Below are 57,671 nucleotides of genomic sequence, written 5' to 3'. Positions count from 1 at the left end.
TTTATTCCAGGATTATTAAATTTTATTAACACTATTAACTTTTGCAAAAAAAATCAATCAAATGATTGTTTTTCCATTGAATTAATACGTAGTGTTTTTTTAAGAAGTTTTTAATCCATAATCCGGGATCATAATGATCTCCTTTTTGCTATGAAAATACCCAAACAACTCAATGCTATCAGAAGGAGGATAATGCGGAGTCTTACCAAAAATATTGGTAAATCAAATTCCATCATTAAGCAAGGAAAAGAAGTAACCATCAAAAGAATACTAATATCCCGTCCTAATCACAGATTAGGAAATCTGTTACTGCTTTCCCCAATCGTTCAGGAGGTCATCGATACTTTTCCAAATGCCAAAATCGACTTATTTGTAAAAGGAACCATTTCTCCCATCATTTTTAAAAATTACGAAAATATTGACCGCATCATTCAGCTTCCAAAGAAGCCGTTCAGTAATTTATTGAAATATATAAAAGGATGGTTTACCCTCCGATGGAATAAATATGATCTGGTTATCAATACAAGCCACAGTTCTTCATCAGGTAAGTTATCCACACAGCTGGCCAATGGTGATTACAAGTTCTTTAATGAATGGAATGATGAACTTCATCTGCAATATCCAGACTATCCACATGCGGCAAAAAATGCAATTTACAATTTGCGAAGATTTCTTACCCATTTGGGATTTCAGGAGAATGCTGATAAAATGCCCGATTTAAATATAAAACTGGATAAAAACGAGATTGAAACAGGTAAAATAAAACTTAGTGAAATCATCAAAAACGACAAAAAAACCATTTGTCTTTTTACAAACGCTACGGGAGATAAATGCTATTCCAGAGATTGGTGGATTTCATTTCATGAAAAATTACAGTCTGAGTTCCCGGATTATAACATCGTTGAGCTCCTGCCTGTAGAAAACATCTCCAGATTAGATTTTAAAATCCCGTCTTTCTACAGTACAGACATTCGGGAAATGGGGTCTTTCATTGCTAATACTGATCTTTTTATTGCAGCAGATAATGGCGTGATGCATTTATCCAGTGCCTCAGGAACTCCTACTATAGGACTGTTTATGGTAACTGATGAAAACGCATACAAGCCTTACAACGATAAGAGTTTTTCTATCAATACCAATCACGTTAATGAGCTTCAGATAAGGGACCTGATAAAAGCAGCCCTTAATTAACAGATTGTATCAGATACTGAACTGAGAACCTACTGACCATTTTACACAATTACCACAATTATAATAGTATGAATCTTGTTCTTACACCCGAATATTCTCATTATAAGGATGAAATAATTCGAATTATAAACAATTTCCACAGTGAGGGCACGTTAATCGGACCCGGAAGCAGAAATATTGTTAAATCGTTTACCCTCAACGGGAAAAAATTCAATTTTAAATCTTTTAAACAGCACAATTTTATCAACAGGCATGTTTATAAATATTACCGGAAATCCAAAGCAAGGCGGTCTTTTGAATATGCAAATATGCTGATTGATAAAAATTTCCACACTCCACAACCCATTGCCTATGTAGAGTTTCATGATTGGCTGGGCCTGACTAACAGTTACTATATAAGCGAACAATTAGAAAACATCCATACTCTAGAACATGTCTTTTATTCTGATAGGCCTTTTGAAGATCTGAATGAAATCATCAAATCATATACTCAATTAATTTATCAATTGCACGAAGAAGGAATCGAGTTCATTGATAATTCTCCAGGAAATTTCCTGCTTGAAAAGATCAACGATGTATCCCGTTTTTTTATGGTAGATCTTAACAGAATGAACTTTCATGACGAATTTGAACTTCCAAAAAGAATCAAAAACTTTTCACGGATCACCAATGATCCGAAGATTCTTCAGCTTATCAGTTCAGAATATTCACTGCTATCAGGAATTTCCTCAGACTACTTTTTAAAGCAAATCGTTAAAGCCGCCAACAAGCTACGAACCAAACGAAGAATAAAAAAGGTATTGAAGTTTTATAAATATATTTTTAAGCTACGTCCAACTCCAAAAGACATGATCATCTTTTCTATCATCAGCTTTCTGGATTTTGACTTTGATTTTCTTCTTTCGGCGCAATTGTTTTAAGGGTGATTAATAAATAAGCATATAGCCTATTATAACCTACTGTAAACCTAAAGATCCATAATCTGTTTTGAGCAAAATCAAAAATCTCAAAATACAAATGACAGTTTTCTTTATATTTGTGGAAAACACATATAAAAGATTACTATGGAAAATTTGAGAAGCGGGAACTAAAACCCCATTTTCTTTTTTATCAGGTTTGCATTTTCTTTATCTGTAAGTCTTTCGAGTAACAGAAATGCAACATTCATTGCCGTCGAAGGATTCCAAGAGGTAATGATATTGTCGTCGTCAACAATAGGTTCGTTAATAACATTTACACCCATATTTTTTAATTGCTCTTGTCTTAATGGATTTTGATTGTACGTTGTGCCGTTTTTATCATTTAAAATCCCGCTTTTTGCTACCGGAAATGCTCCTGTGCAAATTGATGCTATAATCTTCTCTTTTTCGTGAAATGATTTTATTATTTCAGAGAACTTATGATTGTAAGCATCTGTGTAAAAATTATACTCTTCAAAGCCACCTGGAATTGCAAGTGCTTCAAAGTCGTCAATTTCTATTTCGTCTATTACATAGTCAACGATAAGTATCTGATTAAAAGTGCTTTTAACTTCCTTTTTCAGTCCACAAGTAAATAATTCTGTCTGACCATTTCCTGCCGTTAAGTTCCAGCCGATTACATCTATAAATACACTTGCTTCATAAATCTCAAATCCTTCTGCAAGTAATAGTAAAACTCGTTTCATAAATATTTTTTCATTGAATATTTGGTACATCCCCCTAATTAATTGCTCGCTGCAAACTATTTGTATATTGCCAAAAACAGGGATTTAACGCACTTCCGTGTAGCTAATGTACAAATTTCAATAGAAGCCTAAAAGTAAAATGTTAAGCCAGGAATAGAATTATTTATAATGGATATGCTTTTTAACTCTTTGCTGCTAATCTGTATATAAATATCGTTTAAAAAAAACTAAGGAAAAGTCAAAAAGTAAGACCAATATTCTGTACATCAAATAAGTATTGTAGAACCAATTTTAACTAAGTTTTATAATCTACCAGCTAAGATACCCCCTTCCAAATCTCATTAAACGCTTCCATCTTCTCCATTATACCCCATACTATGTAAACTTTAATTACCCTAAAAGCATTTTCCCACCACCCTTACCTGTTAAAAGGATATTCATTGATCCAGTGAAAACCACGTTTATTTAGCTTATAATCTTCCTTCTTCTTTCTTGTTGTTTTTATTCTTACAGAGTCTCTGCCAATATTTCCTGTAAAAATGATGCTGTCTTTTTGAACATGGTAATGCAGATAAGCATATGGATTATCCGGTTCTGTTTTACGAAGTATTAATGTATTTTTCCCTGTATCAATAACTCCCTTAAACGTCTTAGTACTGTCATTGTTAAGAACTATACCTGCGCGACCAGAATGACTAATTATTAATTTTTTCCATCCAGCAGAATCTTGACTACAGGAAGGTATTTCCTTATTATTCATCATAAATTCTTCAACAGTATATGCACCCTCCATTGGTACGGCAGGAGCTGTATAGAACAATACTGGGGAAGAAGTGAGTATAAAATAAGCCACGACAAGCCCTTTGAGGACAATAAGTGTAACGCGCTTCCATCTTTTGTCGGCTGTCCGTTTTTGAAAACGTAATTGCGATGGCTGATGTAAAATAAAAAAACGATACAACGCAATCGCATCACCGCTTACAATAAATACGCAAAACAAAACAACATGGCTGGAAAATATTTTTACGGGCACATCATAGAAAAAATTCAGCAGAGCCACATTGATCATTACTGTCATGGAAAAAAGTGCTCCAAAAGTTTTGGTTCGTCTGAAAAGAAGCAAAAGTCCACCAATAGTTTCCAGGAGCCCTGAAACAAATGTATAGCCTGAGGAAGCACCCATCATGGTCCATACTACACCCATGGGCGACATATCGCCAACTTTTTCTTCTAGTCTTCCAATTGAGTTCGCGGGAAACTGCCCATTATTCAATTTTGCAAAACCATACGAGATCATGATCATAGCCACATAATAACGTGCGACTACTACTGTAAACCAACGAAGATCTTTAAATGTACGCTGTTTTTTATCTGCAAGAAGTATAACCAGTGCGGCTACTGCAGCTAAGCAAATATTGACGACTACTACCCAATAATCTAATGTCGTATCGCCACTGCCGGTCATCTTAATATATTCTACCTTCTGTTGCTGAAAAACATTTTTACACAACCACAAAACTCCGTTTTTATATATTCCCTCTAAAGGCGAAAACTGTGATGTGAAAATAAAAAGATACACATAAGAAATACCGCATAAATGCAGGAACCGTAATATAGGATTATGCCTTTTTTGATTAGGAGATTCGATGATTTTCGTATCCATGGACAAGTTATTTTTTACTAAGAAGATTTGATATAGCTACCAACATCAATTATTCTCTATCTCCAATACTTATAGCTTAAGTAAAATTATCAAAAAATAAGTGTAAAATTGAATAGAAATGAAAAAGCATTTATGTGACGATGAATAAAGCCACCATATAAAAAAAGAAAAACCCTCCGTAACAATGTTACAGAGGGTTTTGTACCCCAGACGGGACTTGAACCCGTACGTCCTTGCGGACACAGGATTTTAAGTCCTGCGTGTCTACCAGTTCCACCACCAGGGCGTGGAGTGGAGCGAAAAACGGGATTCGAACCCTCGACCCCAACCTTGGCAAGGTTGTGCTCTACCAGCTGAGCTATTTTCGCAAACGTTGTGCGGATGAAGGGACTCGAACCCCCACGCCTCGCGGCACCAGATCCTAAGTCTGGCGTGGCTACCAATTACACCACATCCGCTGGTTTTAATGATCTGTAATTACAGATAACATCAGCATTCTTATCACAAATATAAGAAATCCATTGTATAAAAAACAAACTTACCAAAGCAAAAAAAATCCTCCGTAACAATGTTACAGAGGATTTAGTACCCCGGGCGGGACTTGAACCCGCACGCCAAAAGAGGCACAGGATTTTAAGTCCTGCGTGTCTACCAGTTCCACCACCAGGGCATGGAGTGGAGCGAAAAACGGGATTCGAACCCGCGACCCCAACCTTGGCAAGGTTGTGCTCTACCAGCTGAGCTATTTTCGCAAAACGTTGTGCGGATGAAGGGACTCGAACCCCCACGCCTCACGGCACCAGATCCTAAGTCTGGCGTGGCTACCAATTACACCACATCCGCATTGTTTTGATAAGTCGTATTTTAAAGAACTTCTTTCGTTTTTGTGAGTGCAAATATAGGGCAATTTTCTATAATTGCAAGGCTTTTCTCAAAAAAAATTAAAATTTCTGTATTTTTTTTTCCTGACCCCTTTTATTACATTTCATTTTCTTACTTTTACATCGTTAATATATACGATATGGAATTACAAGGAACGGTAAAGAAACTTTTTGATGCTCAGACATTTGCGAGTGGATTTCAAAAGAGAGAAATGGTTATTTTAACTCAGGAACAGTATCCACAGCCGATAAACATAGAATTTTTGTCTGATAAAATCAGTTTATTGGATAACCTTAAAGAAGGAGAAAATGTAAAGGTGGGAATCAATATCAGAGGAAGAGAATGGACTTCTCCTCAAGGTGAAACCAAATACTTTAACTCTATTACAGGATGGAGAGTAGAAAAAGTTTCTGATATGGGATCAGAACCAACTCAGGCTAGCCCATCACAATCTGCATCTCCTGTTTCAAATGAAAATCCATTTGCTGCAGATGAAGACGATGATTTACCTTTTTAATTAAGAATACAACGATTAAAAATATAAATCCTGCTTTTTAAGTGGGATTTTTTTTCCTCACCATGGTTCGATTAGACGAAAACGAGATTTCATTTCCTGATCCGGAACTTTATGACGGACACGAAGGCATTATCGCTTTTGGAGGAGATCTATCGGTAGAAAGGATTTGGTTTGCTTATCAGTTGGGTATTTTTCCCTGGTTCAATCCGGGGGAAGAAATCCTTTGGTGGAGCCCAGATCCCCGTTTTGTTTTGTTTCCTGAAGAATTAAAGGTTTCAAAATCGATGCGGAAAATACTCAACCGGGGTGTTTTCACATTTACAGAAAATAAGAACTTCAGAGGGGTTATCAAAAGTTGCCAGGAAATAAACAGAGTCGGACAGACAGGAACCTGGCTATCTGATGAACTTATGGAATCCTTTATTACCCTTCACGAATACGGACTGGCAAAAAGCATTGAAGTATGGAAAGATGATGAACTGGTAGGAGGCTTTTATGGCCTTCTTATCGGGAATGTCTTTTGCGGAGAAAGCATGTTCGCTAAAGTAAGCAATGCCTCCAAAGCTGGTTTTATCCATTTTGTGGAAACCCATAAAGATCAGCTGGATCTTATCGACTGCCAATCTCATACGGATCATTTGGAAAGCCTGGGCGCAAGGATGATTCCGAAAAAACAATTTTTACACCATTTACACAAAAAATAATAATGAAAGCAGAAAAAGAAAAATGGATCCTCTTATTGGTGCTCAGCCTCATTTGGGGATCTTCTTTTATTTTAATTAAAAAATCTTTAGAACATTTCAACCCTTTCCAGGTAGGTGCATTAAGGGTTCTTATTGCGGGAATCATATTATTTCCTGTTGCCATTTCAAAATATAAGCTGTTTCCCAAAAAGCATATCAAGTGGCTTATTTTAGCAGCAATCACCGGAAATTTTATTCCCATGTTCCTCTTTCCAATTGCGGAGACAGAAATAAGCAGTAGTATTGCCGGGATCATCAACTCCATGATGCCCATTTTTGTGATCATCGTTGGGGCTCTTGTCTGGAAATTTGATACTACGAAACAACAGATTATCGGAGTTTGTATAAGCTTTGCCGGAGTTTGTATACTTGCCTTTGGAGCAGATGATGGAGGACGATTTAAACTGATTCCGATCTTATTACTCCTTCTCGCTACTTTATGTTACGCAATAAGTACCACAACAGTAAAATCAAAGCTTATGGAGCTGTCTTCAATTATTCTGTCGGCATTTGTATTCTCTTTTGTTTTGGTTTTGCCTTCTATCATTGCGCTGGCGCTTACCGGATTCTTCTCGGAATTTAGTTTTTCAGAAGATAACATGATGGGGTTGCTTTTCGTGGGATTGCTATCCATATTTGGAACCGGGCTGGCCATGACCATGAATTACCGTTTACTAAAGGTATCTTCTCCCTTATTTGCATCAACAGTGACATTACTGATGCCTATTGTAGCAATTATTTGGGGCATTTTAGATGGTGAAAAATTAACTTTTTTACAATTTATAGGCGCTGGTATCATCATTGGTGGATTGATCTTCTTAAGAACCAAACCTGCTATAAAAAAATAAATCCTGCATTACTGCAGGATTTTTATTTAATTGATCATTTACTGATCGTTAATTCTTTTTCTTCACTTTAGCTTTAGCCTTTTTCACGCCATCTTTTATGAAAGGATATTTTTTCTGCATATCCTGAACAAGAGTCGGATCTAAGTCTAGCGCCTGTTTAAGCGAGTCAATTCCTTTTTCCTGTTCTCTCAGGTTAAAATAACAGTTACTCAACTGATAGTATAATTCTGCTCTGTTATGATTTTCAATAGCTTTATACAAAATCGTAACTGCTTCTTCATATTCACCTAAAAGCATCAATACTTCTGAGTAAGCATACCAATTGTAAAACCTTGAAGGTTCTGAAACTACCAGTTTCTTTAAACAAGAAAGGCTTTCTTCAAACTTTCCTGAATCTATGAATAAAAATGCCAGTCTTTTCTGATAATCAAGATTGCTGTCATTCAGGTGAGTCGCTTCTTTTGCAAAATGAAGTGCTTCTGCCATTCCCCCCATTTCTTCATACAAATAAGACTGCTCCATCATGGAAAGATAAAACTGAGGATCTTCTCTCAATGATTTCTGAAAAGAATTCAATGCTATAATCGGCTGTTTCATTGCTTTATAGCACAATCCGATTTTATAAAAGGTAAATGCTTTTGTGTATTCCAGCTCAAGCATCTCTTCATATACTTCGATTGCTTTTTTATATTGCCCTAAAGCTTCGTAACAAGCTGCCTTATTCGCATATACTCCTACAGAAGATGAATTGATCGCTAAAAGGTAATCAAATCCTTTGATCGCTTCCTCATAATTCTTTCTATTGAAATAGAACTGCCCATATTCGTACCAAGCGGTCTCAGAATAGGCAAATTCATCTAAATATTCATTCAAAAAGGCAATAGCCTCCTCACTCTTTTTCAAATCATTAAAGCAGATCATACAGTTTTCCAACGCATATTCATCCGTTGGGTCCTCTTTCAATGCTTTTCTATAATGTTTCAGAGCGTTGAAAGGATCTCCTAAATTCACATATTCGTCCGCAATAAAGTTGTGAAGGAAGTTTTCTTCTTCTTTCAGTTCTAGTGCTTTCTTGCAAATTTCAATGGATCTTTTAGGGTTTCCCAGGTTCGAATAATACTTGGCGTAGCAAACTAAAAAGTCCGTGTGCTCCATGGATGAAGCCTTCAACTCGTCAATTAGTTCTTTTGCCGTATTATAATCTTCCCATTCCAGCAGGACTTCAAGCTTTTTAATCTTGATATCCAGTGAATTAGGATGAAGCTTTAGACCATAATTAACAGCATTATCTGCATAGTTAAAATCGCCCAGCTCCAGATAATAAACAATAATATCTTCCAGTTCTTCTGTATCGAAATAGAATTCATCATTGTTCTCAATCATTTCTTCGAACTTTTTTACAAGTTCATTTCCAAAATATTCTTCCAATATAGTGTCTACTCTGTCAGCCAATGCCCGAATTTTCTTGCGAACCTCGGCAAACTTATTTAATTAATATACTACTTCTGAGATTGTTATTCAAAATTACTGCAAATTTGCGACTTTTTTTTGAATTATGTTTTTGTAATTTTCTATCCTAAAGATAGTAAAAAGAAGAATATAATAAAAGAATTGTGGATAAAAAGAGAGATTCACATTAAATTAACACTACTAACCTTTTTCTATTAGGAATTTCATTATGCCAGATTGATTCAATATCTTTTAAATCAACGTCTTCCGTTTCCATGATAAGCTTTCCGTTTGCGGCAGCCTGAAACATTTCGGGGATAATTTCTGTCAATAATAATTTAAATTCATCTTGCGTCCAGCTTCCTAATCCTGAACCTGAAATCTGCAGGTCTGTACCTCTGAGAATCTGGGATGATAACTGAATGGTATCACCACTCATTCCACCTACAGAAACCAGCCTTGTTTTATGGGAAAAATTTCCATCTCCCTTTATTGCAGATAAGAGAAGCTCAACCGAATGTCCCCAGATATAATCTAAAACAACATCAATAGGCGTCTCATTATGGCTATCTTTAATCCTTTGTTTAAAATCCTCATCATCCAGTTTCAAAGAGATTGCTTCATCAGCTCCTAATTCGTATAGAGACTTTAATGCTTCTTCATTTCTTCCGGTAACAATTATTTTTTTAGCTCCATATAACCTGGCCACCTGAACTGCAATCCTTCCTGTTATACCAGTCGCTCCATTGATAAGGACTGTTTCTCCTTGTTTTAATTGTGTTTTAAACTTAAGCCCCATTGCAGAGCCCATAACCGCATTTGGCAGCGCTGCTGCTATAGAAAATGTGAGGCCATCAGGAATAGGAACCATCATTTTCTTATCTGCTACGACTTTTTCAGCTACTGTTCCTTTTTTACTGAAAAAATAGACTTTAGAGCCATCTTCTAATATTCCGGCTCCGTCACTTCCGATTATTTTAGGCTGGTGTTCTTCATTTTCCGTGGAATAGTGTTTTCCACTTGCTCTTGCTCTATCAAGATGCTTAATAGACGTTGCTTTTACATAGATCAATTGCTCATCATCCTGAATAATTTCGGGTTCCGGGAAATCTGCATATTGAGGAGTTCCTCCTTTTTCAAATACGACTGCTGCTTTCATTATCTTTTATTTTAATACAAAATTAGGATGAAAGCATTTCCTGTTGCAATAACATTTGTTATCAGATTATACTCACAGCTTTTCTTTCAGGATCTTACTTTTTATTCTGCTCAGATGCACGGTAGTAATTCCAAGATAAGAAGCAATGTAGTGTTGGGGAACTCTTTTAATGATCTCCGGTTTTTCTTTTGTAAGATTAAGATAACGTTTTTGGGGACTGTCTTTAATAAATGAAAAGAAGTGTTTCATGTAATCAAATGTTCTTTCAAAAACAGAATCCATTAACTGATCTCTTAACTGAGGATCATCATATATTTCAGCTAAGATTTTATCGACCGTTGGTTTATCGATTCTCCATAAAATGCAGGGTTCTATTGTTTCAAAAGAAACCATGCTTGGTAAGCCCTTTCTAAAACTTTCAAGAGAGGAGAACATGGTATTTTCCATAAAAAACTGAAAAGTAACGTCTTTCCCATCATTATTGTACCAGGCTCTGGCCATCCCTTTTTCAATATAATAAGCATGGAACGACACCTCATTCTCTTGTAAAAGAATGGTCTTTGCAGGAACTTCCATCCGTTTGAAGTCCTTTATAAATTCTGCACATTTTGCTCTTGGAAAAGGAAATCTGTTTTTTAAATGCTCAAACATGTTACAAGTATAAAAAAAGAACGGAACTCAATGCTCCGTTCTTGTTATTTTTAGATCAAACTGTTTATTTTCGCTATAATCTCGTCAGCAAGCTGATCAGCTTCTTCCTGTGACTTAGCTTCTGTATACACTCTGATAATCGGTTCTGTATTGGACTTACGAAGGTGCACCCAGTTGTTTTCAAAATCTATTTTTACTCCATCTATTGTAGAAACCTCTTCATTTTGATATTCTTTCTCCATTTTGGATAAGATCTCATCTACATTGATTTCCGGAGTCAGCTCAATTTTCTTTTTACCCATGAAGTAGCTTGGATAACCTGCTCTTAGTTCTGAAACGGTTTTATTCTCTTTTGCTAAATAGGTAAGGAAAAGAGCAACACCTACTAAAGAGTCTCTTCCGTAGTGAAGATCAGGGTAAATAATTCCTCCATTTCCTTCACCTCCAATTACTGCATTTTTCTCTTTCATTAAAGTAACAACGTTCACCTCTCCCACAGCACTTGCGAAATACTCTGAATTATGATTCTGAGCAATATCTCTTAATGCACGGCTTGAAGAAAGGTTAGATACTGCTACTCCATTTTTATGTTTCAATAAATAATCAGCAATAGCAACCAATGTATATTCCTCTCCGAACATTTCTCCTTTCTCATCGATCAATGCCAATCTATCCACATCCGGATCTACAACTACTCCGAAATCTGCATTTTCTTTTTTTACGAGCTCACAGATATCTCCTAAATGCTCTTTTAATGGTTCTGGGTTGTGCGGAAATTGTCCGTTCGGTTCACAGTATAATTTTACTGTTTCACATCCTAGCTTATTCAACAGCATTGGAATAGCTATCCCTCCTGTTGAATTCACCGCATCTAAAACAACTTTGAAATTTTTAGCTTTAATAGCTTCGACATCTACCATTGGAAGATCAAGGATCTGCTGAATATGAATGTCAAAAGCATCATTTCTTACTTCATATTTTCCTAAATCATCTACCTCAGCATAGTTGAAGTCCTCACTTTCAGCAATCGCCAACATCTCTGCTCCATTTTCCCCACTGATGAATTCTCCTTTCTCATTGAGTAGTTTAAGAGCATTCCATTGTTTTGGGTTATGAGAAGCAGTAAGGATGATTCCTCCGTCTGCCTTTAATTCAGGTACCATGATTTCAACAGTAGGTGTTGTAGAAAGTCCAAGATCTACAACATTGATTCCTAAACCTTGTAAAGTGGCACTCACCAGGGAAGAAACCATTTCACCGGAAATTCGGGCATCTCTTCCTATTACAAGTGTTAAATCTTTTTTGTTTTTATTATTCTGAAGCCAAGTTCCGAATGCTGAAGCGAACTTTACCACATCAAGTGGCGTTAAGTTATCATTCACTTTTCCTCCGATAGTTCCTCGGATTCCTGAAATACTTTTTATTAATGACATTCTATATTTTACTTATTTTTCTTTGTTTCTTTTAAAATTTTCTTCTCATCATTTTCCAATTGCCTTTGAACTTTTTTTACATCCTCTAATGCAGGCAGCGTTTCAGGTTTTACCCCTCTTTCGCCTAACATTTTTCTTACGGCTAAATTATTTTCGACATGTTCATTTGTAATCTGAACATCGCCATTTAAATCTTTTTCTACAACATTATGACTGGTAAGTTCAGTTGCAAAATCTTTAGCCTTTATAGTTAATGTAGGAAGAAAATCAGCAAGAGGTCTGTTTTGTGGAACTCCTATTTTCTTCTTCATATCATTTGTAGAGAATCCTCCAAATAATGCCTTGTCACCTTTTGAACGAATCAATGAAAAACTTTTCTCATCAACTCCTCTTTCATAAATAATTCCTGAAAGTTTTTTTTCTGTCTTGGATAGTTTTTCTCTTGCCGTTACTCTTGCAACATCTAAAAGTCTTTTTTCAATAATTTCCTGTTTTCTAGTTTGAACAGCAAAATAAGTTTGGGCAAAAGCAATCTCAGATTTTGAAGCGTCTCCATTCTGAGCCACCAAATAACAACCATAACGAGTTAAAGCTATATCGGCTATCTCTCTTTCAGAACCACTTCCGATCAGAACCATTTTCCCGAGATCGGCAAAATGGTTTTGAACTTTTTCTCCAGCGTTTTCGCATGACTTCTTTGCCTTCTCAATAACTTTCTGAAAGTTATCCCATTTAGTATAATTTAATATTTCTTGCAAATCTCTGGCACTCCAGCACTCAATATTATTATATAAATGTGAGGCATTTTCGAATTTTAGAAAGAGCTCTTCTATTAATTCTTTTTTCATATTCTATTTATTTGTGTTTTATTGCAAACAAAAATAGGTAAAAATTGAATTTAATAGTCTTGCCTTTTCAAAAGGAACATTATTTTTTTATGAACAGCCACAATCTTTGTCGCAACTACCTCCTTTAGAGCTGAATTTTTTAGGGGCAAAGTTTTTTCTAATCACTCTGAATAAAGAGTAACAGGCAAACCCCACAATGAGGAATACAATAATGTATTGAAAAATTAATGAAGAATTCATTATTTTAGAATTTGATAAATAAACATCGACACAAAGTATGCCAAACCAGTCATCATTACTACCTGAAAGCCCGTCCATTTTAAGCTTTTGGTTTCTCTATAGACTACTGCAAGTGTAGAAACACATTGCATTGCAAATGCATAGAAGAAAAGTATAGATATTCCTGTTGCAAAATTAAACACTTTTTCACCATTTGGTTTTATATCATGTCTCATTTTGTCAATCACCTTTACTTCCGGTGCATCATCGCTCAAACTATATAATGTAGACATTGTTCCTACGAAGACTTCTCGTGCAACAAAGCTTGTTATAATTCCTACTCCCATCTTCCAGTCATATCCCAATGGAGCAATAGCTGGTTCTATTGCCTTACCCATTTTTGCAAGATAGGAATGATCCAATTTCACATCGGTAGCAACCATTTCTTTTGGTTTCTGTGATGGTCCGAAATAACTCAAGAACCAAATGATAATACTAACAATAAAGATAATTTTTCCCGCTCCTGTAATGAAATCCCACACTTTTCCCAATACCATTTTAAAATCATATCCGAATAGTGGTTTTTTATAGGTTGGCAAATCCATTACGAGATAGGTTTTACCTTTATCTTTAATAAATCTTTTTAAAATTGCTGCTGAAAATAAGGCAACCAGAAATCCTAATAAATACATTCCCATTAATACCAGAGCCTTATATTTTATTCCTAAAAAACTTTTGTCTGAAATAACCAAACCAATGATGATACTGTAAACGGGAAGCCTTGCAGAACATGTCATAAATGGTGTTACTAAAATAGTAAGTAACCTTTCTTTCACGTTTTCTATATTCCGGGTTGAGATCACAGCCGGAATAGCACAGGCCGTTCCTGAAACTAATGGCACAATACTTTTTCCATTTAATCCAAATGGTCGTAAAAATCGGTCCATCAAGAAGATAACCCTTGCCATATACCCTGAATCTTCTAACAGATATAAGAAATACAACAGGATTCCAATTTGTGGAGCAAAGACCATAATTCCTCCTAATCCTGGAACAATTCCATTTGAAATTAATGAATTTACGGGTCCTTCCGGAAGATGTTCCCCAGTGAAAGCTGATAACCATGAGAAGAAACTTTCAATCCAGTTCATTGGATATTCTGCAAGAAAGAAAACGCTTTGGAATATGATCAATAAGATCAACATAAAAATGACATATCCCCAGAATTTATGCACCAAGACCTTATCCAGTTTTTCGGTCAACAGTTCCTTGAATTGTGGCTTTTTAGTAATTACATTGGCTAAGATTTTATCAACATTCTGATATCTTCTTACTGTTTCCTGAACCTGCAGTCTTTTAGGAACCAAACTTTTAGTGTCCGGACCATTGAGTATATCGTGCATGGTTTCTATTTTACTAAGCTCCACGCCGGATGATATACTCATCCATGCTTTATACTCGCTGTCTAGACCTTTATGGTCTACAATTTTGGTAATAAAATCTTTGTGTTCAGCAGGGGTTTCGAAAGAAGCTTTATTTGTTTTTTGAAAATCATTATTAAAAACAGCTTCTCTAATGGCATCTATTCCAATCTGCTCTTTGGCGTTGGTTTGAATGATCTTAATATTCAATGCCTTTGAAAATTGCTGGATATCAATATTGATTCCGCGTCTTTCAGCCTGATCTATCTGGTTAACAACCAGAATTAAAGGAACTCCCAGATCCTGAATCTGCTGAAACAGAAGAAGTCCTCTTTTTAAACTTAATGCTTCAAGGATATAGATTACACCCACATAGTTTTGCTGTTCATCGATCAGATATTTAGAAAAAATGGCTTCATCTTCAGAACTTGGATAAACGCTGTAAGAGCCTGGTAAATCTACTACCTCAACCTCTTCGTCCTTATAATTATAATTTCCTGAATAACTTGCAACAGTGACACCTGCATAGTTTCCTGTCTTCTGCTTTTTATTGCAAAGTGTGTTGAAAACCGTGGATTTTCCTACATTAGGATTTCCAACCAAAAGCACCTGTTTTTTCTTATTTTCCTGCATTAATCCAAATCTTGTACAATGATATAATCTCCTTCTTCCTCTCTAAGAGCAATACGGCTTTTTTCCTCTCCAAATTCTACATACATGGGACCATTAAACGGAGCCTGGTACAAAATTTTAAAAACGGTTTCCGGTAAAAGGCCCATTTCTATAATCTTGTTGGGCATCTTTAGATGGTCGTTATCATAACCCAATATTTTCCCCATTTTGTTTTTAGGGAAACTGCTTAATTTATGTAAATCCTTCTCTTTCAAAGCCTCTTTTTTGTACATGCAAATGTACGCTATTTAAATTTAATCTAAATAACATCTTCCCTAAAAAAAATAAACCCAAATGCGTTAAACATTTGGGTTTATTTGATAAATATAATTTAGTTAGTTGAATGTCTATTTTTTCTTTTTATCAGCTACCTCCACCTTTTCAATTGGGTTATCATTAGCATTAAAGAAATCTTTGTATTGTTTTTCCTGCTTTTTCATCATGTCTCCAATTGTACCATCCATTCCCGGTATCGACTTTGAAAGCATTTCCTGAGTCATCATAGGTCTTACAGTAGCAAAAGGATCTTTCTTGAAATCATTATATGTTTTTTCAAACTTTTCTCTGGTCAGTTCATTTACTTTTCCTCCTTTTGCCTGCATCAGATTTTCAACATATGAATATTCTGAGTAGTCTTTTACTTTTTTATTCCCTTGAAGCACCCAAGAATAATCTTTTGCATCATCTTCTATTTTTACAATTAATCCTGGAAGTCCGGAAAACTTGTAAGGTCCGTCAGGGAAAGGTAAATCTGTACTGAACCATGCAGTCCATTTTCTTCCTCCAAACTCTGTTGTTGCCTTTTGGGTATTATAAGCTCCTATTTTTTGCTTGTCCGTCAGGATGTTCCAGTTAAATTTCGGTTCTTCATTATATCCGATATTACTTGGTGTAAATCCGCTGGCAATTTTATCTACATATTGAACTTTCATACTTGGATAAAACTTATAAATCCTTGCTGAAATCTTTGGCTGTCTGATCGATTTGGAAAGATCTTTCATTACTCCTGCTTTTTGCATCGCTTCTATTTCTACTTTTAGAATAGAATCCTGAGCAATAATTGTATAATCCTGATAAATGGATCTGTTCTTATCCGTAATATCCAATATCGTTATTACTTTATCTACTTTGGTCGAATCCTTTTTAGGTTTAAAGGTCAGTTCGTAAAAGAAACGGTTCGCAGTTTCTTTAGACTCCTGAGCATTTGCAACAGCAAAAAGAGCAATTAAGAATACTGAAAGCAACTTTTTCATTGTGATAATGTTTACTTATTAGTTACCATTTCTTTAAAAATGTTACACTTTTTTTATTTTAATTTATAACACACTCAATTTAAGCTGATTGAAAAACTCAAATTGCTCTTCAATCTGAATGACTACAACTTAAGAACAAACGCTTATATCCGTCTCGCTTTGCGTGTCTTTAAAGATTAATATTTTATTAAAACAGTTTTCTGCTCAAAATCTTTAACTTTAAATACCTAAAAAACAAAAATTAATATGGACACATTAGCTCAATTAAAATCTGAACTCGATAGCGAGTATCAGACAACCAGAAAGTTTTTCGATATTTATCCCGATAACCAAAATGATTATGCTCCTCATGAAAAGAGCATGAAAATGAAGTCTCTTGCGAATCACCTTGCCGATGTTTTTGAATGGCCTAATACCATGTTGAAAACATCAGAGCTTGATTTTGCCGACGGAGATCAACCTGTTTTATCTTCTACAAAAGAAGATTTGCTGAAAAAGCTCGATGACAATTATAAGTCTGGTATTGATGCGCTTGAAAATGCAAAAGAAGAAGATCTGGATTCAACCTGGGCATTAAAGTATAATGGAAATGAATTGGCAAAATGGACCAAATATGCTTCAATCCGACACAGCTTAAATCAAATTACCCATCATAGAGCACAGTTGGGTGTTTATTACAGACTGAATGATATTCCTTTACCAGGCAGTTATGGACCATCAGCAGATATACAGAGTTTTTAGAACATTATAAAGAAAAAGCCAATCTCTAGAGATTGGCTTTTTCTGTTTATATAGTTTATTATTTGAAGTTGAATTTTACGGTAAACATAACCTGACTTGGGCGGAGCTGATATCTTGTATATTTGATATCGGTGGTTCCGATGTCATAAGTTTCGAATACTTTCTTATTCGCAATATTCATCCATTTCAACTCAAAATCAATTTTTTTCTTAGCCCATGTAAATTGATAAGATACATCATAAAATCCATTATGGTATTTCTGGTCAACAGCATTGGTATTCACCTGATCCCAATTGAATCCAATCGTATGGTTTTCTATTGGATAGAAGAAAAGTCCCAGGTTATGGTTAAATCCTGTTCTCGTTGCTTTGGAATTTACCTCCCCTTTACTTGATTGCTTTGTTCTGGAAATGCTTGCATTATAATCTACACTCATCCAGCTGAAATAGGTATTGTTGAATTTAATTCCATAGGACTGGCTATTGTTTTTATTGTTATAAGCCCTATCATCCAAAAATGCATCAGATTTCACTGTATTATTGCTGTAACTAAGGGAAGCATTTGTTTTAAATTTTGGAAAATATTTTCCAACTTCCATACTGTACCCATTATTTAATATATGATTGTCCTGTTCTTTATAATTCATTACGATATAACCAGCTTCAACTGTTGGGTTGGAAATTAAGTTTCTCTTAGCATCAGAATATCTGTAATTAATATTAAAGAATAAGTTATTCAATGGATTTCTATATTCAATTCTTGTTCCTGCAGATTTATTATTATTCTGAGGAATCGGATTATTAGGATCCATCACATTGATTGAACTTGGAGAGGTCATTAAAAATCCTGAATAAGCTGTATTGATCTCCCCAAAATTGTTATTAATATTCGCATTTACTGATGCCTTCCAGAATGATGCAAAAGTATATTGAGCAAAAACACTTGGTTCAAAAGTAACTTTATTAACTGTTTTAGAAACACTTCTCAGAGGATCTTCTGCTTTAATATTATTAGAATTTACCGGAAAATTAGCATATAGCATCCAGGAGTCATTTTTGTAATTTACTCCCAGACTTCCATATGGTGTTGCTGTTGTATATCTTAAATCATTGCTATATTTTGAAATGGGAGGTTGGGAAGCCCCAGACCCTTTCATATTTGACAAATCTGAAACCAGATCAGTTGTTTTAAAATTAAATCCAACTTCAGGAGTAAAAGTCCATCCTTTTGTAGAAAAGCCTATGTTTGCAGAATGGTTTGCTTCAAAAGTCTTAAGCCTTAAATCCTGTCTTACAATATTTGAAGATGCAGGAACGAATCCTGGAATAGTCAAATAAGATGAAGGGGAAACATCTAAGGTTTGTCTGTCTGTTTGATAACTAATAAAAGATAAAAGATTGACCATTTTTTCTTTCCATGGAATAATGGTACTCAATGAGTTCTGGAATGATGTTGTTGGCGACTCTAGAGCCTCATTCCCATTTCTTTTTGTTCCATTTTTAACATCTTCTCTATCAACAAGTCCTCTATCTGCATTCCAATACTGGGAAAAACTTGTGGTATTTTTAAAGAATCCCTTTTTGGCATTTTTGGTAAAAATAAGCTCCCCTTTTGCTTTATCAGTATAAAAATTATTAAGGATATTCGTAATATTGGAACCTGCTCCATCTCCAAAATAATCCTGTCTGCTGTAAGCTTCCCGCTCCACAGCATTATTGGTATAATTAGCATTGGCTTTTAACTCCCATTCTTTTTTCTTGTCTATGTTTGTTAAGTAGTTTGCTGACAAATAATGAACATTATTCATCAAATATCTTTTAACAGGGAGGCTTGGTGTACTTGCATTATCTACATTAAGCCAATCATTTTGAGATGCATTTATTCTTCTGCCTTCGAATCTATTCCCAAACGCTAATATGTTCCCTTCATTTTCTACCTGCTCTCCCATATTATTGGTTTTATAGTTAACTACCCATTGACTTTTTTGTCCAAAGAACATAGGTGTTAATTTTACATTCCAAAGCCATGGATCACCAAAGCCAGTTCCAACTTCCCCTCTACCGGTCATGGTAACAGAGTTTTTAAGTTTAATATTGATCGCTGCCTGGTCAGAAGGCACTTTATCCTGAAGTATTTTTACGGGCTGGTGGTTTTCAAGAACCTCAACTTTTTGTACAGCATCTTTCGGAAGTGAGTTGTTGATGGTTCCGTACCCTCCTTCCATCAAGTCTTTTCCATTAACATAGAATTTATTGATGGCATTTCCCTGATAAAGAATGGTTCCATCCGTATTGACTTCAATTCCCGGAATCTTTTTCATTACATCTGCCAAGGTTCTATCACTTTTACTGTCAAAAGCTTTAAGATCATAGGCAATGGTATCTCCTCTGGCTGTGATCATTTTTGTTTTTAGCTGAACTTCTTTTATTTCAGTCGCTTCAGATTCCATTTTAAATGCCAATGTCTGGTCACTATTGCTTATTTGCTTTGTTAATGGTTTCTGGTTGAATGCTTTTACTTTCAGGTCTACATTCGACTCAGCTGTGGTAAAGGTTACTTTATATTCCCCTTTTGAATTGGTAATTCCATAGGCTAAAATGGCATCTTTTCCAGGTTCTTCCACAGTTACACTGGCACTGGGAATGGGAACACCATCTTCATCTGTGATCTTTCCTGTAACAGTCTTCTGCGCATAGGTAAGCACGGAAAGAAAAATCATCAGAAATAAAGTAATATTCTTTTTCATAATTCTAGTTATTTGCTTAATTAGTTATGGTTGTGTATTTTTTGTTACACATGTATAGAGATGCATTTCAAGCGTGTAAGTTAAATTCCTGTATTTCACTATGTTTTTAGTGATATTTTTTTTAATCTTTTTTCTTCTTAATCCTTTTTTTAATTTTTCATTTAATATTTAATCTTATTTATTCCGATCAAACAAAACCCCGATAAGAGTAATAGATTAATAAAATATTAATTCATTCATTGTAAATATTAATTTAATAATTTTGCAGCATAAAATTTAAAAAAATGGGAGTCATTTTAAGGCCGATTGATATCGTAGACGACATTACCAAAGAAGAGTTCTTTGAAAAATATCTAAAGCCGAGAAGGCCAGTCGTCATAAAAAATATGGCAAAAAAATGGCCTGCCTACCAAAAATGGACGATGGACTACATAAAGGAAGTGGTAGGTGATGTAGAAGTTCCGTTATATGACAGTGCCAAAGCAGATCCTTCAGCACCCATTAATACTCCTACAACCAAAATGCAATTTGGAGATTATATTGATCTTATCCGAAAAGAACCAACTGATTTGAGGATTTTCTTTTTTGACCCGATAAAATATGCAAACAAATTATTAGCAGATTATATTTCCCCAAAAGATTTAATGGGTGGTTTTCTGGATAAATATCCATCGATGTTCTTTGGAGGAAAAGGTTCTGTTACTTTTTTACATTATGATATAGATCTTCCTCATATCTTCCACACCCATTTTAATGGGAGAAAACATGTTATCCTTTTTGAAAACAAATGGAAAGAAAGGTTATATAAGATTCCGTATACGACCTATGCTTTAGAAGATTATGATATTGAAAATCCGGATTTCGAAAAGTTCCCTGCATTGAATGGTATAGATGGAATTGAGTGCTTTCTGGAGCATGGTGACACTTTATTTATGCCTACCGGATGGTGGCACTGGATGAAATATCTGGATGGAAGTTTCTCTCTTTCTCTGAGAGCCTGGGACAAATCATGGGCTGTAAAAGCGCATTCTATTTGGAATCTAACAGTACAACGAAAATTTGACGATATCATGAAAGTCAATTTCAAGAAAAAATACATGGACTGGAAGGAAAAACGAGCCATAAAAATAGCAGAAAGTGCCCTAAGAAAGGGTCTACCAAAATAAAAAAAATAAAGCGTATAGTTTCCCTGAAAATTATACGCTTTTTTAGTTATTGATTTGACTCTTCTTTAAATCCCTTTCAAAACATATTCTGAGAATTTGTAAATTCTTGTTAAAACTGAGAAATAATTAAACATAATGGATAAGTTTTGGAGACTTACTACTGAAATTATTTTTTCCTCTTCTTATTCTTATCACTGTTTAACAACAAAAGAGGATTTATAAGCTATTTTATTATTTTTGTTTAGACTAAATATTGAAATCTGTGATTTGAATCATAGATTAAAAAAAACTTAAACATCCCATTATATTTATTTATTTAATAATTTTGTAATATAAAATTTATAATAATGGGAGTAATTCTAAAACCTATAGATATTGTAGACGACATTACTAAAGAAGAATTCTTTGAAAAATATTTAAGACCCAGAAAGCCTGTTGTCATCAAGAATATGGCAAGAAAATGGCCCGCTTATCAAAAGTGGACGATGGAATATGTAAAGGAGGCAGTAGGAGACGTTGTTGTTCCATTATATGACAGTGCGAAGGCCGATCCGGCAGCTCCAATCAATGCTCCGACAACAGAAATGAAGTTTGGAGACTATATAGACCTTATCCAGAGAGAACCTACTGATCTGAGGATCTTCTTTTTTGATCCAATTAAAAAGGCCAATAAATTATTGGATGATTATATTTCTCCGAAAGAATTGATGGGGGGATTCCTAGATAAATATCCATCTATGTTTTTTGGAGGGAAAGGTTCTGTTACTTTCTTACATTTTGATATTGATTTAGCTCATATTTTCCATACTCATTTCAATGGAAGGAAACATGTTCTTCTTTTTGACTATAAGTGGAAAGACAGATTGTATAAACTTCCTTATGCAACATATGCATTAGAAGATTATGATATTGAGAATCCTGATTTCAAAAACTTTCCGGCACTAGATGGTGTAGAAGGAATTGAGTGTTTCCTTGAGCACGGAGATACTTTATTTATGCCTACCGGATGGTGGCATTGGATGAAGTACCTGGATGGAAGTTTCTCTATATCTTTAAGAGCTTGGGATAAATCATGGGCTGTAAAGGCAAATTCACTTTGGAATCTTACAGTACAAAGAAATTTCGACAATTTTATGAAGGGTCGCTTCAAGAAAAGATATATGGATTGGAAAGAGAAAAAAGCTATCGAAAGAGCAAATTATGCTTTGAAAAGAGGCTTACCAAAATAAAAAAAGGCGTTTCAATTGAAACGCCCTTTTTGTAATTATTTCTTTATAATTTTATAACTCTTTTCAGAACCTCCTTCTTTAATCCTTACAATGTATGTTCCTGTTTCCAGCCCTGAAAGATCAACTCTGGCATTTTCAGAATTTATATTTTCCTGTTTTTGTAATCTGCCGGTTAAGTCATAGATCTTAATATCAGCCATTTTATTTTTACTATCAATATGTAAAACATCAATAACCGGATTAGGATAAATAGATGCTGTTTTTTTATCTATCTCGGACACACCAAGCGATCCTGAAACCTGAAAGTCATCTATACCAATAAACCAAACATCCTCCGTTGACGAATAAAATGCTATGTAAATGGTTTGCCCGACATATGCTGATAAATCATAGGTGTACTGGGTCCAGGTTGTTGGTGGCTTTACAGCACTTGCCAGTGTATTTGTTAATCCTGCAGCAGTAGGCGTGGTTGTAGATATTTTAACATCAAATTCCTCTGCCAGGCCTGTCCCCCCATTTTTACTCCAAAAAGTTAATTTATCAGAAACTCCCGCAGTAACTACTATTGCAGGGCTTACTGCATAATCATCATGGGCGGTACTTCCATATTCCAATCCCAAATAATGCGATCCCGAATGTGGATCAATATCTGTAGATGCTGAATAAGTATCCCATGTTTCCCATGTTCCCGGATCACCTCCGTTAATTATGGTCCAATCTGCCGGCATGGTAGCCGAATCAAAGCTTTGTGTATATTGCCCAAAAATGCTAATAGGCAAAAGTCCCAAAACAATTACTAACTGATAAATTTGCTTCATTCTTTAATATTTTCTAATAAATTTACAAAATACTAAGAAATAAATCATCTGTTTCGCAATAATTTATGATTTTTATAAGATCCTGTAAATAGGATATTGCTTAAAAGTCTTTTCTTCAAAGTACGGAGAATGCCTGTACACCCAGTCTAATTGTGCCGAGCCATCTTCTGCAAACTTTTTATCCGATGATTTTTTGTCATCAAGTTCTTTTTTCAATGTCTTGTCTTTTTTCAACAATTCAGCTGCTGTATCTTCAAATATATAGGCTGAGAAATATTCTTTTTGTGCTAGAATTCCATCAAAAAAGTTCCAGTTAAAAAAAGAATCTAAAGCTTCCGGTTCCAGGGTTTCAATAATGTATTTAACTCCAGCTTGTTGAGTAGGAATAATATAATCACCAGCCGAAAAGGTTATTTTTTTATTTGTTTTTTCAACGGTTGTTTCGTAATGCAGATAATGTCCTTCGTATGGATTTTTTACCGTTTTAAAATCATTGATCTTGTAGGACTCCACTGCTATTACACTATCCTTCTGAATCGGCTTCATCTCTATCTTATTCCTTTTAAACTCTTCAATAACGCGGTATTGAGATTGCGGAATGACATAATATTCAGGGATGGTAATATAACCTGTGGGTACCGCCGTTGTAAATAATTTTATCTTTTTAGTAAAGGGCTTATTTCGGTCATAATATAATCTTGGTTTTCCAGAAATCTCACTCGGTTTATACTTCCCTTCATAGCCTTTGAAATCCATCGTGGAAAATTTTGTAGAATCTATCTTCCAGCGGATGCCGTATTGTTTTCCTGATTGATATTGTTTTAAATTTTCAATACGGTATTCTTTGATCTTTTTGTAATCTTTATCCAGGTTCTGAAGATTAACAAGCATATATTTATACGTCGCATCAACCCTCTTGTCATAAGGTTTCAACATATGCGTTTCCGGAACCGTCCCCAATGAATTAAATAAAGAAGTATATCCTGTGGAATATCTCGGTGAATCCTCAAAAGAAGCAAATCCTATTTCGGGAACATCACCATGAATATTGACATATGGAGTACTTTCATATCCTAATTTTTTTAACTCTTCAAGGTTCTTTGCCTGATAATCATTGTAAAAATAATTCCCAAGGATATTTCCCAAACGTTCTTTAAATGTCGAAATATAGGTAAATGTATATTGATAATCTGCCCCATTGCTGACATGGTTGTCGATAAAAACATCTGGCTTTAACCATTGGTAAATTTCCTGAAAGCTCCGGGCATTTTTAGTATCAGCTTTGATAAAATCCCTGTTCAGATCATAGTTTCTGGCATTTCCCCTGAAACCATATTGTTCAGGACCATTTTGATTGGCCCTGGAATAAGAACCTCTGTTAAGCATTCCACTCACATTATAAGCAGAAATGGCAGCAATCATAAAGTTCTGTGGAGTCTTTACCTTTTTCGTTGCAAGATCCCGCATCAGCATCATGGTTGCATCAATTCCATCTGGTTCTCCAGGATGAATTCCATTATTAACAAACAATATTGCTTTATCCTTTCTTAATTTTTCAAAGTCTTTTTCCGGAAATGGATTGTAAATGACCACATAGATTGGTTTTCCGTTATCATCCTCTCCCTTTTTTACATATTGAATAGCAGGAAACTTTTCTGCCAGACCTTTATAATAATTATTCATTTCATCATAGGTAACGGTCTGGTTACCATTTCCTTTTTCAAAAGGTGTTTGAAAAGACTGTTGAGAGAAAAATAGAGAAGAACTCAGAAATAATAGAAGATATTTAAGTTTCATGGAAGTAAAATTTCAGGTTTCAAAATTACTGAAATTATTGATGAATCTTTTGGTTAATCGCAAAGACGCAAGGTTTCCTAAAATTTTGCGTTTTTAAGGCGCAAGAAAATCAAAGATTTTAGTAATAGATAATTTCTACATTTTATTTTATCTTCTATGTCATTCCGTAGGAATCTAAACTAGGCTTTAATAATAGACTATAGAGATTCCTATGGAATGACAATATTGCGTGTAAGCGCTCTAAAATAGTGTCGAATAAACTTGAATAAACAAAAAATTTTTTATCTCTGATAAAAATCCTTGCGCCTTAAAAACAGTATACTCTCAAAACATTTGCGCCTTTACGATTAACTACCACACATTTCTACCATTTTCGTCAGGATATAAAGCAGGAAGCGGGTCACTCTGCCAGAATTCTTTCGTATCAATATCCATAATAGACAAAGCTCCCGTATAAGCAGCTCCTGTATCTAAATTCCAGATATTTGCCTTATTCAAAGGTTCTTTGCTCCCCAGCTCAATTGTTGGTGTATGGCCAATGAAGATCTCTTTAAACAAAAGCAACCTTTTAGGATACAATTCTGAATTTTTACTCAGTTTTTTATCCATAGAAACGGCTGTTTCCCAAAGCGTTCTATCCCATCGGTAATTACTGGAATACACTTCTTTTTCCGGGCCATGCATAGATGAGTATCCTGCATGAATAAACAAACGGTTTTGATCATCTACATAATAGTTTTTCATACGTTGAAAAAATTCTAAGTGTCTTTCCAACTCTTCATCCGAATAATTATCATAGCTTTCAATTGTCTTTTGCCCACCGTTTGAAAGCCACACACTAGGAGTTCCACCCAAAGAAAGCCAGTCTTCACACCATGCATCATGATTTCCTTTAATGAAAATACAATTTTGTTTCTCGGAAAGTTCTATTAAAAATTGGATGATATCAGAAGATTGACTCCAGCCATCGACATAATCCCCAAGGAAGATCAACTGATCGTCAACACTTACTTTCGCCCGATCCAAAACCTGTATTAAGGCTTTAAAGCCACCATGAATATCTCCTATTACTAACTTTCTTTTCATTTTTTACTTTGAAATATATTGAGCATCTACAAAGTCCGTCAACCAGACTCCATTATTAGAAAGGTAAAACTGAATCCCTTCTTCAAACATTTTGCCTGTCCGGATAGTCAAAATTACAGGTTTTCCATGACGCATTCCCACTTTTGTGGCTGTATCTTTATCTGCGCTCAGATGAACATGCTGTCTGCTTCTTTTTTCAATTCCCTTATTCATAATTGAACCGATATTGATTTCAGCGGTTCCATGGTAGAGAAATTCCGGAGGTTGCTGAGGAATCAATGCCAGATCGATATCAATAGAGTGACCCTGATTGGCTCTTATCTTCGTTTTATCTTTATTAAAGGCAAACCTTTTTTTGTTATTCGTTTCTACAACCTCATCTAATTCTTCTATTGTAAAATGCATTCTGTTATGAGCCGATTTTGTGATCAGTTCTTCAACATCTGCCCAGCCATTTTCATCCAATTTCAAATGGATTGTTTCCGGCTGATGCCTGAGTATTAGACTCAGGAATTTACTTATTCTTTTATTTTCTATTTCGTTCATGATTTTGTTTTAACAATTATAAAATTCAGGGCCAAAGACAACCTTAACTCCAAGTTTTTCTGATATTTCATCTGCATAAATATCAAAATTGTAGGTATCAGACATACTTATATCAAATATTTTACTATTCAAAAGACGAATTGAAAAATACCCACACCCATATCCTTTTGCAGGAAGCATATTTGTTATTTCTAAATTCTTTACATCACTTAGAGAAAATAGTAAGCTCTCTTTCTTACTTGAAATCCCCATTAGATTGTTCTTTTCATCAACCCACATCAATGTTTTATTATTTAAAATCTTCAATATTTCTGGTGGTGTTATAAACGAGTATTCTTTTGAGTAATTAACAGAGTTATTCCCAAGTTCTACATATTTATTGACTTCAATGTTATCCTTGTGTACTTTTAGAGATCGGTTAATATCATTATTATTCAAATTGCTTTCTATTGCATTGCTACTTCCAAAAAAAAGTTTCTTCAAAATATTTAACATTACATTATTTTTTACAATATTTTATCTCCAACTTCTGACAAACTTTATCTATATCCTCTTTTCTTACCAATTCTAAAACCCATTCTTCAGGAATGCTTTCAAAACCATAATAAATTCCAGCGATTCCGCCTGTTATAGCTCCTGTAGTATCAGTATCGTCACCAAGGTTAACTGCTTTCAACACAGCCTCAGAATAACTTTCTGAATTCATGAAACACCATAAAGAAGCTTCAAGACTGTGTAGAACATATCCTGTACTCTTAATTTCATCTTCAGCATACTTCGAAATATCATTTTTTAAAATCCTTTCAAATAAGTCCATTTCATTTTGAGAGCAAATCGGATTGTTATTCAAGAACTCCTTTATCGTAACCTGCATATTTTGATATGCTTCTACTTTGTTTTTTCTATTCAATATTTCCAGTAAAAACTCTAAGTAAATGAAACATGAAATTATTGAGCGAATATGAGCGTGAGTGAGAGAAGAAACTTCTTTTACTAAGTCAAACCTTTTTTCTACAGGAAAATCTTTTATATAAAACAATAAAGGTAGAATTCTCATTAAAGAACCATTTCCATTATCTTTTTCACTACTTCCTCCGCATAGTTGAGGAGTATACCCTTTACCTATTTTATGAATCGCCTGCCTTGTTGCAATCCCTACATCGAAAACTTTTCCATGTGGAGTCCAATGCCCATATTGATACCACTTGACAAAACTCTTTCCAATTTTCTCTAAATTATATCCTTTCACAAGCTCTTCCGCAAGGCAAAGCGTTAACGAACTATCATCACTCCAAGTCCCAGCAGGCTGATGATGTGTCCCAAATGCTTTCATTCCTGTAACTGGTGAATGTTGCAATTGTTCTCTACTCTTAAATTCCACAGGAACACCTAATGCATCTCCAATACAAACCCCAAAAATTCCAGATTTCACTACATTTTTCATTACGCCATATTTACCAGCTTATCATACAATAATTTCATTCCTCTTGTTGCACTCTCTTTCATCACAACTGCTCTTTTCCCATATCCGAATTCTGTTTCATTGGGATTGATCACAATCAAAAGACAATCATCTTTAATTTCATGAATCAAACCTGCTGCTGGATATACCTGCAAAGAGGTTCCGATAACGATTAAAATATCTGCTTCTTTTACCTTTTCTCTTGCTACATTATACAAAGGAACATCTTCTCCAAACCAAACAATAAATGGCCTTAATTGCGCTCCATCTTCGGCTTTATCTCCCTCATTAATATCATCTTTTTGTTCATAGATCAGATCCTTATTATTACACGAGCACGATTTAAACAGTTCTCCATGAATATGAAGGATATTGGTAGATCCGGCTCTTTCATGAAGGTCATCTATGTTTTGAGTAATGATCTGCACATCAAAATACTGCTCTAAATCTGCCAACAATTGATGGGCCTCATTAGGTTGTACTTCATGAAGCTGGCGACGTCTCTGATTGTAAAACTCCAAAACCAATGCTCTATCTCTCCTCCATCCTTCAGGACTTGCCACGTCGGTTACATTATGATTTTCCCAGAGACCATCTCCGTCCCTGAAGGTTTTTATTCCACTTTCGGCACTGATTCCTGCACCGCTTAATATGGTTAGTTTTTTCATTGTTTATCTTTTAATAGTTCATTATAAATTGCCTCATTTTCTTCATCAAAACAAACGAAAATAATTTTTTCAATCTTTTTTGTTTGAAAATTTTGAACTTCATTAATGGCAATTTTTGCTGCTAATTCCTTTGGGAAATGATAAATTCCTGTGCTAATATTTGGAAAAGCTATTTTTTTAATGTCCAGACCTTCCGCAAGCTTTAAAGAATTCTTATAACAATTGGCCAAAAGCTTTGATCCTTTCTCTTCATCGCCGTTCCAGACAGGACCGACGGTATGAATAACATAAGTTGCGGGAAGGTTTCCTGCGGAAGTGACAATCGCTTCACCTGTCTTACATTTACCTTGTCTATTTCTTATCTGAATACATTCATCTAAAATCTGCTTTCCTCCAGCCCGATGAATAGCACCATCTACTCCACCGCCACCAAGCAGAGAAGAGTTAGCAGCATTCACAATAGCATCAGCTTGAATTTTTGTGATGTCTCCTTTTATTAATTCAATAAGTGCTTTCATCTAATTTCTTCAAACAGTTTCATTAATCCTTCATTTTTAGTAAGAACCGCAAAAACCACCCTTTTAAATTTATTTTTATATTTTCCTTCTAAATGTTTTCTGAATAATTGAGCAATGTCCTCAGGATTATTTCTAAAAACCCCACAGCCCCATGCACCTAAAATTAGAGTTTCATTTCTTTTCATTAAAGCTAAAGCAAACATTTTATCCATTCTTACATCCATTGCGTCTATAATTTCATCTGCTCTTTCTGGCTCCTGTCTTTTTACGACTCCAGCATTTACTGCTGCCGAGGTAATAAAATTACACAAAACTGGCTTTTTCAATAATTCTCCTTTGTCTTTTCTAAAAACCGGAACACTTGGGCTATAAATCATACTGTCTGTATAAAAACATGACTTCATTCCACGATGTGTTTTATAAAAATTTTCCGCTTCAAGCTGGCTGGCATATAGAGCAGAAGTTCTTGCCAGACTTTCTTCCTGAGCTTCCGCCCCACTTATAAATCCACCTCCTGGATTTTTAGCAGAGGCAAAATTGAGGCACATCAACCTTTCCTGATTTTCTTCATTTGATAATTGTAAAATCGCTTTCAATGAGCTGCAATTCCAAGCTTCAATCTGTGTTTCAAAAATATCTTTTCCTTTTATTGTTTCTGATAGTCTTGATAATTCATCTGAACTTAATAAAACAGTTTCTTTTTTACAAATTTCAATCTCTTTACTTAGTTCTATTTTTTCTTTTTCCGTATTTATATAATATTTCTTAGCTAAAATTTCCAATGTGTCTTTAGCCATTCCTTTATTTGTCATTATTTCTTCTTTTTTAATTCTGATATCAGGTTTGTTATTTCCTTATATTCAGATTGAAGGTAATCTGCTCCAACAAATACTTTTGTTGCTTTAATTCCCCCAACAATAGCCTGATTAAATTCATTTAATTTTTCTGCTGGCACCCACAACTCATTATGATTTTTTGCACCTACATTTTCAGTTGGATATTTATCAACCTCACTTTCGAGAACTTCAAATTCTGTTACAAATCCAAGATAATTACCGGCTTGATCTCTGGTATTCCACTTTTCAGCAATTTCTGAAGCATAATCCTCGTTCAGTACTGGATAGAAAATAGGCTGCCATTCCAATCTCGATGGAAATTTTTTATTGCCACTTGAAATGATTAACATCATTTCTTTTTCTCCTACGGGCCTGTAAAGTGTTATTGTTTTCATTTTTTAATTAATTAGTTTGATCCTTATTCAAAATCGTAGACATATACTTCAAAACCATTCTTCACCAATGTTTTTTGAATAATCAGTTCAATTTCCTCCCATTTCGCTCCTGCTAACCCACAACCAATTCTCGGCATGTGAATACTTGCATTTAATTTCGAGGCTTCGATACTTAACTTTTCCAGACATTCTTCTACAGCTTTATATCGTATTGGAGGTATTCCTTGAGAATGGGTATTAATTTTATGCTGTCCTATCATATTGGCAATCCATATTTCTGGTTCAACATTAACCAATTGGATTTCTCCAAGATCAAAATTCATCCCTGACTTAAACCAATTCCTGTATTCTTTTTCAGGAGCCTTCCACTTTTTAGAAATAGCCAATACAAAGCCTTTCCCCCAACCTCCCATATCATTACAAATATGTGCAATAATTCTATTTCCTTCCACTTGGGGATCAGTTGCATCTCCCTTTAAATATTGAATCATCTTTGTTTAATTAATTACCAAAACCGCCTCTTCATCAGACAGTTTAATTTCTGCTGTTGCTCCACTATTGAACTGCAAAAAATCCTGTTCAATTCCATCACTAAATATAAAACCATTATTTGGCATTAATGATTCTATGACGAGCTTATTTCCTCTTTTTATACAGCCACTGCAAATCTCAGTCTGTGTTGCTTTACTTTTGAAAGGCTCCCTCACCGCAAAGTATAGATCATCTTCATTGAGCTCCGGATATTCTAATTCTTTTGATCCTAAAATACCATAAGCCATGTTGAAAATTGAACTCAGCCATCCGGTACTTCCTGTCTTTGTAGAAACAATAATTCCACTGGAAGAATGCATCTCTTCTTTTCCGTTCACAGCCAGTTTATACCTCGCTGAACTATGGGAAGATACCCCAATGAAAAGATCATTAACAGCTAAGAGCCTTTGTCCGTCATTCAATACTGCTTCAGCAAACTTCATTCTCTTTGAACTAAAACTTTCGTTTATTACGGAATACACTCCATTTAGAAAGTTTTTTTTGTTAAAAGGAAGCAGGATTCCATCGTATCTTTCCTGATCTGGATTGATTGCTACAATAGGAATATTTTTAGAATATTTTGCCACGTTTGCTACCAATCCATCCTGCCCCACTACCACAATCAAATTCTTTTCGGAGAAAATAAAGGAGGGAACAAACTCTCTTTCCACCACTTTGTTTTTAATCACCTTAGAAAGCTTCGTCTGAACATCAAGAAATGATTGATAGAATTTCTCATGTTCAATAACATATTCCTGAAAATCTCCTCCCGAACTTTCAATATAAAACTGAGCCTGAGCTTTGGTATTGAATCTTTCAATCAAAGACTCCAATCTTGTTTTATTCTTGATGATGATGGCGTATTCTGGTTTCATGGCTTTTCTTTAATTGTAAAATGTACAATGTATAATGTATTAATGATTACATTGGTTGGATTTCTAGCTATGTGCTTCTTGCTTTTCTTCCACTACTAAGTAGTGTTTTAATGCTCCTTTAACAGATTTTCCAATAGATCCGGGCTGATGTTTAAGTTTCCGATTTTCCCTGCGTTTTCGGCAAGCTCTCTGAAAGCAAGGGCAATATTTGATCTTGCATCCTGATTTCCACTCAAAGCACTGAGAACCCTCCAATCCATTTCTTTATAGGGTCTCAATGAAGTCTCCAATACATAGCCCTGGGTTTCCGCCTCTTTTCTATCGTTTTCTGTCTTTTGTTCGATCAGTTGCTTTCTTTGATTTTCAACGGAAATATCAGCAGAGATTTTCATCTCTCTTAAGATTTTATTATTTTCTTCCTGCTGAATTTCCGTTTCCATTCTTTTTTCTTCGATCTGTTTTTGTTTTTCCTCAACTGCTATTTCGGTATTCAATTCAGATTCTTTGATCTTTCTCTCTTGTTCTACAGCAAAGTTTCTTCTTTCATAAATCGCTTCATCTGCCTGCTGTTGTAATTTCTCTCTGGTTTCTGTTTCCAGCGCTCTAGCCATCTCAGGGGTAGTTTGAACTGCCAGAATACTGGCTCCTAAAATTTCAATCCCCATCGTCTGAATCGTCTCTGAGACCTTAAGTCCTTCTAAAATGTGATCTTCAATATTTTTAGCTGAACGGATGGCGTCTTTTAAACTCATTTCATGGATAAATGATGACGTAGAAGTCTGAGCAAGATTAATAATCCGCTGGTTAAGCTTCTCAATATCATTTTTCTTATATACACCTGATTCATTAACTGTAAAATCCAATGTATCAGATAAAGCTTTTGGATCAATAATTTTATAACTGATCTGTCCCTGAATTTTTACGGTTTGATAATCAATCGTATTTTCATTAAAAATAAATGGCAGATCATTACTTCCCATCGGAATTGCTACGATAGAACTGTTTGGAGCAAAGTAGAAGAATGATAAGCCCCTTCCTTCTCTTACGGTTTTTCCATTTTTAAAATGAAGAACGTAAGTCATTGAATCGAATTTGATGTGTCTGAAACCAAACATAGCTTTACGTTTTAAAAATTAATATTTGTGTTGTTTTTACGCTAATTGAAATAGGCATGAGTTTGCCTGTTTTTTACAAACTATTTTTCATTGATATACATAACATCTGTTCGAAGTACGTACTTTTCTCCGCTGATTAATGCTTTGCCTTCATGCCTTAAAGGATGATAGAAAACCAATGCAGTTCCTTTTTTGGGAGTAATTGTAAACAAATTTTCAAATTCCGTTTCCCCGCCTTCAAAACCGTCATTTAAATACATTAAAAAAGTGTACAAGCTCTTTTCATTCTCGTTTCGGATATAACTTCCATCCCTGTGCATTTTAAACCTTTGTCCGGAAGAATATTTATAAACCCGAAACATCTCATTAAAATCCAGAATCTTTCTATCCTCATGATCTTGAGGAAGAAATTCTACAGCTCTTTTAAATAAATGATCAGCCAGCTCTTTATCAAAGATCATCAAACGATCATTATTTCGAATTCCCTTATTCATAAGCTGTTGTCCATTCATGCTTATTTTTGCTTCCTCAAAAGATTTCTTCTCTGCCATTCTGATGTAATCTTCGCATTCCTGATCTGTAAGAAAATTTTCTATCAGAAAGATCTGTGGGTGTAATTCGATCTTTTCCATGATTTCTATTTTGTGATTGTAACTTATTATTTTCTCAATTCATCTCTAACTTCCATTAAAGCAAAGCCTAAAAGGTTTTCTCCTCTCCATTGATTTGGATTCTTTGCTTTAGGGTCTGACTCCAGCATTCCAATTCCCCAGATCGTATCATAAGGACTTGCTTCAACAATAACCTTTTGATCTGTTGATAAAAGAAACTCTCTGAGGTCAGCATTCTGTGAAAATTTTAAAAGATTTCCTCTTTTTACAATTTCATATTTCCTCTCATCCCAAATCTGATGATCAAAGTTCTTTATTTTTCTTCCTAAGCTCTTTGCTTCTTTAGGGTCGTTTATTTCTATGATCAGAGTCCGGATTTCATTATCATTAAACAATCTTGCTTTTTCTGCCATCATATAATGCTCTGCGGTTCTATACAATACCCCATTTTCTTCAAACTGAGCCGGAAACCATTGACTAAAACAAGACTTAGTGATCTTGTCTTTAGTACTATGTCCCCAAAAAAACAAAAAGTCAAGTTGTTCTTCAGTTTGAAATCTTTCGATGGTATTTTGCAAATTGTATTTCATGATTGCGTTATTATTACACAAATGTAAGAGAATAAAATATTCCGTTCCAAATTTATTTGTGTTAAATTTACACTAATTAATTTAAGTGGTTGATTATCAATAAATTTATTTTATATTAAAAACACAAATGACACAAATGTTTTTCACAAATGGCACAAGGCATAGGTCTGTATTTATTTTTTGGCTAAAGCCAAATGGATGGTTGATTCATAAAAAAACGGGCTAAAGCCCGTTTCTATTGATATAAGCTTCTATTTATCGATATAATGTTTGTTTGCAAATATTAGTTTCCTATTTCATCTGCCTATAATATTAGCGTCTATTTGTGAAAAAATATTTGTGCTATTTGTGTTTCAACTCCTATTTGATTTCAAAATAAAATCCTTGTTCTTCAAGCTCTTTATATTTCTCCTGATTGAAGGTAAATAATTTCCCTGGCCTGCCACTTCCTTCTTTTTTAAGATTATTGGTTTCATTAAGAAGACCATAGCTCATGATTTTCTTTCGAAAGTTTCTACGGTCGATCTCTTGTCCTACAATGGTTTTATATAAGTTTTCAAGATCTGAAAAAGGAAATTCCTCACTAAGAAGATTAAAGCCAATCGGCTGATACTGAATTTTTGTACGAAGTCTTTTCAAGGCAATATCTAAAATACTTTTATGATCAAAAGCCAGATTTGGTAATTGATTCACACTGAACCATTGTGCATCTTCTGCATCTGAATCTGCAAACAATTCATGATAAGAAGGGTTCACCAACCCCAAATAAGCAATAGAAACTACTCTATTTCTTGGATCCCTACCCACATTACCAAAAGTATAGAGTTGTTCTAAAAAATCAGGCTTTATGCCAGCTTCTTCATACAGTTCTCTTTTTACAGCATCATCCAGATTTTCATCATCCAAAACCAACCCTCCCGGTAAAGCCCAACCTCCTTTAAAAGGATCAATTTTCCTTTTTATTAAAAGAACCTGAAGATCTTTTTTATCAAAGTATCCAAATATAACAGCGTCTACCGCTACTTTAATATCCTGCATAATATAGTTTGCGTTATGAATACACAAAGCTACAATTTTGAATTAAAAATCAGGACATTAAAAAAATAAAAAGTGACAAAATAAAATTCCTTACCTTTAAGATAAGATTATAACCAACTTAAAACTAAATATTTATGAAAAATTTATTGTTCATTTTCTTCACTGCTTTTTTATTAACTGCATGTGAAAAAGGAAAGCCCACTATGGGTAAAGAATCGACCGGAACTGATTCTACAGCATGGAAACCTGTAGATTCTGCTGCTGCGGCAAAAGCATGGATGGAATATATGACTCCTGGAGAAATGCATAAAATGTTAGCTAAATCTGACGGAGTTTGGACCGGTGAAAACACAATGTGGATGGAAGAAGGAGGAAAACCAATGAAAAGTACTTCTGAATGTACCAATAAAATGATCTTTGGCGGACGCTATCAGGAAAGTACACACAAAGGTAATTTCTGGGGTATGCCTTTTGAAGGAAGAAGCATCGTAGGATATGATAATGCAACTAAAAAATTTGTAAGCACATGGATGGATAATATGGGAACAGGAATCATGTATACCACCGGAGAATGGAATGCTTCAAAAAAATCAATCGAATTTAAAGGTAAAATGCCTGATCTTACCAGACCTGGAAAAGAATGTGATGTAAGAGAGGTCTTTACTTTTGTAGATGACAATACTCAGATTATGGAAATGTACGGCCCTGGTTCTAAAACAGGAAAAGAAATGAAAACGATGGAAATAAAATTCACCCGTAAGAAATAAAAAAAACCGCTTCTTTTTGAAGCGGTTTTTTATTTTAGTTTGTTTCTGAAGAACTTGTTGCCGGAACACTGAAATTATTGTTCAGATAATTAACATTATAGACCTGGCCAGTCCATGTTCCTGTTTTCGAATTGAAAACATAGACTTTCCTGTCGTACTTATCGGTAAAGATAAAATTACCATTTGAACCAGTTACATCAGGAATAATCATATTGTTATTGTAATAGTTAATGTTGAATACCTGAGAAGCCCAGGTCATTGTCTTGGCATTGAATACCGAAACCCTATGGTCATATTTATCAACGAAAGCAACATTACTTCCTGAAGTTACAGCCACAGGTGTACTGCCATTACTGTTATAATTACCATTAAAGACCTGCGATGACCAGTTTCCACTTACATAGTTGAAAACATACATTTTATGATCGTATTTATCAGCAAACATCAGATTTCCATTGGACAAAGGAACTAAAGCCGGAGTCGAAAAATTGCTATTTAAATAATTAATGTGATAGATCTGCGATACCCATGCTCCGGTTCTGGCATTAAAGACATATACCTTTCTGTCGTATTTGTCGATAAACATAAAGTTTCCGTTGGTAGAAGTTACATCAGGAACTGCATAATTATTATTCGCGTAATTAACGTTATAGATCTGTGATACCCATGTCCCCGTATTAGAATTGAATGCATATACCTTGCGGTCATATTTATCAGTAAATACATAATTGACACTTTTATTTTCGATAAGATCCGCTCCCAAAGAAGAATCTGAAGAAGAAAGGTCCATCTTTTTAGCAACATAAGCATAAGGTACGCTCATAAGCTGATTGACTCCAACATTCGTATAATTACTTCCTCCTGCTGCATCCATTTCTACTTTAACAAACTTAGAATTAGCCGTCCAGTTGATTCCTGAAAAGACACCGGAAACAGGAGTTCCCTGCCCAATATTGAGATTGATAAGACCTTTTGAATTCGTCGTTTTTGAATGGGTCTCCGTATAAAGATTTGTTCCCGTTGCAGAATTATCCAGAATACTGATCTTTAAAGATATAGGTCCATTAACAACCGGGTTTCCTGAAGAGTTAAAGGCAACCGCCTGGTAAGCAAACCCATTTGGAACCTGAGCGAATAAAGCGGTTGTAAAAATTGCCGCAAGAAGTGAGTATATTTTTTTCATGGTATAGTTTTATTTTTTAATGATTTTAACTGGTTTTAATTCAGAGTTATTGAATTTTAATAAGTAAACTCCCTGGATCAGAAAAGATAAATCCAGTCTGTTATTAATGATTTTCTGCTGAGAAACGAGTTTCCCGGATACATCATAAATAGAAACCTCTTCAAGTTTTGTGCGCGAAGAAACGGTAAAATTAATATAGTCTGAAGTTGGGTTTGGATAGATACTTACTGCCTTTTCAGTAACAATTTCATTTACCCCTAAAACAGTCAAAACAGTTTGATAAAGAACTCCCATTGTGCCGGAATTCTGATCATTGGGATTGGTAGGAATTACATAGATCTCTCCTACGGTATGCATGAGGTTATCATTAGAAACTCCTCCAGAGTTCACACCACCAATAAGACTTTGGGAACAAACGGAAACAGAAACTAAAAAACCTCCTAACAAGTAGATTTTTTTCATTTAAAATAAATTTTTCACAAATATAATACAAAGACAGTCAGTTTAGCTAGTAAAAGACATTAAGTTAACAACAGTAAAAAACACACCTCATTTTCAGTGAATTAACTGATCTTATCCATTATTTTATTATAGAAATTTGGTATAACAAAAGGATCAGGCCGAAAACCTTAAAGAGTAGGCAAAAAACTAACTAACAATATCATGAATGCAAAAAACTTATTAAGAGTACTTATCGTAATTATCGTCATTATAGGCGGAGTAATTATTATTGTAATAGGTAAGAAACCATTTCCTGAACCGGAATGTATCGTATGCGGAACTAAACTGATTACTATGCTTGGAATCGTTGAAGTGATTCTCGGTTTAGGAGCATTAGTGGTTCAGAGAAATCTGTTTGATAAACAGAGAAATCTTTAAAAATAAAAAGACCGATATGGTATCGGTCTTTTTTATATTAGTCGTTTAGTTTTAAAACTGCCATAAACGCAGATTGCGGTACTTCTACCCTACCAATCTGTTTCATTTTCTTTTTACCTTCTTTCTGCTTCTCCAAAAGTTTACGTTTTCTGGAAATATCCCCTCCATAACATTTCGCGGTAACATCTTTTCTTAGAGCTTTAATTGTTTCTCTTGCAATTACCTTTGCTCCTAAAGCAGCTTGCACTGCAATGTCAAACTGTTGTCTAGGAATCAGTTCACGTAATTTCTCACACATCTTTTTACCAATGTGGTACGCATTACTGTCATGAATTAATGAAGAAAGTGCATCCACCATATCTCCATTGATCAGAATATCCATTTTCACCAATTTAGAAGAACGCATTCCGATCGGTGTATAGTCAAACGAAGCATATCCTTTCGATATCGATTTAAGACGGTCATAGAAATCAAATACAACTTCTGCTAACGGCATATTGAATGTTAATTCAACTCTATCAGCTGTTAAATAACTTTGGTTAACAATTTCACCTCTCTTTTCAATACAAAGGGTCATTACCGGACCAACAAAATCAGATTTTGTAATAATAGAAGCCTTAATAAATGGCTCTTCTACTCTATCAAGGATTGATGGATCCATCATTTCTGATGGGTTATTAATTAAAATCGGAGTCTCAGGGTCTTTTTTAGAGTATCCATGATAAGAAACGTTAGGTACCGTAGTAATAACGTTCATATTGAATTCTCTATCCAAACGTTCCTGCACAATCTCCATGTGAAGCATTCCCAGGAATCCGCAACGGAAACCAAATCCAAGAGCCGCTGAACTTTCCGGTTCGAAAACCAAAGAAGCATCATTCAATCTTAGCTTTTCTAGTGAGAATCTTAATTCTTCAAAATCTTCAGAATCAATTGGATAAATACCCGCAAAAACCATTGGTTTTACTTCCTCAAATCCGTCGATTGCTTCAGCAGCCGGATTTTCAAATGATGTAATCGTATCTCCTACTTTTACTTCTCTTGCATCCTTGATCCCTGAAATAATATATCCTACATCTCCACATTCAATCTTCTTCTTAGGAACCTGCTTCAGTTTTAAAGTACCAACTTCGTCAGCACCATATTCCTTCCCTGTTGCAAAAAACTTAATCTTTTCATTTTTGGAAATACTTCCATTCACTACTTTAAAATAAGCTTCAATTCCTCTAAAAGGATTATAAACAGAATCAAAGATCAAAGCCTGTAATGGCGCCGCAGGATCTCCGACCGGGGCTGGAATTCTGTTAACAATCTGCTCAAGCAAATCATGAACTCCTTCACCTGTTTTTCCTGATACTCTCAATACATCCTCTGGTTTACATCCTAAAAGACCAACAATTTCGTCGGTTACTTCTTCCGGATTAGCCGAAGGAAGATCTATTTTATTAAGAATCGGAATGATTTCCAAATCATTCTCCAATGCTAAGTAAAGATTACTGATAGTCTGTGCCTGAATACTTTGAGCAGCATCTACAATAAGAAGCGCTCCTTCACAGGCAGCAATTGATCTTGAAACTTCGTAGGAAAAATCCACGTGTCCCGGGGTATCGATCAGGTTTAAAATATATTTTTCCCCTTGGTATTCATAATCCATCTGGATCGCGTGAGACTTAATCGTAATCCCACGTTCTTTCTCCAAATCCATATCATCCAATGTCTGAGACTGTAATTCTCTTTGGGTAACTGTATTGGTGTATTCCAATAAACGATCCGCCAAAGTACTTTTACCGTGGTCAATATGAGCGATTATGCAAAAATTTCGTATGTTTTTCATTTAAGAACCTTGTAATTTGCAAAGATAAAAAAAAGCAAGACAATTCCCTCTCTTAATTTTAATTATCGATTTTAGAGCGTTTGTCTTTATTTTTCTTTATTAATATTATTTAGTTTTATCAAAATTTTCAGGTAAAATATATTCTCCTGTAAGCTTATCAATTCCTACTCGATAATACAGAGCATTTTGTTTGCGGATTTTTGAGGCAGCAACGTCTACTATTGCAGCTATTAAGCCTCCAATAGCACCAGCTGCTCCTGCTCCTACGATAACCGGTGTATTGTTATACTGCGGAAAGATTTCTTCCTGAGATGCCATTATAAAAATTCCTTCACTGTCTTTTTCAATTTCAATGATACTTATAGGCGTTTTTTTATAAGCAATTCCGTTATCGATGATTGCAAAAACATCTTTACTTAGATTATCATAACCATCGACTCTTTTCACACCTTTAATCACGCCATCTTTATTCTTCTTTACTGTAAATTCTTTATCCGGCTTTTGTTCTGCAAATGATTTATAATCCTTATAGACTCCATCTGTAAAAGACTGGGAGCTATAAACCGGTAACTGTTCTGATATTACTTTTTCGTAGTTTCCAAGATCGGTCTCAGAAATAGGAACATTCAAGCCAGTTTCAGTATATGAATCCTTTACAATATTGGATAATTCTGATGATATTTTGGCTGCTATGACTCTCGTAATATAAGCATGATCTTTTTGTGGGTAGTCCTTTGAAATACTACTTTTCTTTAAAAAATAGTATTGATCATTTCTTTTTAAAAAGGTAGATATCCGCATTTCCAGATGTCCCGTAACTGATCTTTGGGCAGGTATATCTTTAACCTTTAACTCTTCCAGCATAAGGAAATATTGAGTCTTCCCTCTTTCTTTATTATCCTCTAGAAACCAATCTGAAAATAATTTTTCCAGATCCTCTTTTTCAAATTTTACCTCAAAAGGCTCTTTTCTATGAGAAATTATTCCTATGGTTTTATCTTCTCTTTTATCAAGCAAAGTAAGAGATTGGGCACCATGCTTTTTATCTTTTATACTACCCCTAAGTTCTATAAATTGATTTTTCTGAGCAAGTAATGATCCCGAGAATAAAAGGAATAATAATATTTTTTTCATGTTCTTCAAATTTTTCACAAAAATATAAGATTAGTTTAAAATCAAACGACTCTTACAAAATGATTCGTAAGAGTCGTCCAACATTAAAAAAATAAACTATTATGGGTTTTGTTTAGGTGTTGCCATACTGTCTTTATTATCGTGATCGTGAGGTTTTCTATCATTCATTTTATCTCTCATCTTCCACTCCGATTGAAATAATTTCAATACTTTCTGGCAAGGAATCACCTGCTGCATTTTTTCAGCATATTTTTTTCTATTATCTAATAACTTTTGTCCAAGTTCAAAACTTTGCTGTAGCTTGACCTTCGCTTCTTCATCCGTCATCTTGTCCGGATCAAAATCAGGATTAAACTGGCTCTTTATTTGTTTTTGATTGTCTATATACTCATTATATATAGCGGTAAAAGCAGCTTTATCTTTAGCATCTACATTCAGGTTGTCCAACATCATATTATCTCTGAATTTCTTCAAAAGCTCTTTTCTTTCTTCCGGAGAAAGGTTATTTATTATTTCTTTTCTTTGTTTAGGATCCATTTTCTTCCAGTCATAGTCCGTCCTTTGAGCATGTAAAGAAAAACCGTAAATAATAAAAAGGGTAAATAATATCTTTTTCATCTTTCTTATTAATTATATAAATCTAAATAAACGTCCTCAGTTGAATTCTTAGCTAATTCTGCAATTTCTGAATTAGAAAATGAATCCAAATAGTCGTTCATTTTAGCATCTGTTTGTTTTGAAGCAATCTTCCCTGTTTGAGATTTTACCCCATCTTCTGCTTCATTATCCTCAGAATACTCTGTATTTTCAATTTTCTTATTTTCTTCAATTTGATCTGTGTTGTCCACTGAATTTAAATCAGATTTCAAAGTCTCATAGGCAATCTGGCTTTCACTTTTTGGAGTTGGATCATTCTGAGCATAGTTCACTTCTGAAATACCCGTTTCTTTTATTGTTTTCTGATCTGAATTAAAAACAAAGGTAACTCCAAAGATGATCGCTAATGACGCAGCAACTGCATACACCCAATTTAATTTAAATACAGGTGCTTTCTTGTTTGCTTTTACGTCATTCATTACTCTTTCCTGGATTGTATTAAACATATCATCGGGAACTTTGTAAATGTTTTTACGTTCTAATTTTTCTATATCGAACTCTTTCATCTTAATGTCTGTCAAAAATTATTTTCGTAATTTTCTTTAATATATTCTTCTATCTTTTGTTTGGCATAATGATAATTTGTCTTTAAAGTACCTACGGACATATCTACAATTTTTGATATTTCTTCGTAAGGCAAATCATCATAATACCGCATCATAAATACGAGTTTCTGCTTTTCAGGCAGACTTTGTATAGCGTTCTGTAATAAAATTTGTATTTCATCAGAATCTTTTTCTGCATTATCAGCTATAAGATTCTGCATATGATATTCAGCATCTTCATCAGTTTTTTGCATTTTCTTCATTTTATTAATTTGCTGTAATGCTTCGTTGGTAGCAATTCTGTACAACCAGGTGTACAATTGACTATCATTTTTGAACTGGTGAAAATTCTGATATGCTTTTATAAAAGTATCCTGCAAAATATCCTGAGCAAGATCTCCATCTACAATAATTCTTCTAATATGCCAATACAATCTACTTTGATAAGCATCCATCAAGGCACGAACTCCTTTATCTTGAGTTCGTGGGTTTTGCATCAGCGTAATAATTTCCGCGTCCTTAATCTTCATTAATGCTTTCACTGTTTTGGATTACAAAAATATCTAAAAGTTAAATACTTTGTTCAATTTTCAGTCCAAAACTCATAAAATATTATCTTTGTTATATGCAAATTGTAATTATAGGTTCCGGAAATGTGGCTTACCACCTGGCAAAATCCTTTGTCCTGAATAACATTCCATTAGCTCAAATTTTTGGAAGAAATGAACAGGATTTGGAAAAGATAGGTAAAGAGTTACATATTCATTATTCAATTGAAAAACTGGAAGACGCCGATTTATATATTATTTGTGTCAGTGACAATTCATTAGAAGATGTTTCTAAAATCATTACTAAAAAAGATTGTCTTGTTGCACATACATCCGGATCACTTCCTAAAGAACTTCTGACCGGAGAATACAGAAAAGCCAGCTTTTATCCGCTGCAAACTTTTTCAAAATCTAAAGATCTGGAATACAAGAAAATTCCATTTTTTATAGAAACAGAAAATGAAAAGGATAAGGAACTTCTTTTTGAATTGGCCTCTAAAATTTCTGATAATGTAATGGAAAGCAGCCATGAAAAAAGAAAGTATATTCATCTTACAGCAGTGTTTGCCTGTAATTTTGTCAATCATCTTTTTTCCAGGGCTAAAGAAATTTCAGATTCTCAGGAAATTCCGTTCGATTATTTTTTACCTATAATTGATGAAACAATACAGAAAGTTCATGAAATTGAACCAAAGCTTGCCCAAACCGGGCCTGCAGTAAGAAATGATGTAAGGGTTCTAGAACTCCATGAACAGCTATTAAAAGACGAAAGTCTTGAAATATATAAAACAATGAATCACTCTATTAAAAAAATGTATGAGTTATAAAGAGAAATTAAAGGATATCAAAGCATTCGTATTTGATGTGGATGGTGTCTTTACAGACGGAAGTGTATATCTGATGCCAGGTGGAAATATGAGTAGAGTTATGAATGTTTTAGACGGCTATGCGGTAGTTAAAGCATTAAAAAACAACTATTTAATAGGAGTCATAACAGGTGGAAATGATGAGATGGTAAAACATAGAATTCATTATCTTGGTATAGAAGATTATTATGCTAAATCTCATGATAAGATGGCTGATTTTGAAGATTTCAAAAAGAAATACAATCTTAAAAATGAAGAGATCCTGACAATGGGAGATGATCTTCCGGATCTTCACATTATGGAAAATTCTGCAATAGCTGCCTGTCCTGAAAATGCGGTTCCTGAGATCAAAGGAATTGCGGATTATATTTCAACAAAACAGGGTGGAAGTGGAGCAGTACGTGATGTCATTGAACAGGTAATGAAAGTACAGGGAAACTGGCATGATGATAACACACAATCTGTTTAATAAGTGGATATGAAGTTACTTTTAGCATCGCAATCTCCGAGAAGAAAAGAACTATTATCCAGTCTTGGGTTTGATTTTGAAGTCGTAAAAATAGATTGTGAGGAAATTCTGCCTGAAGACATCAGTATAGAAAATGCAGCAGCTTATCTCTCTAAATTAAAAGCAGATACATTTCGTCCCCTTGAGGAAGGAGAGGTCTTACTAACAGCGGATACAGTAGTTGCAATCGAAAATCAGGTACTTGGAAAACCCAAAGATGAAGCAGATGCAAGAAATATGTTGAAATTGCTTTCAGGAAAGACACATCAGGTTTATACAGGAATTACTATACAAACTTCTGATAAAGTCTTTACAGAAACGGATGTAGCAGATGTAGAACTGGATGAGATTTCTAATGAAGAAATCGATTTTTATATAAAAAATTATAAGCCTTTCGATAAAGCCGGAAGCTATGGTATCCAGGAATGGCTGGGAATGGCAAAAATCAAAAAACTATCCGGTAGCTTTTACACCATTATGGGGCTTCCTACTCATTTAGTTTACAAAATTTTGAAAGAAATATAAATTTTTTCAAAATAAAATTTTATTATTTTTACAAAATCACCAAATCGCTGATAATAAAAAGTAGATTAGCGAGTTATATTGAAATAATGAAAAAGAATATTTTATTCCTTTTAACAGCATGTATTGTTGTTTCCTGTGCTACCAAAGTAAAGAAGCCGGAACAACGATCAAAGTTTTTAAAGGGTTTTTCCACATATTATAACACTCTTTTTAATGCAAAAGATGCATTAGATAGTGAATTTACGAGTAGAGATAAGGGTCATAAAGATAATTTTTATGCTCCCTATATCCCTATACTTACTTATGAAAACCAACCGTTAGGAAGTGATTTGGGACAGTCTTCAGCTTTTGCAGAGAACACCATGAAAATGGCTGAAGTTAATAAGTCCCCATCCGGTAGATCAGCCAATGCAAGTGGGCCTCCAGGTAAACCTGGATTACAGGAAATCCCTGGTATAGTAAAGGATAAAGTAAATTCTGCAATAAATGGTATAACAGGTAATGACCCTGGCCAACCTGAAGTAAAAGGAGCTACCACATTACAAATTGCTGAAGCAAAAGCATTAAAAGCAATCAACAAATATTCTGTAATAAGAAACGGAGAGGAGAAAAATAAACAGATTTTTGATGCCTATATGATCCTTGTTCAATCAAGGATTTACCAAAATAAATCATTGGAGGCTCTTGATGCACTGAATTATGTTTTTACCCATATGAAAGAGGATAAAAGGCTTCCTTTAGCTAAAATTTATCAGGGAGAAGCATATGCTCAGATTAAAGATTACCACAAGGCTCAGGAAATTTTTTCTAAAATAAAAGGGGAGGGGGTCAATAAAAATTATGATAAATTATTAAGTATCTACAATTCTGAAGCGCTTCTGGATGCAGGTAAAAAAGAAGAAGCGGTAAAGGAACTTGACCGTGCTTATGAGCTTAATAGCAACAGAAAACTAAAAAGTAGAATTGCTTTCTTAAGAGGCCAGGTTTTAGAAGGTTTAGGACAGAATGAAAAGGCAAGAGAAAGTTTTTTTGCAGCTTATAAATATGCGAATGATTTCGAATTTGAAGTTAAATCTCAAATAGAAATCGCCAAAACATTTAATGGAAACGGGGATTATAAAGGCGCCAAGGATTACTTGGAAAAGATCAGCAATAAGGGAACCTATATGTCCAGAAAAAATGAATTTTATTATGCTTTAGGCTTAATCGCGAATAAAGCAGGTAAAAAGGATGAGGGTCAGCAATTCTTTAGAAAATCTTTAACCGAAAAGGTCTCAGATCCACAGGTTCGTGGTTTGGCTTATTATGAAATAGGGAAGCACTACCTGGATAAGAATGACTATATAGGTGCAGGAAGCTATTACGATTCAGCCCTTGCTGTGATGACTTATGAACCTTCCAAAGTTCTCTTACAAAGTCAATCTGAGAATATTAAAAAGATCTCAAAGAATTATTATCTGATCAAGAAAAATGACAGTATCCTTTCTTTAGCAAAAATGACTGATGCTCAAAAAAATGAGTTTTTCGCCAAGCATATTGCAAAATTAAAAGCAAAAGAGGAAAAAGAAGAACTGGAAAGAAGACGAGCTGAAAGAAGTAAGGGTTTTGATACAGGAGATTATAATTCCAATTCGATTTTTGCCAATAGTTCTACTTCTTTTGAAGATTTTGGAACAGCCCCAAAAGGGTTCTATTTTAGTAATACGGGAACTGTAAGCAAAGGAACATCTTCGTTTAAACAGGTTTGGGGAGACAGAGCATTGAGTGATAACTGGCGTTATTCAAAAAAGATGGCTTCTATTGATGATATGAAGAATGAGGCGCTGGGAGTAACATCTGCACCTGATCCAAGACGTTTTGAGCCAGCCTTTTATATTGAGCAGATTCCAACAGATGCTGGTAAGCTGGGCCAATTGAAAAAAGATAGAGATACCGCTTCTCTAGGCTTAGGAATTATGTATCAGAATTATTTTACCAATACACCGTTAGCCACTAAAACACTATACGATCTGGTAGAGGTAAAACCTGAAGAAAAAGTTATGCTACAGGCATTGTATGAAATTTTTGCCATGAATTATGAGAAAACACCTCAGGCAGGAGAGAAGGCAAAACAAATCCTACTGACAGATTATCCTTATACTTCGTATGCAGAATTCGCAAGAAATCCTAAAAATAACACGTTTGTAAAGTCTTCGGACGAAGTACAGAATGAATATAAAAAAGCATATGCATTATTTGAATCGGAGAAATTTGGTGAAAGTAAAGATATCATAGATCAGGCGATTCAAAAATATCCTAAGGATGCATTAGTACCAAAGCTCTATTTACTGAATGCTTTTAATACTGGAAAATCCAGTGGAAAAGAAGTAATGATTCTGCAACTGGAACAGATTGCTTTAAATTATGCCAAAACACCAGAAGGTATTAAAGCTAAAGAAATGCTGAATTATCTCAAGAGCGATCTTGCATTTCAGTCAACAGATAATAAAGGGAATGTAATACCTCAGAATCAAAATAATGCTCCTACACAACCTGGCTTACAAATGAACAATAGTGTTCCTGTAACTCCTGATACTAATAATATTCAGAATGTTCAGAATATTCAGGATCAAAATGCTCAGCCTCCGGTAAACAAGAAACCTAAAAAGACTGGCAGTAATAATCCGGGTCAAGCACCGAATCCTAATTCACAACCAGCAAGACCAAAATAAAAAAGAAAAGCGAAGATTAATCTTCGCTTTTCTTTTTCTTTACTCCGTGAAAATCCTTTAAATAAAAGGGTTCGAAGTAAGCAATATCTTCAAATTCTTGTGTCTCTATTTTCTTCAGCGTTTTCTTTATTAAATGCTGCGCAGAAGGGTAGACATCTCCATTAAACTCAGCATTGGGAAGCTGTAAAATCTCTTTTGCTTTTTTAGCACCATCCCCAACAAAGATCACTTTTTTATCTGCAAATTCTATAAAAGACTGCTCATCAAGAATCTTAGCCTCTGTAGCTGAAATTTCTTTTCCCGTATTACCATCATATAGGGCTGTATAAACCTCCATCCTTCTTGCGTCGACTAGAGGTATTATAAAGTCATAGTTTTGCCCTAAAAAAGGCTCTATCATACTTTCAAGTGAATTTACAGCAATGAGCGGAATTTTTAATCCATAACAAAACCCTTTAGCTGAAGCTGCACCAATTCTTAATCCTGTATAAGATCCGGGGCCTTTCCCTAAGGAAATTGCTTCAATTTCTTTTATAGAAATACCAGCACCTTCCAATGCCCATTCTACAAAAGTGTGTAAACTTTCGGATTGTTTATAGTTTTCAGAAACTTCTTCACAAGAGCATAACAGCTTTTCACCATCTGAAATAGCAACTGAACAGTTTTTAGAAGAGGTCTCGAGATATAATATTTTCATTTTTTGTAAGCTTAATTGCAGATTCGCGAAAAGGCAAAAATACTTTTACAGAATCTCTGCAAATTTAATCCTTTTAAATCTATTTTCTATAGATTGTTCTCGGCTCACTTTGTGCGCTAGGGTAGATGGTCATATCTGAAACATTCACATGCTTTGGAGCATTCACACAATACGCAATTGCATCTGCTATATCTTCGGCTTTTAAAGGTTCATAACCGGCATATACTGTAGAAGCTCTTTCGTTATCTCCTTTAAATCTTACCAAAGAAAAATCTGTTTCCACAGCACCAGGCTGGATATTCGTCACTCTAATTCCAAACTCGGTAAGTTCTAATCTCATCCCTTCAGAGATGACATCCACAGCTTTTTTAGTTGCACAATATACAACACCATTTATATAGGTTTGTCTTGCAGCTACTGAACTTAAATTAACGATATGTCCGGAATTTCTTTCTTTCATACCTGGAATAATCATTTTAGCAACATATAAAACTCCCTTTACATTTCCATCAATCATAGAATCCCAATCATCTGTTTTTCCTGCTGAAAGAGGATCTAAACCATGCGCATTTCCAGCATTATTAATCAGAACATCAATATTCTTCCATTCTGCAGGAAGGGAGTTGATGGCATTTTCTACCTGCTCCAGGTTACTTACATCAAATTGTAAACTGAATACTTCTGTAAAAGCAGATAATTCAGTTTTTACAGATTCTAATACTTCACTTCTTCTTCCACAGATAATGACTCTGTTTCCTTGTTTTGCAAAAAGCTCTGCTGTTGATTTTCCAATCCCGGAAGTCGCTCCGGTAATTAATATCGTTTTCATAAGATTTTTAATTTTTTACATAACAATCTAACGTTGAAAAAATCACTGGTAAACTGCTAAATTGATACATTGTTACACTAGCTATCAGTTGGCGTCAAATGCTTCGAACGCATCATCTATATGTTCAATCACTAATTTTCCTTTGTCATCCGGCATAACTGAAATAATGTCGAAACGGACTTCTTTATCTTTGTTAAATTCTTCCAAATAATGATTTGCTGCAGAAACGATGGATCTGATTTTTGTTTTTGTAACAGCTTCCTGAGGTAACATAAAAGCATCCGTAGAACGAGCTTTTACTTCAATAACAATAATTAAATTATCTTTTTCCGCGATAATATCGATTTCAGCCTTTTGAAAACGGAAATTTCTTATCAGAATTTTGTACCCATTTTTTCTTAAATATTCAACGGCTAAATCTTCTGCTAAGATACCGAAGTCGTTGTGAGTTGCCATAATAAATTTTGTATTTTTGCGCTTATTTTTTCAAACCTATGAAATTTAAATTACTTTTTTCTTTTGCTGTATCAATATGTTTTATTGGTTGTTCTTCATCTGATGATATTGTTGAAACCCCAACAAATAATAATCCTAAAAATATAATGTTCATTGGTGGAATAAATAAATATTATGCTCTTGATTCTGGAACTGGTCAGTTAAAGTGGTCTTTTTCAGTTACTAATGGAACTTTTCAATACAGTACTGCTTTTTATAGTAATAACGTGTTATATGTTGGCTGTACAGACAAATATTTATATGCTCTAGATGCAACTAGTGGAAATTTAATATGGAAATTTAAAACAAATGAATCAATAGAATCAAGCGTTTTTGTTTCTAATAACACTGTTTTTTTTGGTAGTGATGATGATAATTTCTATGCAGTAAATGCTACAACCGGAGAATTAAAGTGGAAGTATTCTACTGGGTTTAATGTTAGTTCTAGTCCGACGGTATCTGAAGATATTGTATATTTTGCTAGTGATGATGGTAATATCTATGCCTTGGATCAGAATAATGGAAACCTAAAATGGAAATATTATGCTGGTGATATTTTTAATTCTTCTTCAGCTTCCATAGTTCAGAATAATCTCTATATTGGAAACAGAAATGGTAATATTTACAATATTAATAAACTTACAGGAGAATTGATTTGGGAAAAGCAACTAGGTAGCTCTATCGAGAATTCTTCCCCTACAATTTTGGATGGGTATTTATATACTACTGATAAAAATTCATTATACAAAATAGATGCTTTAACAGGAAATATTGTGTGGCAATCTTATTCAACTAGTTATTCTAGTAGCCCATATGTTAATGAAAACTATGTTTTTGTAAATTCCAGTTCGGGAAATATCATTGTTATAGATAAACAGAATGGGAATATAAAATGGCAAAAAACAATTTATTCTAATAGTGCAGAAGCTGTCGCTACGAATGCAACAGTTTTTATTGGCGGCGGTGGTTCAAATTATATATATGCTTTATCCGAAAATGATGGTACAGAGAGATGGAAATATCCAATAAACTCAACCACTACTTCAGCTCCTGTAATAATTAATAAAGATGGAAACTTAGTTTATCCAAGTAAATCCGGAGGTAGGAATTAATTTTACTAAAACTCAATCTTTACCTTATTCTCAATCTTTAATTTCACAGTTCCTCCAATAATCAAAGGTCTGTTGTCTTTGATATGTCCGTTCGGAAAACCAAAAACCACAGGGAATTTATATTTTGCAATTCGTTCTGAAATCAATTGATAGGCAAATCCATCAAAGCTTTCCTCATAATTTTTATTCTCCTTTTCATCACCCATATTGGTCATTCCACCTACGACCAGTGCTTTGATTTTTTTGAAAACTCCGGCCAATTCCAAACTCATAATCATTCGATCCAAGGCATAATAATTTTCACCAATATCCTCAATGAATAATATTTTATCTTTAAAATCAAAAGAGTAGGGAGTACCTAAAAGCGCATAAATCAGAGCTAAATTTCCTCCAATCAATTCGCCTTCAATATTGCCTTGTCTATTCAATTGATTGGTCTGTAAGTTATATTTAGGAGCTTTTCCTTTAAGAACATCAAAAACCAAATCATAGCTTTCTTCTGTGACTCCAAAACTGGACGTTTTAATTGTCTGGCCATGAATAGATACAAATCCTTTTTTCAGTAAAAAACTTTGGATTACTGTATTATCTGAATAACCGATATACCATTTTGGATCTTTTAAAAACTGTGTAAGTTTTATATGCTGAATAAGATGCTGACAACCGTATCCTCCTCTGGAAGCCCAGATTGCAGAAATACCAGAATCATTGAATGCCCAATTGATGTCTTGTAACCTTTCCTTTTCTGTTCCTGCATAATTATAACCATTGGAAAATTTGGTATAAAGATTTTCCCCTAAAACAGGTTCAAATCCTTTTTCTTTTATCATTGAAATCCCTTTTTCAAGTTGGGTTTCATCAACAGCTCCTGCAGGAGAAATAATAGCTATTTTATCCCCTTTTTTAAGGGATTTGGGAAAGACCTTTTTTTTCATTTGTTTTTTTGAAATTTGACTTCTTTTTTCTCTGCCTCTTCCAGCCTTTTATCAAACTGATTGAATTTTTTAAAGCTCTGTAAAAAGATAAAGAAACTAAAAATGATGAGGATACATCCAACAACCCGTCTGATTTTATTAGCTAAAGTCTGCGTTAATCTATCATGGAATTGCTTGGCAAGAAATATTTTGGCGAGATCAATACAGAGATAAGTCCCGATTACTAAACCTATATAAAGAATAAAATTACTGATATCCGGATATTGATTTCTAACGGAAATTACGGTTACCAGCCAGAAAAGAATAACACCTACATTCAAAAGATTAAAGAAAAAACCATTAATAAAAGTTTTAAAATAATTTTGATTAATGATTCTTTCCTCTCCTGGCATATGCATCTTGGTCTTAGTAACCAGCATAACGATCCCGTATACAAAAATAAGAATGGACGTAATTCTGTAAAATCCTGGATGCTTATCTATTAAACTAACTAAATCTGCACTCGCATAATAAGCAGCAACAATACAAAGTAGATCTGCTGTAATTACACCGAGATCAAGCGCTAAAGCATGTCGGGGGCCTCGCGAGAAGCTGGTTTCAATTAAAAGGAAAAAAATAGGTCCTATGAAAACCAGGCTTAACATGAATCCTAATATGACAGCAGAAAGTACAAGTTCAAACATTTAATGTGGCTTTAAAATGGAAAAAAATCCATCTCATTTTGTACAAATTTAAACTTTATGATTTAATTATTCAACAATCTTGAAATCCAGTTGTTTCTGAATTAAGTTAGCTTTCACTACTTTGATCCGAACCTGATCTCCCAATTGATATTTTTTACCTGTTCTTGAGCCATATACAGCATGAGTTGCTTTATCATACATATAAGAATCATCCACAAGATCTCTTAATTTGATCAATCCTTCTGCACCATTTTCAGGGATTTCTACCCAGAAACCAAATTCTGCTACTCCGGAAATTACTCCTGTGAAATTTTCTCCAAGGTGTTTTTCCATGAATTTCACTTGCATAAATTTGATAGAATCTCTTTCTGCATCAGCGGCAAGCCTTTCCATAGCACTGCAATGTTTTGCTTTTTCTTCTAATTCATTTCTATCCGGAGATTTTCCTCCATCCAGATAATGTTGAAGTAATCTGTGCGCAAGTAAATCCGGGTAACGACGAATAGGAGAGGTGAAGTGAGAATAATATTCAAATCCTAACCCATAATGTCCTATAGGTTCAGTAGAGTAGACCGCTTTGCTCATACTTCTCATAGCCAGAGTTTCGATCATATTTTCTTCTCCTTTTCCTTTTACATCGTGCAATAATTTATTTAAAGATTCTGCAACTTTTTTCGTATTGGCAAGGTTCATCTGGTATCCAAAAGTAGATACAAAATCTCTTAATGCTTCTAATTTTGCTGGATCCGGATCATCATGAACTCTATAGATAAATGTATTATTAGAAACATTTCCTTTATTAGTTAATGATACAAATTCTGACACTTTCTTGTTAGCCAGAAGCATAAATTCTTCAATCAAATGGTTAGAATCCTTACTGATCTTGAAGTAAACACCTATTGGCTGATTATTTTCATCCAGATTAAATCTTACTTCACTTCTGTCAAAAGTAATAGCCCCATTTTTAATACGTTCGTCACGCATTATTTTAGCAAGCTTGTCCAGTACCAAAATCTCCTCAGTCAGATCTCCCTGTTGAGTTTCAATACGCTCTTGAGCTTCCTCATAGGTAAACCTTCTATCAGAATGAATAACTGTTCTACCAAACCATTGTTTCTGAATTTCTGCATTATCATTTAGTTCAAAAACAGCTGAGAAAGTATATTTATCTTCATTCGGGCGAAGCGAACAAACATCATTACTTAAAACTTCTGGTAACATAGGAACTACACGATCCACCAAGTACACTGAAGTTGCTCTCTGGTAAGCTTCATCATCCAAAATAGTTCCCGGAACTACATAATGAGAAACGTCAGCGATGTGAACACCAATCTCCCAGTTCCCATTTTTTAATTTTTGGATTGATAGTGCATCATCAAAATCCTTTGCATCTTTAGGGTCAATTGTAAATGTGCAGACATTACGCATATCACGGCGTTTGGCAACTTCATCATCCGTAATTTCTCTGTTGATCTTATCTGCATCTTTTTCCACTTCTTCCGGAAACTCATATGGCAGACCATATTCTGCTAAAATAGAGTGGATCTCAGTTTCATGTTCTCCAGGAGATCCCAGAACTTTGATGATTTCTCCTTCCGGATTTTTATCACCTGGTTTCCATTCTGTCATTTTTACAACAACCTTATCACCATCTTCGGCTCCTCCAAATTTTCCTTTTGGAATAAAAATATCTGTATTGATCGTTTTTTTATCGCAAACAACAAATCCGAAATCTTTATGAGTAACCACTTGCAAAGTACCTACAAATTCTGTTCGTGTTCTTTCCAAAACTTCTAAAACAGAACCTTCCAGTTTTTTTCCTTTATAAGTATAGGTTACTATTAACACTTTATCGCCTTGTAAAGCATCCTTCACATTTTTTGAATGGATAAAAATATCATCTTCCATTCCCTCTACATTTACATAAGCATTTCCGGACTGGTTAAAATCAATAACTCCGGTTAATGTTCCTGCAATATTTAAATTGATAATGTATTTTCCTTTATCAGTTTCTTTAATTTTTTCTGAAGATTGTAGCTTATGTAAAGCCTGGATTACCATTTCCCTTTGTCTTGGGTTTTTGTAATCAATTCCATCAGCGATCTGCTTATAGTTATAGATCTTTGATGAATTTTCGTTCATAAATCTCAGGATCAATCTTCCAATCTCCATTAATTTATGGTCATTTTTTTGACTTATATATTTTCTTTTTTTTGACATTTTAATTTTCTTTATCTTGTTTTTGTTTCTATCAGTATCCAATGATTGTCAATGTATTGATATGTATTTAAAAAAGTTTTAATATTTCTAAAATCAGAATCAGTATATACTTTTCTTACTTCAACTTTATTTTCAAAATCATTCTTGATGATACTTAAGAGTAAACCATTATATCTATTTATTTTTGTTTGTATTTTTTTATGTTTGGGATATATAATAGCATCCTTTTCAATTCCATAAAAAATTTTGACTTTTTTACTTATATTATTCAGTATAGGTTCATTTTCAAATTCTATTCCAGCTGCTTCTCCAAAAATTCGTTTTGCAAAAATTATATTTTTTGGGATCTTATTATATAGTTTTTTACTTGTCTCTTCGGTCAGTAAATCATCTGTCGAAAAAACGGGTGATTCAAAATTATAATTAACCGGGCAATAATATGCACTTCCTGTTCCACAAGTAAGGGTTGTAATTTTATTAAAGATTATTACATTATCAGAAGTAAATAATTTCAAATCTATATCATCTATTATTTTTTCTACTAATTTATTATAGTCAACATGTTTTGATTCATCCTGAAATATTTTTAACCTTGCTTGTCTTTCTTCTTCCAGTTTTTTACAATCTTGTTTCATACACCCATTTTTTGAAGGAATATCAGAGGCATAACCAAAGACGGTTGGACAGGCATCATCTTCATCTAAAACTCCATCATTATCTATATCCTGGGCATGGAAAAAGTTTATTGTAAATAATAATACTATAAATAACTTTACTTTCATTCAAATTTCAATATCGTCCCTTTAATTAAATTGTATCATTTTTTCTTCCAATCTTTTAATAATGGGAGCTTTAGTTCGTATAAATTTAATACAAAAAAGGAGAAGAGGGGAAAAAACCTATTATAAATATATTTAATATGAACAGTGTAGGTTCTTGAAGAAGAATATAGAATATGTTTCTATTTATTGGCACAAAGATAAGTAATTTAAAATAAATAAGGCTTGTAATTTGATTTACAAGCCTTTATATTTTTTTTAGCAAAATGCTATTTTATCAACTCTTGTCTGGTGTCTGCCACCTTCAAAATTAGTAGAGAGAAATCTTTCGACAATTTCAATTGCTAATTCTTTTGATATGAATCTCGCTGGCATCGAAATCATATTGGCATCATTATGTTGTCTTGCCAACGACGCAATCTCCGGCATCCAACAAAGAGCACAACGGATCTTCTGATGCTTGTTAGCAGTAATCTGTACACCATTTCCACTTCCACAGATCAGGATCCCTAATTCGTTTTCCCCATTTTCTACGGAAGTTGCTGCAGGGTGTACAAAGTCAGGATAATCCACACTGTCTGTGGAAAACGTTCCAAAATCTTGAATATCAAATTGTTCTGAAAAATGGTTTTTAACAATCTCTTTATATTCGAAGCCTGCGTGATCCGCTGCGATCGCAATTTTTCTTTTCATAGTTCTTGTATTAAACTTTATATAGATTTATTTCCTTACAAATTTAAGTATTAAATATGAATTGTTAGTTCCTCACTAGTTAATTGTGAAAAGCATTGTGAATAACTGTGGAAAACTTTCACAAACTAAATAATTTTCCATTATGAAAATTTACTAATGAGAAAAAACCATGAAAATGCAATCCACAATTTTCAAATTTTTTTTTGAGGCTATTCGATAGTTTTTCCATAAATCAGTAATTAATATTCTAAATTGTTAACAACTACAGGATTTTTGTTAGTAACCCACTGAATAATCAGATTTACAAGAAATTATATTGTGAATTAATTATGAATTAAATAAAAATTTAGTGTTATCAACTTTTTGCCATAAAGTTATCCCCGAAACTCACAACACTCAACAACAATACTCATTCTTATTTTTCTTTCAAAAAAAAATTGTTGATTAATGAGTGTTGGGCTTGTGGGAAGTTTTTTGAAAACTTTTTTTGATTCCATCTTTTTCCAAATGTTTAAAATCTTACATTTGTGAAACGAAAATTCAAAGATATTTATGAAAACAGTCAATGATTTCAATTTTAAAGACAAGAAGGCTTTAGTGAGGGTGGATTTCAATGTTCCGCAAGATGATCAACTTAAAGTTACAGATAATACAAGAATTGTGGCAGTAAAGCCAACTATTGATAAAATTCTTAATGATGGAGGATCTGTAATCTTAATGACTCACCTGGGAAGACCTAAAGGAGAGGTAAAGGATGAATTTTCTCTAAAACATATCCTGGAGGAAGTCTCCAATGTTTTGGGTAGAGAAGTAAAATTTGTAGAGGACTGCGTAGGAACTAAAGCTGAGCAGGCTGCTTCTGAACTGAAACCTGGAGAAATTTTATTATTAGAGAATTTACGTTTTCATAATGAGGAAGAAAAGGGAGACCAGGGCTTTGCTGAGCAGTTATCTAAATTGGGAGATGCTTATGTGAACGATGCATTTGGAACAGCACACAGAGCTCATGCTTCTACAGCTGTAATTGCTCAATATTTTAATTCAACTAAATTTTTCGGTTTATTAATGGCTAATGAATTAAAAGCTATTGATAAAGTTTTGAAGAGTGGTGAAAGGCTTGTTACTGCGATACTTGGAGGATCTAAGGTTTCAACTAAAATTACCATTATAGAAAATATATTGCCTGCCATAGATAATTTGATCATAGGTGGAGGAATGGCATTTACATTTATAAAAGCACTGGGAGGTAAGATAGGAACTTCATTGGTAGAAGAAGATAAATTACCTTTAGCACTTGAAATATTAGGGAAAGCCAAAGAACATAATGTAAGAGTATATCTTCCATCCGATACTATTATTGCTGAGAGTTTCAGTAATGATGCAGAAAGAAAAGAAGTTGATATTTATGCTATACCAGAAGGATGGATGGGCTTAGATGCCGGTTCTAAATCCAGAGATCAATTCAATGATGTTCTTTTAAATTCTAGAACTATTTTATGGAATGGTCCTATCGGAGTTTTTGAGATGTCTAACTTCGCTGCTGGTACAGTTGCTTTGGGTGATAGTATTGCAGAAGCAACAAAATTAGGAGCTTTTTCTTTAGTAGGAGGAGGAGATAGTGTTGCTTTCGTTAAGCAATTTGGATATGGTGACAAAGTAAGTTATGTTTCTACCGGTGGTGGTGCTAT

58 protein-coding genes and 6 tRNA genes (1 of these 64 cut by a window edge) are annotated in these 57,671 nt (G+C 34.3%); 16 read left to right on the top strand and 48 right to left on the bottom strand.

Going from position 1 to position 57,671, the window contains the following annotated elements:
* Window positions 1-150 precede the first annotated feature (150 nt).
* Window positions 151-1,191, top strand: coding sequence for a glycosyltransferase family 9 protein (locus JHL15_RS03500; RefSeq protein WP_200242828.1), 1,041 nt, complete (start codon window positions 151-153; stop codon window positions 1,189-1,191).
* Between the two features lie 68 nt (window positions 1,192-1,259).
* A complete protein-coding gene (locus JHL15_RS03495) occupies window positions 1,260-2,111 on the top strand; it encodes a lipopolysaccharide kinase InaA family protein (protein WP_200242826.1) in 852 nt (283 codons plus the stop codon).
* A gap of 167 nt (window positions 2,112-2,278) precedes the next feature.
* On the opposite strand, the gene JHL15_RS03490 is transcribed toward JHL15_RS03495, so the two are convergent.
* The 8 genes from JHL15_RS03490 to JHL15_RS03455 form a co-directional block, all read right to left on the bottom strand.
* Window positions 2,279-2,857, bottom strand: a complete 579-nt coding sequence (locus tag JHL15_RS03490; RefSeq protein WP_200242823.1) for a DJ-1/PfpI family protein — start codon at window positions 2,855-2,857, stop codon at window positions 2,279-2,281.
* A gap of 418 nt (window positions 2,858-3,275) precedes the next feature.
* Window positions 3,276-4,526, bottom strand: coding sequence for a hypothetical protein (locus JHL15_RS03485; protein WP_200242819.1), 1,251 nt, complete (start codon window positions 4,524-4,526; stop codon window positions 3,276-3,278).
* A 196-nt stretch (window positions 4,527-4,722) separates the two neighbouring features.
* A tRNA-Leu gene (locus tag JHL15_RS03480) sits at window positions 4,723-4,806 on the bottom strand.
* A 6-nt stretch (window positions 4,807-4,812) separates the two neighbouring features.
* Window positions 4,813-4,888: transfer RNA gene (locus JHL15_RS03475), tRNA-Gly, on the bottom strand.
* An 8-nt stretch (window positions 4,889-4,896) separates the two neighbouring features.
* A tRNA-Leu gene (locus tag JHL15_RS03470) sits at window positions 4,897-4,978 on the bottom strand.
* Between the two features lie 128 nt (window positions 4,979-5,106).
* Window positions 5,107-5,190, bottom strand: a tRNA-Leu gene (locus tag JHL15_RS03465).
* 6 nt (window positions 5,191-5,196) lie between these two features.
* Window positions 5,197-5,272: transfer RNA gene (locus tag JHL15_RS03460), tRNA-Gly, on the bottom strand.
* A gap of 9 nt (window positions 5,273-5,281) precedes the next feature.
* Window positions 5,282-5,363: transfer RNA gene (locus JHL15_RS03455), tRNA-Leu, on the bottom strand.
* Window positions 5,364-5,541: 178 nt separating this feature from the next.
* Between JHL15_RS03455 and JHL15_RS03450 the strand changes: the two genes are divergently transcribed.
* From JHL15_RS03450 to JHL15_RS03440, 3 genes are all read left to right on the top strand, one after another.
* On the top strand, window positions 5,542-5,919 hold the full coding sequence (locus JHL15_RS03450) for a DUF3127 domain-containing protein (protein ID WP_200242816.1): 378 nt from the start codon (window positions 5,542-5,544) through the stop codon (window positions 5,917-5,919).
* A 62-nt stretch (window positions 5,920-5,981) separates the two neighbouring features.
* Window positions 5,982-6,623, top strand: a complete 642-nt coding sequence (aat, locus tag JHL15_RS03445; protein ID WP_200242813.1) for a leucyl/phenylalanyl-tRNA--protein transferase — start codon at window positions 5,982-5,984, stop codon at window positions 6,621-6,623.
* A 2-nt stretch (window positions 6,624-6,625) separates the two neighbouring features.
* Window positions 6,626-7,510: a DMT family transporter gene (locus JHL15_RS03440; RefSeq protein WP_200242810.1), complete on the top strand. Its 885-nt coding sequence runs from the start codon at window positions 6,626-6,628 to the stop codon at window positions 7,508-7,510.
* Window positions 7,511-7,558: 48 nt separating this feature from the next.
* Here the strand turns inward: JHL15_RS03440 and JHL15_RS03435 are convergent, their stop codons facing one another.
* The 8 genes from JHL15_RS03435 to JHL15_RS03400 form a co-directional block, all read right to left on the bottom strand.
* A complete protein-coding gene (locus JHL15_RS03435; RefSeq protein WP_200243753.1) occupies window positions 7,559-8,938 on the bottom strand; it encodes a tetratricopeptide repeat protein in 1,380 nt (459 codons plus the stop codon).
* Between the two features lie 208 nt (window positions 8,939-9,146).
* Window positions 9,147-10,118 (bottom strand): quinone oxidoreductase family protein, encoded by a 972-nt coding sequence (locus tag JHL15_RS03430; protein ID WP_200242807.1) that lies wholly within the window; start codon window positions 10,116-10,118, stop codon window positions 9,147-9,149.
* 72 nt (window positions 10,119-10,190) lie between these two features.
* On the bottom strand, window positions 10,191-10,769 hold the full coding sequence (locus JHL15_RS03425) for a Crp/Fnr family transcriptional regulator (protein WP_200242806.1): 579 nt from the start codon (window positions 10,767-10,769) through the stop codon (window positions 10,191-10,193).
* A gap of 50 nt (window positions 10,770-10,819) precedes the next feature.
* Window positions 10,820-12,202, bottom strand: a complete 1,383-nt coding sequence (gene glmM, locus JHL15_RS03420) for a phosphoglucosamine mutase (RefSeq protein WP_200242804.1) — start codon at window positions 12,200-12,202, stop codon at window positions 10,820-10,822.
* An 8-nt stretch (window positions 12,203-12,210) separates the two neighbouring features.
* Entirely contained in the window at window positions 12,211-13,050 is an 840-nt protein-coding gene (gene dinD / locus JHL15_RS03415; protein ID WP_200242803.1) for a DNA damage-inducible protein D, read from the bottom strand.
* Window positions 13,051-13,289: 239 nt separating this feature from the next.
* Window positions 13,290-15,323: a ferrous iron transport protein B gene (gene feoB / locus JHL15_RS03410; RefSeq protein ID WP_200242802.1), complete on the bottom strand. Its 2,034-nt coding sequence runs from the start codon at window positions 15,321-15,323 to the stop codon at window positions 13,290-13,292.
* Window positions 15,323-15,595: a FeoA family protein gene (locus JHL15_RS03405; RefSeq protein WP_200242801.1), complete on the bottom strand. Its 273-nt coding sequence runs from the start codon at window positions 15,593-15,595 to the stop codon at window positions 15,323-15,325. The genes feoB and JHL15_RS03405 overlap by 1 nt, the downstream gene beginning before the upstream one ends.
* Before the next feature lie 114 nt (window positions 15,596-15,709).
* Window positions 15,710-16,615: a GLPGLI family protein gene (locus tag JHL15_RS03400; protein ID WP_200242800.1), complete on the bottom strand. Its 906-nt coding sequence runs from the start codon at window positions 16,613-16,615 to the stop codon at window positions 15,710-15,712.
* Window positions 16,616-16,861: 246 nt separating this feature from the next.
* Here JHL15_RS03400 and JHL15_RS03395 point away from each other — a divergent pair, with 246 nt between their 5' ends.
* Window positions 16,862-17,356 (top strand): DinB family protein, encoded by a 495-nt coding sequence (locus JHL15_RS03395; RefSeq protein WP_200242799.1) that lies wholly within the window; start codon window positions 16,862-16,864, stop codon window positions 17,354-17,356.
* A 58-nt stretch (window positions 17,357-17,414) separates the two neighbouring features.
* Here the strand turns inward: JHL15_RS03395 and JHL15_RS03390 are convergent, their stop codons facing one another.
* Window positions 17,415-20,102, bottom strand: a complete 2,688-nt coding sequence (locus JHL15_RS03390) for a carboxypeptidase-like regulatory domain-containing protein (protein WP_200242797.1) — start codon at window positions 20,100-20,102, stop codon at window positions 17,415-17,417.
* A gap of 284 nt (window positions 20,103-20,386) precedes the next feature.
* On the opposite strand from JHL15_RS03390, the gene JHL15_RS03385 reads away from it, so the two are divergent.
* On the top strand, window positions 20,387-21,268 hold the full coding sequence (locus JHL15_RS03385) for a cupin-like domain-containing protein (protein WP_200242796.1): 882 nt from the start codon (window positions 20,387-20,389) through the stop codon (window positions 21,266-21,268).
* A gap of 347 nt (window positions 21,269-21,615) precedes the next feature.
* The gene (locus JHL15_RS03380) at window positions 21,616-22,497 is read left to right on the top strand and encodes a cupin-like domain-containing protein (RefSeq protein ID WP_200242794.1); all 882 of its coding nucleotides are present in this window, start codon (window positions 21,616-21,618) and stop codon (window positions 22,495-22,497) included.
* Between the two features lie 35 nt (window positions 22,498-22,532).
* On the opposite strand, the gene JHL15_RS03375 is transcribed toward JHL15_RS03380, so the two are convergent.
* The 16 genes from JHL15_RS03375 to JHL15_RS03300 form a co-directional block, all read right to left on the bottom strand.
* Window positions 22,533-23,315, bottom strand: a complete 783-nt coding sequence (locus JHL15_RS03375; RefSeq protein ID WP_200242791.1) for a T9SS-dependent choice-of-anchor J family protein — start codon at window positions 23,313-23,315, stop codon at window positions 22,533-22,535.
* A gap of 72 nt (window positions 23,316-23,387) precedes the next feature.
* A complete protein-coding gene (locus JHL15_RS03370; protein WP_200242789.1) occupies window positions 23,388-25,112 on the bottom strand; it encodes a M14 family metallopeptidase in 1,725 nt (574 codons plus the stop codon).
* 351 nt (window positions 25,113-25,463) lie between these two features.
* The gene (locus tag JHL15_RS03365) at window positions 25,464-26,198 is read right to left on the bottom strand and encodes a metallophosphoesterase family protein (protein ID WP_200242787.1); all 735 of its coding nucleotides are present in this window, start codon (window positions 26,196-26,198) and stop codon (window positions 25,464-25,466) included.
* 3 nt (window positions 26,199-26,201) lie between these two features.
* Complete coding sequence (locus JHL15_RS03360; protein ID WP_200242785.1) at window positions 26,202-26,744, bottom strand: RNA 2'-phosphotransferase; 543 nt, start codon at window positions 26,742-26,744, stop codon at window positions 26,202-26,204.
* Between the two features lie 9 nt (window positions 26,745-26,753).
* Window positions 26,754-27,239, bottom strand: coding sequence for a hypothetical protein (locus JHL15_RS03355; protein ID WP_200242783.1), 486 nt, complete (start codon window positions 27,237-27,239; stop codon window positions 26,754-26,756).
* A gap of 4 nt (window positions 27,240-27,243) precedes the next feature.
* On the bottom strand, window positions 27,244-28,188 hold the full coding sequence (locus tag JHL15_RS03350; RefSeq protein WP_200242781.1) for an ADP-ribosylglycohydrolase family protein: 945 nt from the start codon (window positions 28,186-28,188) through the stop codon (window positions 27,244-27,246).
* On the bottom strand, window positions 28,188-28,874 hold the full coding sequence (locus JHL15_RS03345; RefSeq protein ID WP_200242780.1) for an SIR2 family NAD-dependent protein deacylase: 687 nt from the start codon (window positions 28,872-28,874) through the stop codon (window positions 28,188-28,190). The genes JHL15_RS03350 and JHL15_RS03345 overlap by 1 nt, the downstream gene beginning before the upstream one ends.
* Window positions 28,871-29,392: an O-acetyl-ADP-ribose deacetylase gene (locus JHL15_RS03340; protein ID WP_200242778.1), complete on the bottom strand. Its 522-nt coding sequence runs from the start codon at window positions 29,390-29,392 to the stop codon at window positions 28,871-28,873. Before JHL15_RS03340 ends, JHL15_RS03345 begins: the two co-directional genes overlap by 4 nt.
* Complete coding sequence (locus JHL15_RS03335) at window positions 29,389-30,204, bottom strand: TIGR02452 family protein (protein WP_200242777.1); 816 nt, start codon at window positions 30,202-30,204, stop codon at window positions 29,389-29,391. Before JHL15_RS03335 ends, JHL15_RS03340 begins: the two co-directional genes overlap by 4 nt.
* Window positions 30,204-30,623, bottom strand: a complete 420-nt coding sequence (locus JHL15_RS03330; protein ID WP_200242776.1) for an ADP-ribosylation/crystallin J1 — start codon at window positions 30,621-30,623, stop codon at window positions 30,204-30,206. Before JHL15_RS03330 ends, JHL15_RS03335 begins: the two co-directional genes overlap by 1 nt.
* 23 nt (window positions 30,624-30,646) lie before the next feature.
* A complete protein-coding gene (locus tag JHL15_RS03325) occupies window positions 30,647-31,114 on the bottom strand; it encodes a macro domain-containing protein (protein ID WP_200242774.1) in 468 nt (155 codons plus the stop codon).
* Window positions 31,115-31,120: 6 nt separating this feature from the next.
* Entirely contained in the window at window positions 31,121-32,029 is a 909-nt protein-coding gene (locus JHL15_RS03320) for an NAD(+)/NADH kinase (protein WP_200242768.1), read from the bottom strand.
* Between the two features lie 107 nt (window positions 32,030-32,136).
* Complete coding sequence (locus JHL15_RS03315; protein ID WP_234047672.1) at window positions 32,137-33,111, bottom strand: SPFH domain-containing protein; 975 nt, start codon at window positions 33,109-33,111, stop codon at window positions 32,137-32,139.
* Window positions 33,112-33,224: 113 nt separating this feature from the next.
* A complete protein-coding gene (locus JHL15_RS03310; RefSeq protein WP_200242765.1) occupies window positions 33,225-33,776 on the bottom strand; it encodes a prolyl hydroxylase family protein in 552 nt (183 codons plus the stop codon).
* Between the two features lie 26 nt (window positions 33,777-33,802).
* Window positions 33,803-34,345 (bottom strand): NADAR family protein, encoded by a 543-nt coding sequence (locus tag JHL15_RS03305; protein ID WP_200242763.1) that lies wholly within the window; start codon window positions 34,343-34,345, stop codon window positions 33,803-33,805.
* Between the two features lie 360 nt (window positions 34,346-34,705).
* Window positions 34,706-35,383 (bottom strand): NUDIX hydrolase, encoded by a 678-nt coding sequence (locus JHL15_RS03300; RefSeq protein WP_200242761.1) that lies wholly within the window; start codon window positions 35,381-35,383, stop codon window positions 34,706-34,708.
* Between the two features lie 134 nt (window positions 35,384-35,517).
* Between JHL15_RS03300 and JHL15_RS03295 the strand changes: the two genes are divergently transcribed.
* A complete protein-coding gene (locus tag JHL15_RS03295) occupies window positions 35,518-36,150 on the top strand; it encodes a DUF1579 domain-containing protein (protein ID WP_200242759.1) in 633 nt (210 codons plus the stop codon).
* 34 nt (window positions 36,151-36,184) lie between these two features.
* Here the strand turns inward: JHL15_RS03295 and JHL15_RS03290 are convergent, their stop codons facing one another.
* Window positions 36,185-37,333: an NHL repeat-containing protein gene (locus JHL15_RS03290; protein ID WP_200242757.1), complete on the bottom strand. Its 1,149-nt coding sequence runs from the start codon at window positions 37,331-37,333 to the stop codon at window positions 36,185-36,187.
* A 9-nt stretch (window positions 37,334-37,342) separates the two neighbouring features.
* Window positions 37,343-37,795 (bottom strand): T9SS type A sorting domain-containing protein, encoded by a 453-nt coding sequence (locus JHL15_RS03285; protein WP_200242755.1) that lies wholly within the window; start codon window positions 37,793-37,795, stop codon window positions 37,343-37,345.
* A 201-nt stretch (window positions 37,796-37,996) separates the two neighbouring features.
* On the opposite strand from JHL15_RS03285, the gene JHL15_RS03280 reads away from it, so the two are divergent.
* On the top strand, window positions 37,997-38,212 hold the full coding sequence (locus tag JHL15_RS03280; RefSeq protein WP_200242752.1) for a hypothetical protein: 216 nt from the start codon (window positions 37,997-37,999) through the stop codon (window positions 38,210-38,212).
* 37 nt (window positions 38,213-38,249) lie between these two features.
* Here JHL15_RS03280 and lepA read toward each other — a convergent pair whose 3' ends face one another.
* The 5 genes from lepA to JHL15_RS03255 form a co-directional block, all read right to left on the bottom strand.
* The gene (lepA, locus tag JHL15_RS03275; protein ID WP_200242749.1) at window positions 38,250-40,046 is read right to left on the bottom strand and encodes a translation elongation factor 4; all 1,797 of its coding nucleotides are present in this window, start codon (window positions 40,044-40,046) and stop codon (window positions 38,250-38,252) included.
* A gap of 105 nt (window positions 40,047-40,151) precedes the next feature.
* A complete protein-coding gene (locus tag JHL15_RS03270; RefSeq protein WP_200242737.1) occupies window positions 40,152-41,180 on the bottom strand; it encodes a hypothetical protein in 1,029 nt (342 codons plus the stop codon).
* Between the two features lie 99 nt (window positions 41,181-41,279).
* Window positions 41,280-41,798, bottom strand: coding sequence for a hypothetical protein (locus JHL15_RS03265; RefSeq protein ID WP_200242735.1), 519 nt, complete (start codon window positions 41,796-41,798; stop codon window positions 41,280-41,282).
* Between the two features lie 8 nt (window positions 41,799-41,806).
* A complete protein-coding gene (locus JHL15_RS03260; protein WP_234047671.1) occupies window positions 41,807-42,358 on the bottom strand; it encodes a hypothetical protein in 552 nt (183 codons plus the stop codon).
* On the bottom strand, window positions 42,355-42,912 hold the full coding sequence (locus JHL15_RS03255) for an RNA polymerase sigma factor (protein ID WP_200242733.1): 558 nt from the start codon (window positions 42,910-42,912) through the stop codon (window positions 42,355-42,357). The genes JHL15_RS03260 and JHL15_RS03255 overlap by 4 nt, the downstream gene beginning before the upstream one ends.
* Before the next feature lie 95 nt (window positions 42,913-43,007).
* Here JHL15_RS03255 and JHL15_RS03250 point away from each other — a divergent pair, with 95 nt between their 5' ends.
* From JHL15_RS03250 to porW, 4 genes are all read left to right on the top strand, one after another.
* Window positions 43,008-43,757: a Rossmann-like and DUF2520 domain-containing protein gene (locus tag JHL15_RS03250; RefSeq protein ID WP_200242732.1), complete on the top strand. Its 750-nt coding sequence runs from the start codon at window positions 43,008-43,010 to the stop codon at window positions 43,755-43,757.
* Window positions 43,747-44,265: a KdsC family phosphatase gene (locus tag JHL15_RS03245; protein ID WP_200242729.1), complete on the top strand. Its 519-nt coding sequence runs from the start codon at window positions 43,747-43,749 to the stop codon at window positions 44,263-44,265. The genes JHL15_RS03250 and JHL15_RS03245 overlap by 11 nt, the downstream gene beginning before the upstream one ends.
* A 9-nt stretch (window positions 44,266-44,274) precedes the next feature.
* Entirely contained in the window at window positions 44,275-44,829 is a 555-nt protein-coding gene (locus JHL15_RS03240) for a Maf family protein (RefSeq protein ID WP_200242727.1), read from the top strand.
* An 86-nt stretch (window positions 44,830-44,915) separates the two neighbouring features.
* Window positions 44,916-47,540, top strand: a complete 2,625-nt coding sequence (gene porW, locus JHL15_RS03235) for a type IX secretion system periplasmic lipoprotein PorW/SprE (RefSeq protein WP_234047670.1) — start codon at window positions 44,916-44,918, stop codon at window positions 47,538-47,540.
* Window positions 47,541-47,556: 16 nt separating this feature from the next.
* On the opposite strand, the gene tsaB is transcribed toward porW, so the two are convergent.
* The 3 genes from tsaB to JHL15_RS03220 form a co-directional block, all read right to left on the bottom strand.
* A complete protein-coding gene (gene tsaB, locus JHL15_RS03230; protein WP_200242726.1) occupies window positions 47,557-48,237 on the bottom strand; it encodes a tRNA (adenosine(37)-N6)-threonylcarbamoyltransferase complex dimerization subunit type 1 TsaB in 681 nt (226 codons plus the stop codon).
* Window positions 48,238-48,316: 79 nt separating this feature from the next.
* Window positions 48,317-49,066, bottom strand: a complete 750-nt coding sequence (locus tag JHL15_RS03225; RefSeq protein ID WP_200242725.1) for an SDR family NAD(P)-dependent oxidoreductase — start codon at window positions 49,064-49,066, stop codon at window positions 48,317-48,319.
* A gap of 84 nt (window positions 49,067-49,150) precedes the next feature.
* Complete coding sequence (locus JHL15_RS03220) at window positions 49,151-49,522, bottom strand: YraN family protein (RefSeq protein WP_200242724.1); 372 nt, start codon at window positions 49,520-49,522, stop codon at window positions 49,151-49,153.
* Between the two features lie 38 nt (window positions 49,523-49,560).
* Between JHL15_RS03220 and JHL15_RS03215 the strand changes: the two genes are divergently transcribed.
* On the top strand, window positions 49,561-50,673 hold the full coding sequence (locus tag JHL15_RS03215; RefSeq protein ID WP_200242723.1) for an outer membrane protein assembly factor BamB family protein: 1,113 nt from the start codon (window positions 49,561-49,563) through the stop codon (window positions 50,671-50,673).
* A 5-nt stretch (window positions 50,674-50,678) separates the two neighbouring features.
* Here the strand turns inward: JHL15_RS03215 and JHL15_RS03210 are convergent, their stop codons facing one another.
* The 5 genes from JHL15_RS03210 to rpiB all read right to left on the bottom strand — a co-directional run bounded on the left by JHL15_RS03210 (window position 50,679) and on the right by rpiB (window position 55,983).
* On the bottom strand, window positions 50,679-51,608 hold the full coding sequence (locus JHL15_RS03210; RefSeq protein ID WP_200242721.1) for a S66 peptidase family protein: 930 nt from the start codon (window positions 51,606-51,608) through the stop codon (window positions 50,679-50,681).
* Entirely contained in the window at window positions 51,605-52,291 is a 687-nt protein-coding gene (locus JHL15_RS03205; protein WP_200242719.1) for a LysE family translocator, read from the bottom strand. The genes JHL15_RS03210 and JHL15_RS03205 overlap by 4 nt, the downstream gene beginning before the upstream one ends.
* Window positions 52,292-52,357: 66 nt before the next feature.
* Window positions 52,358-54,511 carry a ribonuclease R gene (gene rnr, locus JHL15_RS03200; RefSeq protein ID WP_200242716.1) on the bottom strand — a complete coding sequence of 718 codons (2,154 nt, stop codon included), beginning with the start codon at window positions 54,509-54,511 and terminating at the stop codon, window positions 52,358-52,360.
* 11 nt (window positions 54,512-54,522) lie between these two features.
* The gene (locus tag JHL15_RS03195; protein WP_200242714.1) at window positions 54,523-55,293 is read right to left on the bottom strand and encodes a hypothetical protein; all 771 of its coding nucleotides are present in this window, start codon (window positions 55,291-55,293) and stop codon (window positions 54,523-54,525) included.
* A gap of 255 nt (window positions 55,294-55,548) precedes the next feature.
* Window positions 55,549-55,983, bottom strand: coding sequence for a ribose 5-phosphate isomerase B (rpiB, locus tag JHL15_RS03190; RefSeq protein ID WP_200242712.1), 435 nt, complete (start codon window positions 55,981-55,983; stop codon window positions 55,549-55,551).
* A 552-nt stretch (window positions 55,984-56,535) separates the two neighbouring features.
* Between rpiB and JHL15_RS03185 the strand changes: the two genes are divergently transcribed.
* A protein-coding gene (locus JHL15_RS03185; RefSeq protein WP_200242710.1) for a phosphoglycerate kinase crosses the window boundary here: on the top strand, window positions 56,536-57,671 show its 5' portion. The gene runs 55 nt beyond the window's last position; only the first 1,136 of its 1,191 coding nucleotides appear in the window; the start codon lies at window positions 56,536-56,538; its stop codon lies beyond the right edge, outside the window.

It is taken from the genome of Chryseobacterium paridis (genome assembly GCF_016595215.1).
GTDB classification, from domain to species: domain Bacteria; phylum Bacteroidota; class Bacteroidia; order Flavobacteriales; family Weeksellaceae; genus Chryseobacterium; species Chryseobacterium paridis.
Note: the sequence above shows the minus strand (reverse complement) of the source record. Positions and strands in the feature narration are given on the sequence as shown.

What these genes read in the sequence shown, in the direction of transcription:
- JHL15_RS03500 (WP_200242828.1), top strand. Translation starts at nt 151, where the DNA reads ATGAAAATACCCAAACAACTCAATGCTATCAGAAGGAGGATAATGCGG.
- JHL15_RS03495 (WP_200242826.1), top strand. Translation starts at nt 1,260, where the DNA reads ATGAATCTTGTTCTTACACCCGAATATTCTCATTATAAGGATGAAATA.
- JHL15_RS03490 (WP_200242823.1), bottom strand. Translation starts at nt 2,857, where the DNA reads ATGAAACGAGTTTTACTATTACTTGCAGAAGGATTTGAGATTTATGAA.
- JHL15_RS03450 (WP_200242816.1), top strand. Translation starts at nt 5,542, where the DNA reads ATGGAATTACAAGGAACGGTAAAGAAACTTTTTGATGCTCAGACATTT.
- aat (WP_200242813.1), top strand. Translation starts at nt 5,982, where the DNA reads ATGGTTCGATTAGACGAAAACGAGATTTCATTTCCTGATCCGGAACTT.
- JHL15_RS03440 (WP_200242810.1), top strand. Translation starts at nt 6,626, where the DNA reads ATGAAAGCAGAAAAAGAAAAATGGATCCTCTTATTGGTGCTCAGCCTC.
- JHL15_RS03430 (WP_200242807.1), bottom strand. Translation starts at nt 10,118, where the DNA reads ATGAAAGCAGCAGTCGTATTTGAAAAAGGAGGAACTCCTCAATATGCA.
- JHL15_RS03425 (WP_200242806.1), bottom strand. Translation starts at nt 10,769, where the DNA reads ATGTTTGAGCATTTAAAAAACAGATTTCCTTTTCCAAGAGCAAAATGT.
- glmM (WP_200242804.1), bottom strand. Translation starts at nt 12,202, where the DNA reads ATGTCATTAATAAAAAGTATTTCAGGAATCCGAGGAACTATCGGAGGA.
- dinD (WP_200242803.1), bottom strand. Translation starts at nt 13,050, where the DNA reads ATGAAAAAAGAATTAATAGAAGAGCTCTTTCTAAAATTCGAAAATGCC.
- feoB (WP_200242802.1), bottom strand. Translation starts at nt 15,323, where the DNA reads ATGCAGGAAAATAAGAAAAAACAGGTGCTTTTGGTTGGAAATCCTAAT.
- JHL15_RS03405 (WP_200242801.1), bottom strand. Translation starts at nt 15,595, where the DNA reads ATGTACAAAAAAGAGGCTTTGAAAGAGAAGGATTTACATAAATTAAGC.
- JHL15_RS03400 (WP_200242800.1), bottom strand. Translation starts at nt 16,615, where the DNA reads ATGAAAAAGTTGCTTTCAGTATTCTTAATTGCTCTTTTTGCTGTTGCA.
- JHL15_RS03395 (WP_200242799.1), top strand. Translation starts at nt 16,862, where the DNA reads ATGGACACATTAGCTCAATTAAAATCTGAACTCGATAGCGAGTATCAG.
- JHL15_RS03390 (WP_200242797.1), bottom strand. Translation starts at nt 20,102, where the DNA reads ATGAAAAAGAATATTACTTTATTTCTGATGATTTTTCTTTCCGTGCTT.
- JHL15_RS03385 (WP_200242796.1), top strand. Translation starts at nt 20,387, where the DNA reads ATGGGAGTCATTTTAAGGCCGATTGATATCGTAGACGACATTACCAAA.
- JHL15_RS03380 (WP_200242794.1), top strand. Translation starts at nt 21,616, where the DNA reads ATGGGAGTAATTCTAAAACCTATAGATATTGTAGACGACATTACTAAA.
- JHL15_RS03375 (WP_200242791.1), bottom strand. Translation starts at nt 23,315, where the DNA reads ATGAAGCAAATTTATCAGTTAGTAATTGTTTTGGGACTTTTGCCTATT.
- JHL15_RS03370 (WP_200242789.1), bottom strand. Translation starts at nt 25,112, where the DNA reads ATGAAACTTAAATATCTTCTATTATTTCTGAGTTCTTCTCTATTTTTC.
- JHL15_RS03365 (WP_200242787.1), bottom strand. Translation starts at nt 26,198, where the DNA reads ATGAAAAGAAAGTTAGTAATAGGAGATATTCATGGTGGCTTTAAAGCC.
- JHL15_RS03360 (WP_200242785.1), bottom strand. Translation starts at nt 26,744, where the DNA reads ATGAACGAAATAGAAAATAAAAGAATAAGTAAATTCCTGAGTCTAATA.
- JHL15_RS03355 (WP_200242783.1), bottom strand. Translation starts at nt 27,239, where the DNA reads ATGTTAAATATTTTGAAGAAACTTTTTTTTGGAAGTAGCAATGCAATA.
- JHL15_RS03350 (WP_200242781.1), bottom strand. Translation starts at nt 28,188, where the DNA reads ATGAAAAATGTAGTGAAATCTGGAATTTTTGGGGTTTGTATTGGAGAT.
- JHL15_RS03345 (WP_200242780.1), bottom strand. Translation starts at nt 28,874, where the DNA reads ATGAAAAAACTAACCATATTAAGCGGTGCAGGAATCAGTGCCGAAAGT.
- JHL15_RS03340 (WP_200242778.1), bottom strand. Translation starts at nt 29,392, where the DNA reads ATGAAAGCACTTATTGAATTAATAAAAGGAGACATCACAAAAATTCAA.
- JHL15_RS03335 (WP_200242777.1), bottom strand. Translation starts at nt 30,204, where the DNA reads ATGACAAATAAAGGAATGGCTAAAGACACATTGGAAATTTTAGCTAAG.
- JHL15_RS03330 (WP_200242776.1), bottom strand. Translation starts at nt 30,623, where the DNA reads ATGAAAACAATAACACTTTACAGGCCCGTAGGAGAAAAAGAAATGATG.
- JHL15_RS03325 (WP_200242774.1), bottom strand. Translation starts at nt 31,114, where the DNA reads ATGATTCAATATTTAAAGGGAGATGCAACTGATCCCCAAGTGGAAGGA.
- JHL15_RS03320 (WP_200242768.1), bottom strand. Translation starts at nt 32,029, where the DNA reads ATGAAACCAGAATACGCCATCATCATCAAGAATAAAACAAGATTGGAG.
- JHL15_RS03315 (WP_234047672.1), bottom strand. Translation starts at nt 33,111, where the DNA reads ATGACTTACGTTCTTCATTTTAAAAATGGAAAAACCGTAAGAGAAGGA.
- JHL15_RS03310 (WP_200242765.1), bottom strand. Translation starts at nt 33,776, where the DNA reads ATGGAAAAGATCGAATTACACCCACAGATCTTTCTGATAGAAAATTTT.
- JHL15_RS03305 (WP_200242763.1), bottom strand. Translation starts at nt 34,345, where the DNA reads ATGAAATACAATTTGCAAAATACCATCGAAAGATTTCAAACTGAAGAA.
- JHL15_RS03300 (WP_200242761.1), bottom strand. Translation starts at nt 35,383, where the DNA reads ATGCAGGATATTAAAGTAGCGGTAGACGCTGTTATATTTGGATACTTT.
- JHL15_RS03295 (WP_200242759.1), top strand. Translation starts at nt 35,518, where the DNA reads ATGAAAAATTTATTGTTCATTTTCTTCACTGCTTTTTTATTAACTGCA.
- JHL15_RS03290 (WP_200242757.1), bottom strand. Translation starts at nt 37,333, where the DNA reads ATGAAAAAAATATACTCACTTCTTGCGGCAATTTTTACAACCGCTTTA.
- JHL15_RS03285 (WP_200242755.1), bottom strand. Translation starts at nt 37,795, where the DNA reads ATGAAAAAAATCTACTTGTTAGGAGGTTTTTTAGTTTCTGTTTCCGTT.
- JHL15_RS03280 (WP_200242752.1), top strand. Translation starts at nt 37,997, where the DNA reads ATGAATGCAAAAAACTTATTAAGAGTACTTATCGTAATTATCGTCATT.
- lepA (WP_200242749.1), bottom strand. Translation starts at nt 40,046, where the DNA reads ATGAAAAACATACGAAATTTTTGCATAATCGCTCATATTGACCACGGT.
- JHL15_RS03270 (WP_200242737.1), bottom strand. Translation starts at nt 41,180, where the DNA reads ATGAAAAAAATATTATTATTCCTTTTATTCTCGGGATCATTACTTGCT.
- JHL15_RS03265 (WP_200242735.1), bottom strand. Translation starts at nt 41,798, where the DNA reads ATGAAAAAGATATTATTTACCCTTTTTATTATTTACGGTTTTTCTTTA.
- JHL15_RS03255 (WP_200242733.1), bottom strand. Translation starts at nt 42,912, where the DNA reads ATGAAGATTAAGGACGCGGAAATTATTACGCTGATGCAAAACCCACGA.
- JHL15_RS03250 (WP_200242732.1), top strand. Translation starts at nt 43,008, where the DNA reads ATGCAAATTGTAATTATAGGTTCCGGAAATGTGGCTTACCACCTGGCA.
- JHL15_RS03245 (WP_200242729.1), top strand. Translation starts at nt 43,747, where the DNA reads ATGAGTTATAAAGAGAAATTAAAGGATATCAAAGCATTCGTATTTGAT.
- JHL15_RS03240 (WP_200242727.1), top strand. Translation starts at nt 44,275, where the DNA reads ATGAAGTTACTTTTAGCATCGCAATCTCCGAGAAGAAAAGAACTATTA.
- porW (WP_234047670.1), top strand. Translation starts at nt 44,916, where the DNA reads ATGAAAAAGAATATTTTATTCCTTTTAACAGCATGTATTGTTGTTTCC.
- tsaB (WP_200242726.1), bottom strand. Translation starts at nt 48,237, where the DNA reads ATGAAAATATTATATCTCGAGACCTCTTCTAAAAACTGTTCAGTTGCT.
- JHL15_RS03225 (WP_200242725.1), bottom strand. Translation starts at nt 49,066, where the DNA reads ATGAAAACGATATTAATTACCGGAGCGACTTCCGGGATTGGAAAATCA.
- JHL15_RS03220 (WP_200242724.1), bottom strand. Translation starts at nt 49,522, where the DNA reads ATGGCAACTCACAACGACTTCGGTATCTTAGCAGAAGATTTAGCCGTT.
- JHL15_RS03215 (WP_200242723.1), top strand. Translation starts at nt 49,561, where the DNA reads ATGAAATTTAAATTACTTTTTTCTTTTGCTGTATCAATATGTTTTATT.
- JHL15_RS03210 (WP_200242721.1), bottom strand. Translation starts at nt 51,608, where the DNA reads ATGAAAAAAAAGGTCTTTCCCAAATCCCTTAAAAAAGGGGATAAAATA.
- JHL15_RS03205 (WP_200242719.1), bottom strand. Translation starts at nt 52,291, where the DNA reads ATGTTTGAACTTGTACTTTCTGCTGTCATATTAGGATTCATGTTAAGC.
- rnr (WP_200242716.1), bottom strand. Translation starts at nt 54,511, where the DNA reads ATGTCAAAAAAAAGAAAATATATAAGTCAAAAAAATGACCATAAATTA.
- JHL15_RS03195 (WP_200242714.1), bottom strand. Translation starts at nt 55,293, where the DNA reads ATGAAAGTAAAGTTATTTATAGTATTATTATTTACAATAAACTTTTTC.
- rpiB (WP_200242712.1), bottom strand. Translation starts at nt 55,983, where the DNA reads ATGAAAAGAAAAATTGCGATCGCAGCGGATCACGCAGGCTTCGAATAT.